General features: G+C 73.6%; 51 protein-coding genes and 6 pseudogenes (2 of these 57 running past the window's edge). 21 read left to right on the top strand and 36 right to left on the bottom strand.

Annotated features, from left to right (window positions below; translation table 11 throughout):
- The 3 genes from D9753_RS29075 to D9753_RS29065 all read right to left on the bottom strand — a co-directional run.
- A protein-coding gene (locus D9753_RS29075) for an aldo/keto reductase (RefSeq protein ID WP_121789702.1) crosses the window boundary here: on the bottom strand, positions 1–47 show its start. 925 nt of this gene lie to the left of the window's left edge; the window shows 47 of its 972 coding nt (coding positions 1–47); the start codon lies at positions 45–47; its stop codon lies beyond the left edge, outside the window.
- Between the two features lie 154 nt (positions 48–201).
- Complete coding sequence (argH, locus tag D9753_RS29070) at positions 202–1,635, bottom strand: argininosuccinate lyase (RefSeq protein WP_121789701.1); 1,434 nt, start codon at positions 1,633–1,635, stop codon at positions 202–204.
- 109 nt (positions 1,636–1,744) lie between these two features.
- Positions 1,745–2,938 (bottom strand): argininosuccinate synthase, encoded by a 1,194-nt coding sequence (locus tag D9753_RS29065; RefSeq protein WP_121789700.1) that lies wholly within the window; start codon positions 2,936–2,938, stop codon positions 1,745–1,747.
- A gap of 215 nt (positions 2,939–3,153) precedes the next feature.
- Here D9753_RS29065 and D9753_RS29060 point away from each other — a divergent pair, with 215 nt between their 5' ends.
- The 3 genes and pseudogenes from D9753_RS29060 to D9753_RS38245 form a co-directional block, all read left to right on the top strand.
- Complete coding sequence (locus D9753_RS29060) at positions 3,154–4,017, top strand: hypothetical protein (protein ID WP_205614291.1); 864 nt, start codon at positions 3,154–3,156, stop codon at positions 4,015–4,017.
- Positions 4,018–4,135: 118 nt separating this feature from the next.
- The gene (locus D9753_RS29055) at positions 4,136–4,723 is read left to right on the top strand and encodes a pyridoxamine 5'-phosphate oxidase family protein (RefSeq protein WP_121789699.1); all 588 of its coding nucleotides are present in this window, start codon (positions 4,136–4,138) and stop codon (positions 4,721–4,723) included.
- Positions 4,724–4,726: 3 nt separating this feature from the next.
- Positions 4,727–5,407: pseudogene (locus D9753_RS38245) on the top strand (L,D-transpeptidase family protein); the annotation flags it as partial.
- 89 nt (positions 5,408–5,496) lie between these two features.
- Here D9753_RS38245 and D9753_RS29045 read toward each other — a convergent pair.
- Together D9753_RS29045 and D9753_RS29040 are read right to left on the bottom strand one after the other, a co-directional pair.
- Positions 5,497–7,068 (bottom strand): HAMP domain-containing sensor histidine kinase, encoded by a 1,572-nt coding sequence (locus D9753_RS29045; RefSeq protein ID WP_240468311.1) that lies wholly within the window; start codon positions 7,066–7,068, stop codon positions 5,497–5,499.
- On the bottom strand, positions 7,065–7,805 hold the full coding sequence (locus tag D9753_RS29040) for a response regulator transcription factor (protein ID WP_121789698.1): 741 nt from the start codon (positions 7,803–7,805) through the stop codon (positions 7,065–7,067). The genes D9753_RS29045 and D9753_RS29040 overlap by 4 nt, the downstream gene beginning before the upstream one ends.
- Positions 7,806–7,961: 156 nt before the next feature.
- Here D9753_RS29040 and D9753_RS29035 point away from each other — a divergent pair, with 156 nt between their 5' ends.
- The 5 genes and pseudogenes from D9753_RS29035 (at position 7,962) to D9753_RS29015 (ending at position 12,510) form a co-directional block, all read left to right on the top strand.
- The gene (locus D9753_RS29035; RefSeq protein WP_121789697.1) at positions 7,962–9,314 is read left to right on the top strand and encodes a ferredoxin reductase family protein; all 1,353 of its coding nucleotides are present in this window, start codon (positions 7,962–7,964) and stop codon (positions 9,312–9,314) included.
- A 10-nt stretch (positions 9,315–9,324) separates the two neighbouring features.
- Positions 9,325–9,797 (top strand): annotated as a pseudogene (locus D9753_RS29030) (FMN-binding protein).
- Between the two features lie 59 nt (positions 9,798–9,856).
- Positions 9,857–11,239 carry a ferredoxin reductase family protein gene (locus tag D9753_RS29025; protein WP_163010819.1) on the top strand — a complete coding sequence of 461 codons (1,383 nt, stop codon included), beginning with the start codon at positions 9,857–9,859 and terminating at the stop codon, positions 11,237–11,239.
- 16 nt (positions 11,240–11,255) lie between these two features.
- Positions 11,256–11,705 (top strand): annotated as a pseudogene (locus D9753_RS29020) (FMN-binding protein); the annotation flags it as partial.
- A 1-nt stretch (position 11,706) separates the two neighbouring features.
- Positions 11,707–12,510, top strand: coding sequence for an FAD:protein FMN transferase (locus D9753_RS29015; RefSeq protein ID WP_240468310.1), 804 nt, complete (start codon positions 11,707–11,709; stop codon positions 12,508–12,510).
- Positions 12,511–12,619: 109 nt separating this feature from the next.
- Here D9753_RS29015 and D9753_RS29010 read toward each other — a convergent pair whose 3' ends face one another.
- The 9 genes from D9753_RS29010 to D9753_RS28975 all read right to left on the bottom strand — a co-directional run bounded on the left by D9753_RS29010 (position 12,620) and on the right by D9753_RS28975 (position 21,859).
- Positions 12,620–13,165 (bottom strand): arginine repressor, encoded by a 546-nt coding sequence (locus D9753_RS29010; protein ID WP_121789695.1) that lies wholly within the window; start codon positions 13,163–13,165, stop codon positions 12,620–12,622.
- Between the two features lie 7 nt (positions 13,166–13,172).
- On the bottom strand, positions 13,173–14,369 hold the full coding sequence (locus D9753_RS29005) for an acetylornithine transaminase (protein ID WP_121789694.1): 1,197 nt from the start codon (positions 14,367–14,369) through the stop codon (positions 13,173–13,175).
- Positions 14,366–15,265 carry an acetylglutamate kinase gene (gene argB / locus D9753_RS29000; RefSeq protein WP_121789693.1) on the bottom strand — a complete coding sequence of 300 codons (900 nt, stop codon included), beginning with the start codon at positions 15,263–15,265 and terminating at the stop codon, positions 14,366–14,368. Before argB ends, D9753_RS29005 begins: the two co-directional genes overlap by 4 nt.
- Positions 15,262–16,413, bottom strand: a complete 1,152-nt coding sequence (argJ, locus tag D9753_RS28995; protein ID WP_121789692.1) for a bifunctional glutamate N-acetyltransferase/amino-acid acetyltransferase ArgJ — start codon at positions 16,411–16,413, stop codon at positions 15,262–15,264. Before argJ ends, argB begins: the two co-directional genes overlap by 4 nt.
- Complete coding sequence (gene argC, locus D9753_RS28990; RefSeq protein WP_121789691.1) at positions 16,410–17,438, bottom strand: N-acetyl-gamma-glutamyl-phosphate reductase; 1,029 nt, start codon at positions 17,436–17,438, stop codon at positions 16,410–16,412. Before argC ends, argJ begins: the two co-directional genes overlap by 4 nt.
- 88 nt (positions 17,439–17,526) lie before the next feature.
- Entirely contained in the window at positions 17,527–17,808 is a 282-nt protein-coding gene (locus D9753_RS36725) for a hypothetical protein (RefSeq protein ID WP_163010818.1), read from the bottom strand.
- 72 nt (positions 17,809–17,880) lie between these two features.
- Positions 17,881–18,324, bottom strand: coding sequence for a GtrA family protein (locus D9753_RS28985; RefSeq protein WP_121789690.1), 444 nt, complete (start codon positions 18,322–18,324; stop codon positions 17,881–17,883).
- Positions 18,324–19,274 carry a glycosyltransferase family 2 protein gene (locus tag D9753_RS28980; RefSeq protein ID WP_121789689.1) on the bottom strand — a complete coding sequence of 317 codons (951 nt, stop codon included), beginning with the start codon at positions 19,272–19,274 and terminating at the stop codon, positions 18,324–18,326. The genes D9753_RS28985 and D9753_RS28980 overlap by 1 nt, the downstream gene beginning before the upstream one ends.
- Positions 19,268–21,859 carry a YfhO family protein gene (locus D9753_RS28975; protein ID WP_205614290.1) on the bottom strand — a complete coding sequence of 864 codons (2,592 nt, stop codon included), beginning with the start codon at positions 21,857–21,859 and terminating at the stop codon, positions 19,268–19,270. The genes D9753_RS28980 and D9753_RS28975 overlap by 7 nt, the downstream gene beginning before the upstream one ends.
- Positions 21,860–22,110: 251 nt before the next feature.
- On the opposite strand from D9753_RS28975, the gene D9753_RS28970 reads away from it, so the two are divergent.
- Entirely contained in the window at positions 22,111–22,554 is a 444-nt protein-coding gene (locus D9753_RS28970) for a carboxymuconolactone decarboxylase family protein (protein WP_121789688.1), read from the top strand.
- Here the strand turns inward: D9753_RS28970 and D9753_RS28965 are convergent.
- The gene (locus D9753_RS28965) at positions 22,541–25,021 is read right to left on the bottom strand and encodes an alpha-L-arabinofuranosidase C-terminal domain-containing protein (RefSeq protein WP_121789687.1); all 2,481 of its coding nucleotides are present in this window, start codon (positions 25,019–25,021) and stop codon (positions 22,541–22,543) included. The genes D9753_RS28970 and D9753_RS28965 overlap by 14 nt on opposite strands.
- 124 nt (positions 25,022–25,145) lie before the next feature.
- On the opposite strand from D9753_RS28965, the gene D9753_RS28960 reads away from it, so the two are divergent.
- Complete coding sequence (locus D9753_RS28960) at positions 25,146–25,589, top strand: DUF6314 family protein (RefSeq protein WP_121789686.1); 444 nt, start codon at positions 25,146–25,148, stop codon at positions 25,587–25,589.
- On the opposite strand, the gene D9753_RS28955 is transcribed toward D9753_RS28960, so the two are convergent.
- The 3 genes from D9753_RS28955 to D9753_RS28945 form a co-directional block, all read right to left on the bottom strand.
- The gene (locus D9753_RS28955) at positions 25,571–26,164 is read right to left on the bottom strand and encodes a histidine phosphatase family protein (RefSeq protein ID WP_121789685.1); all 594 of its coding nucleotides are present in this window, start codon (positions 26,162–26,164) and stop codon (positions 25,571–25,573) included. The two genes, D9753_RS28960 and D9753_RS28955, sit on opposite strands and share 19 nt — an antisense overlap.
- A 93-nt stretch (positions 26,165–26,257) precedes the next feature.
- Positions 26,258–26,707, bottom strand: coding sequence for a GNAT family N-acetyltransferase (locus D9753_RS28950; RefSeq protein ID WP_121789684.1), 450 nt, complete (start codon positions 26,705–26,707; stop codon positions 26,258–26,260).
- 10 nt (positions 26,708–26,717) lie between these two features.
- Positions 26,718–28,214: an aminotransferase-like domain-containing protein gene (locus D9753_RS28945; protein ID WP_205614289.1), complete on the bottom strand. Its 1,497-nt coding sequence runs from the start codon at positions 28,212–28,214 to the stop codon at positions 26,718–26,720.
- Here D9753_RS28945 and D9753_RS28940 point away from each other — a divergent pair.
- Together D9753_RS28940 and D9753_RS28935 are read left to right on the top strand one after the other, a co-directional pair.
- Entirely contained in the window at positions 28,213–29,124 is a 912-nt protein-coding gene (locus D9753_RS28940; protein WP_163010817.1) for a DMT family transporter, read from the top strand. The genes D9753_RS28945 and D9753_RS28940 overlap by 2 nt on opposite strands.
- Before the next feature lie 20 nt (positions 29,125–29,144).
- Positions 29,145–29,345, top strand: a complete 201-nt coding sequence (locus tag D9753_RS28935) for a DUF1918 domain-containing protein (RefSeq protein WP_121789682.1) — start codon at positions 29,145–29,147, stop codon at positions 29,343–29,345.
- A gap of 1 nt (position 29,346) precedes the next feature.
- On the opposite strand, the pseudogene D9753_RS28930 reads toward D9753_RS28935, so the two are convergent.
- A pseudogene (locus D9753_RS28930) lies at positions 29,347–30,644 on the bottom strand (glycoside hydrolase family 10 protein).
- A gap of 168 nt (positions 30,645–30,812) precedes the next feature.
- On the opposite strand from D9753_RS28930, the gene D9753_RS28925 reads away from it, so the two are divergent.
- Positions 30,813–31,688, top strand: coding sequence for a 3-hydroxybutyryl-CoA dehydrogenase (locus tag D9753_RS28925; RefSeq protein WP_121789681.1), 876 nt, complete (start codon positions 30,813–30,815; stop codon positions 31,686–31,688).
- A gap of 194 nt (positions 31,689–31,882) precedes the next feature.
- Entirely contained in the window at positions 31,883–32,143 is a 261-nt protein-coding gene (locus tag D9753_RS28920; RefSeq protein ID WP_121789680.1) for a hypothetical protein, read from the top strand.
- On the opposite strand, the gene D9753_RS28915 is transcribed toward D9753_RS28920, so the two are convergent.
- From D9753_RS28915 to infC, 10 genes are all read right to left on the bottom strand, one after another.
- Positions 32,140–32,703 (bottom strand): NUDIX hydrolase, encoded by a 564-nt coding sequence (locus D9753_RS28915; protein ID WP_121789679.1) that lies wholly within the window; start codon positions 32,701–32,703, stop codon positions 32,140–32,142. The two genes, D9753_RS28920 and D9753_RS28915, sit on opposite strands and share 4 nt — an antisense overlap.
- 65 nt (positions 32,704–32,768) lie before the next feature.
- Entirely contained in the window at positions 32,769–34,109 is a 1,341-nt protein-coding gene (locus D9753_RS28910; RefSeq protein ID WP_121789678.1) for a transcriptional regulator, read from the bottom strand.
- 48 nt (positions 34,110–34,157) lie between these two features.
- Entirely contained in the window at positions 34,158–35,255 is a 1,098-nt protein-coding gene (locus D9753_RS28905; protein WP_121789677.1) for a PP2C family protein-serine/threonine phosphatase, read from the bottom strand.
- A gap of 246 nt (positions 35,256–35,501) precedes the next feature.
- Entirely contained in the window at positions 35,502–38,006 is a 2,505-nt protein-coding gene (gene pheT, locus D9753_RS28900) for a phenylalanine--tRNA ligase subunit beta (protein WP_121789676.1), read from the bottom strand.
- Positions 38,006–39,130 carry a phenylalanine--tRNA ligase subunit alpha gene (gene pheS / locus D9753_RS28895; protein WP_121789675.1) on the bottom strand — a complete coding sequence of 375 codons (1,125 nt, stop codon included), beginning with the start codon at positions 39,128–39,130 and terminating at the stop codon, positions 38,006–38,008. The genes pheT and pheS overlap by 1 nt, the downstream gene beginning before the upstream one ends.
- A 137-nt stretch (positions 39,131–39,267) precedes the next feature.
- Entirely contained in the window at positions 39,268–40,413 is a 1,146-nt protein-coding gene (locus tag D9753_RS28890; protein WP_121789674.1) for a sensor histidine kinase, read from the bottom strand.
- A gap of 50 nt (positions 40,414–40,463) precedes the next feature.
- A complete protein-coding gene (locus D9753_RS28885) occupies positions 40,464–41,324 on the bottom strand; it encodes a TrmH family RNA methyltransferase (RefSeq protein ID WP_121789673.1) in 861 nt (286 codons plus the stop codon).
- 231 nt (positions 41,325–41,555) lie between these two features.
- Entirely contained in the window at positions 41,556–41,939 is a 384-nt protein-coding gene (gene rplT / locus D9753_RS28880; RefSeq protein WP_121789672.1) for a 50S ribosomal protein L20, read from the bottom strand.
- Between the two features lie 98 nt (positions 41,940–42,037).
- Positions 42,038–42,232, bottom strand: a complete 195-nt coding sequence (gene rpmI, locus D9753_RS28875) for a 50S ribosomal protein L35 (protein WP_003977225.1) — start codon at positions 42,230–42,232, stop codon at positions 42,038–42,040.
- A 113-nt stretch (positions 42,233–42,345) separates the two neighbouring features.
- Complete coding sequence (infC, locus tag D9753_RS28870) at positions 42,346–43,044, bottom strand: translation initiation factor IF-3 (RefSeq protein ID WP_163010816.1); 699 nt, start codon at positions 43,042–43,044, stop codon at positions 42,346–42,348.
- Between the two features lie 341 nt (positions 43,045–43,385).
- Here infC and D9753_RS28860 point away from each other — a divergent pair, with 341 nt between their 5' ends.
- Positions 43,386–43,742: a DUF1844 domain-containing protein gene (locus tag D9753_RS28860; RefSeq protein WP_121789671.1), complete on the top strand. Its 357-nt coding sequence runs from the start codon at positions 43,386–43,388 to the stop codon at positions 43,740–43,742.
- A gap of 10 nt (positions 43,743–43,752) precedes the next feature.
- On the opposite strand, the pseudogene D9753_RS28855 reads toward D9753_RS28860, so the two are convergent.
- Positions 43,753–44,487, bottom strand: a pseudogene (locus D9753_RS28855) (SseB family protein).
- A 149-nt stretch (positions 44,488–44,636) separates the two neighbouring features.
- Here D9753_RS28855 and D9753_RS39455 point away from each other — a divergent pair.
- Genes D9753_RS39455 through D9753_RS39445 form a run of 3 tightly spaced genes read left to right on the top strand, consistent with a single transcriptional unit; the run spans position 44,637 to position 45,523 of the window.
- Positions 44,637–44,768, top strand: a complete 132-nt coding sequence (locus D9753_RS39455) for a hypothetical protein (protein WP_276209448.1) — start codon at positions 44,637–44,639, stop codon at positions 44,766–44,768.
- 10 nt (positions 44,769–44,778) lie between these two features.
- A complete protein-coding gene (locus D9753_RS39450) occupies positions 44,779–45,150 on the top strand; it encodes a serine hydrolase (protein ID WP_394346764.1) in 372 nt (123 codons plus the stop codon).
- On the top strand, positions 45,035–45,523 hold the full coding sequence (locus D9753_RS39445; protein WP_394346763.1) for a serine hydrolase: 489 nt from the start codon (positions 45,035–45,037) through the stop codon (positions 45,521–45,523). The genes D9753_RS39450 and D9753_RS39445 overlap by 116 nt, the downstream gene beginning before the upstream one ends.
- Here the strand turns inward: D9753_RS39445 and mycP are convergent.
- Entirely contained in the window at positions 45,510–46,682 is a 1,173-nt protein-coding gene (gene mycP / locus D9753_RS28845; RefSeq protein ID WP_121789670.1) for a type VII secretion-associated serine protease mycosin, read from the bottom strand. The two genes, D9753_RS39445 and mycP, sit on opposite strands and share 14 nt — an antisense overlap.
- Positions 46,679–47,392: a hypothetical protein gene (locus D9753_RS28840; RefSeq protein WP_121791340.1), complete on the bottom strand. Its 714-nt coding sequence runs from the start codon at positions 47,390–47,392 to the stop codon at positions 46,679–46,681. The genes mycP and D9753_RS28840 overlap by 4 nt, the downstream gene beginning before the upstream one ends.
- Positions 47,393–49,148: 1,756 nt before the next feature.
- Between D9753_RS28840 and D9753_RS28830 the strand changes: the two genes are divergently transcribed.
- Positions 49,149–50,351: an amino acid deaminase/aldolase gene (locus D9753_RS28830; RefSeq protein WP_121789669.1), complete on the top strand. Its 1,203-nt coding sequence runs from the start codon at positions 49,149–49,151 to the stop codon at positions 50,349–50,351.
- A gap of 7 nt (positions 50,352–50,358) precedes the next feature.
- Here D9753_RS28830 and D9753_RS28825 read toward each other — a convergent pair whose 3' ends face one another.
- From D9753_RS28825 to D9753_RS28810, 4 genes and pseudogenes are all read right to left on the bottom strand, one after another.
- The gene (locus D9753_RS28825) at positions 50,359–51,591 is read right to left on the bottom strand and encodes an HAD family hydrolase (protein WP_121789668.1); all 1,233 of its coding nucleotides are present in this window, start codon (positions 51,589–51,591) and stop codon (positions 50,359–50,361) included.
- 25 nt (positions 51,592–51,616) lie between these two features.
- A complete protein-coding gene (locus tag D9753_RS28820) occupies positions 51,617–52,408 on the bottom strand; it encodes a 3-oxoacyl-ACP reductase (RefSeq protein ID WP_121789667.1) in 792 nt (263 codons plus the stop codon).
- Positions 52,405–53,805, bottom strand: a complete 1,401-nt coding sequence (locus D9753_RS28815) for an aldehyde dehydrogenase family protein (RefSeq protein WP_121789666.1) — start codon at positions 53,803–53,805, stop codon at positions 52,405–52,407. The genes D9753_RS28820 and D9753_RS28815 overlap by 4 nt, the downstream gene beginning before the upstream one ends.
- A gap of 46 nt (positions 53,806–53,851) precedes the next feature.
- Positions 53,852–55,263, bottom strand: a pseudogene (locus tag D9753_RS28810) (glutamine synthetase family protein).
- A gap of 43 nt (positions 55,264–55,306) precedes the next feature.
- Here D9753_RS28810 and D9753_RS28805 point away from each other — a divergent pair.
- Both D9753_RS28805 and D9753_RS28800 read left to right on the top strand, forming a co-directional pair.
- Positions 55,307–56,059, top strand: a complete 753-nt coding sequence (locus D9753_RS28805) for a FadR/GntR family transcriptional regulator (RefSeq protein WP_240468308.1) — start codon at positions 55,307–55,309, stop codon at positions 56,057–56,059.
- A 139-nt stretch (positions 56,060–56,198) separates the two neighbouring features.
- Positions 56,199–56,578, top strand: partial view of a gamma-glutamyl-gamma-aminobutyrate hydrolase family protein gene (locus D9753_RS28800; protein WP_121789664.1) — the 5' portion only. The gene runs 310 nt beyond the window's last position; only the first 380 of its 690 coding nucleotides appear in the window; the start codon lies at positions 56,199–56,201; its stop codon lies beyond the right edge, outside the window.

Here is a 56,578-nt window from a genome sequence, read left to right as displayed (position 1 = left end):
AGGTGGCAGGTCGGCGTGGTGGCGGTCGCGAGACGGGCGAAGGGCATCGCGGGCTCCGTGGGGTCGGCTCCGGGCGGGGGCTTTCGACCAACGTAACCCGCGATGACCTTGGTCCGGCCGCGCGGCCGCCCGGGGCGTGCGGCGGTTCGCCCCGGGACGGGTGGGCGTGCGGTCCGGCGCGCGCCGGTGGCGGGGCCTTCCTCAGCCCTGCTTCCCGGCACTCGCCCAGGCGTGCTGGCGCGCGAGGTCCGCCTTGACCTCCGTGAGCTGGACGGCGACCGCGCCGGGCGCCGTACCTCCGCGGCCGTCGCGGGAGGCGAGGGAGCCGGAGACGCTGAGGACCGTGCGGACCTCCGGGGTGAGGTGGGCGGAGATCTTCGCGAACTGTTCGTCCGTGAGGTCGTCCAGCTCCTTGCCCTCGGCCTCGGCGGCCTTCACGCACTCGCCGGCCACCTCGTGCGCCACGCGGAACGGCACCCCCTGCCTGACCAGCCATTCGGCGATGTCGGTGGCGAGGGAGAAACCGGCCGGGGCCAGCTCCGCCATACGCTCGCGGTGCACCGTGAGGGTGGCGATCATGCCGGTGAAGGCGGGGAGCAGCACCTCCAGTTGGTCGCAGGAGTCGAAGACCGGCTCCTTGTCCTCCTGGAGGTCGCGGTTGTAGGCGAGGGGGAGGGCCTTCAGCGTGGCCAGCAGGCCCGTCAGGTTGCCGATCAGACGGCCGGACTTGCCGCGGGCCAGCTCGGCGATGTCGGGGTTCTTCTTCTGCGGCATGATCGAGGAGCCCGTGGAGAACGCGTCGTGCAGGGTGACGAAGGAGAACTCCTTCGTGTTCCAGATGATGATCTCCTCGGCGATCCGGGAGAGGTTCACACCGATCATCGCGGTGATGAACGCGAACTCGGCGACGAAGTCCCGCGAGGCCGTGCCGTCGATGGAGTTGCCGACGCTGCCGTGCTCGAAGCCGAGGTCACGCGCGACCGCCTCCGGGTCCAGGCCGAGGGAGGAACCCGCGAGGGCGCCGGAACCGTACGGCGACACCGCGGTCCGCTCGTCCCACTGGCGCAGCCGCTCGGCGTCCCGGGACAGGGACTGCACATGGGCGAGGACGTGGTGGGCGAAGAGCACCGGCTGGGCGTGCTGGAGGTGGGTGCGGCCGGGCATCGCCACATCCGGGTGCGCCTCGGCGAGGCCGACGAGCGCGTCCTGGAGGCCGGCGATCAGGCCGCCGATGATCCGGGCGTGGTCGCGCAGGTACATCCGGAAGAGGGTGGCGACCTGGTCGTTCCGCGACCGGCCCGCCCGCAGTTTGCCGCCGAGGTCGGGGCCGAGGCGTTCCAGCAGACCGCGCTCCAGCGCGGTGTGGACGTCCTCGTCGGCGACGGTGCCCACGAAGGCACCGGAGGCCACGTCCGCCTCCAGCCGGTCGAGCCCGGCGATCATGCGGGTCAGCTCGTCCTCGGTGAGGAGCCCCGCGGTGCGCAGCACCCGCGCGTGGGCACGCGAACCGGCGATGTCGTAGGGCGCGAGCCGCCAGTCGAAGTGGACGGACGCGGACAGCTTGGCCAGGGCCTCGGCGGGACCGTCGGCGAATCGGCCGCCCCAGAGCCGTACGTCACCGCTGTTGCTGCTCACTTGCGTTGCTCCTCGAAGTCTCGGACGAACCACCGCCTCCCGACTCTTCCAGGCGGTCGGGCGGCTGTCAGGCTGATGTGTGCGGGACGACCCGAAGGCCGTACGGCGGTTACGCCGGGCCGCGCTTGGCGGCGATCTTCGACGACAGGCCGTAGATGTCGATGAAGCCCTTGGCCGCGGACTGGTCGAAGGTGTCGCCGGTGTCGTAGGTGGCGAGGTCGAAGTCGTACAGCGAGGCCTCGGAGCGCCGGCCGGTGACGACCGCGCGGCCACCGTGCAGGGTCATCCGGATGTCGCCGCTGACGTGCCGGCTGGCCTCGTCGACGAAGCCGTCCAGGGCGCGCTTGAGCGGGGAGAACCACTGGCCGTCGTAGACCAGTTCGCCCCAGCGCTGCTCGACCTGGCGCTTGTAGCGGGCGAGTTCGCGCTCGACGGTGACGTTCTCCAGCTCCTGGTGGGCGGTGATCAGGGCGATCGCGCCGGGCGCCTCGTACACCTCGCGCGACTTGATGCCGACGAGGCGGTCCTCGACCATGTCGATGCGGCCGACGCCCTGGGCGCCGGCGCGCTCGTTGAGCTGCTGGACGGCCTGGAGGACGGTGACGGGCCGGCCGTCGAGGGCGACCGGGGCACCCGCCTCGAAGGTGATGACCACCTCGTCGGCCTCGCGCGGGAGGGCCGGGTCGGCGGTGTACTCGTAGATGTCCTCGATCGGGGCGTTCCAGATGTCCTCCAGGAAGCCCGTCTCGACGGCGCGCCCGAAGACGTTCTGGTCGATGGAGTACGGGGACTTCCTGGTGGTGGCGATGGGGAGCTGCTTGCGCTCGCAGAAGGCGATCGCCCGGTCGCGGGTCATCGCGTAGTCGCGGACGGGGGCGATGCAGGTGAGGCCCGGGGCGAGGGCGGCGATGCCGGCCTCGAAGCGGACCTGGTCGTTGCCCTTGCCCGTGCAGCCGTGGGCGACCGTGGTGGCGCCGTGCTTCTCGGCGGCGGCGACGAGGTGCTTGACGATCACCGGCCGGGAGAGGGCGGAGACCAGCGGGTAGCGGTCCATGTAGAGGGCGTTGGCCTTGATCGCGGGGAGGCAGTACCCCTCGGCGAACTCGTCCCGTGCGTCGGCGACCTCGGCCTCGACGGCCCCGCAGGCGAGGGCGCGCTTGCGGATGACGTCCAGGTCCTCGCCGCCCTGGCCGACGTCCACCGCGACGGCGATGACCTCGGCGCCCGTCTCCTCGGCGATCCAGCCGATGGCGACAGAGGTGTCCAGACCGCCCGAGTAGGCGAGTACGACGCGCTCGGTCACGGGATTTCTCCTCACACTGCTTCCACTGACCTGCATGAGTATGCAGTGCTCTGCATGATTCGTCAATCAGCGTGACAGGTGAGGGAGATTCCCGGGGAGGCTGAACGGATGAAACCGCTTTCCCGTACTCCCCTGCGCACGCAGGCGCCGCGTGTTGCTCGGACCCCGTCACCAGGGGCTGACCCGACCCATTCCTGACCCAAGTGAGGCATCGCATGTCCAGGGCTCTCCCGAAGTACAACCAGCGTCGCGTGGCGGTCATCGGCGGCGCTGCCGCCGTGGTGCTGTCCGGCGCGGTGATCGCCGGCTCGGCCCTCGCCGGCACTCCTGCCAAGAGCGACGGCGCCACAGGCGCGCGCACCCTCGCGAGCCCCGGGACGATCACGTGCCCGGACGTCGCCTCGAAGCTTCCCGCCGTGCCCGCCTCCGCCAAGGCCGAGGTCGACCGCAATCTCGCCCTCCTCCAGACCCAGCTCCAGGAAGCGAACACGCGCCTGCGCAACACCGTCGGCCAGGGCGGACCCAACTTCGTCAACAACGCCATCCTCGGCCCCCTCAAGGACAAGCGCGTCTCCACCATCGACCGCATCGCCATCAGCATCGGCCGCAAGGGCACCAAGCCCACCGGCCTGGACTCCCTGGCCGCCTGCACGCTGAACGCGGGCAGCACCGACACGGCCGGCGGCGCGGCGGCCGGCTCCACCACGCCCGGCACGGCCGCGCCCCAGCAGTCGGGCACCGGCGCGAACACCGGGGCGACGGCCGGCTCCGGCGGCAACACCGGGGCGGGCACGATCACGTGCCCGGACGTCGCCTCGAAGCTTCCCGCCGTGCCCGCCTCCGCCAAGGCCGAGGTCGACCGCAACCTCGCCCTCCTCCAGACCCAGCTCCAGGAAGCGAACACGCGCCTGCGCAACACCGTCGGCCAGGGCGGACCCAACTTCGTCAACAACGCCATCCTCGGCCCCCTCAAGGACAAGCGCGTCTCCACCATCGACCGCATCGCCATCAGCATCGGCCGCAAGGGCACCAAGCCCGCCGGCCTGGACTCCCTGGCCGCCTGCACGCTCACGAAGTGAGGTAGCGGGCAGCGTGGCCGCCCCGACGAGCGCCGGCCGGGGCGGCCGCGGCCGGACCCTCTCGCCGGCCGGTCGATTCCTCGGACAGGCAGACGCCTCACGGCCATACTCGGCTGCCATGGGAAAGACGTATGAGCGCATAGACGGCAGGCTGCGCACGTTCATCGAGGAGCAGCCCCTCTTCTTCACCGCGACCGCCCCCCTCTCCGGCGACGGCACGGTCAACCTCTCCCCCAAGGGCCTGCGGGGCTCCTTCGTCGTGCTGGACGAACTCACCGTGGCGTACCTGGACTTCGCCGGTTCCACCGCGGAGACGATCGCGCACCTGCGGGAGAACGGGCGGATCACGCTGATGTGGTGCGCCTTCCAGGGGCCGCCGAACATCGTGCGCGTGCACGGCCGGGGCGAGCCTGTCTTCCGCGACGACCCGCGCTTCCCGGAGCTGCTCGGCCGGTTCCCGGACATCGACCCGAACGCGCACGGCCTGCGCGCGGTCATCGTCGTCCACGCCGAACGGGTCCGCGACAGCTGCGGCTACGCTGTCCCCCACATGGCGTACGAGGAGGACCGCGAGCTGCACGGGAGGCGGTTCGCGCGCGAGGACGACGCGTCCTTGAGCGCGTACTTCGCGAAGAAGGAACACATCGCCACAAGCCTGGACGGACTACCCGGGCTGCCGTTGCCGCTGCCGCCGTCTACCGTCTGAGCCATGCGCCCCGGTGCGGTCCTCGCCCTCGTCCCCGCCTCCTGCCTCGCCCTGCTCGCCGTCGCGCCCGTACCCGGGCCGGCGCCGCTGCCCGCGCGGATGGCGGACACGGGCGGCGGTGGCCGGCTGATCACCGCCGAGGCCCCGGACACGGACGCCACGGCGGGGACGGTCACCTGGTGGGACCTGCGGGAGGGCCAGTGGGTCCGGGCCGGGTCCGCACCGGCGCGGTTCGGGTCCCACGGGCTGGTGGAGGGCGGCATCCGCAGCCAGGGCACGAACACCACACCGACCGGGCTGTACGGCCTCCCCTTCGCCTTCGGGATCCGGCCGGCGCCGGCCGGGACGACTGTCGCCTACCGTCCGGTCCGGGACAGCTCCTGGTGGTGCCAGGACAACGACTCGGCGGCGTACAACCGCTGGACGGACCCCTTGCCGGACGACTGCCTCGCCGACCGGTCCGAGCACCTGATCTCCTACCGGACGCAGTACGCGCACGGCCTCGTCATCGGCTTCAACTACGACCGGCCGGTGCGGGGACGCGGCGCCGGCATCTTCCTGCACGTGAACGGGCAGGGCGCGACGGCCGGCTGCGTGTCGGTCCCCGAGGACGCCATGCGGCAGATCCTGCGGTGGGCCCGGCCGGACGAGCGGCCGCACATCGCCATCGGCACGACGAGTGGGGAGCGAGTGGGGAGACGGCGGTCGCCCGGTACTGAGGTGCCGGTCGCCCGGCGCGGCCCGGCACCGTCCGGCGCGGCCCGGCGTGTCGCTCAGGCGGGCAATCGCACCGTGAACGTCGTGGCACCCGGTGCGCTGTCCAGGTCCACGCTCCCGCCGTGCGCCTCCACCACCGCCGCCACGATCGACAGGCCCAGTCCCGCTCCCCCGCCGGCGGCGGCGTCCGGGTGGCGGCGGTGTTCGGCGCGGGTGAAGCGCTCGAAGACGCCGGGCCGGATGTCGTCGGGGACACCGGGGCCGTCGTCGTGGACCCGGAGGCGGACCGTGCCGGCGTCCGCGGCCTCGCCGGTCGCCTCGCCGGTCGCCTCGGCGGGCCCCTCGCCGGCCGCCAGGGTGACCGTCACCGTCGTGCCCACGGGTGTGTGCCCACGCGCGTTGGCCAACAGGTTGGCCAACACCTGATGGAGGCGGTGCGCGTCCCCCGGCACCGTCACCGGCTCCTCGGGCAGGTCCAGGACCCAGTGGTGACCGGGGCCCGCGGCCCGGGCGTCCGTGACCGCGTCCAGGACCAGGCGGGTCACGTCCACCGGTTCGCGCTCCAGCGGCCGGCCCGCGTCCAGGCGGGCCAGCAGCAGCAGGTCGTCCACCATCCCGCCCATGCGGCTGGACTCGGCCGCGATCCGCTCCAGGGCGCGCGTCACCTCGGGCGGCACCGGACCGGGATGCAGCAGGGCCAGCTCGGCGTGGCCGCGGACCGAGGCGACCGGGGTGCGCAGCTCGTGGCTGGCGTCGGCGGCGAAGCGGCGCAGCCGCTCCTCGACCGCGTGCCGCTTGGTCAGCGCGTCCTCCACATGGCCGAGCATGCGGTCGAAGGCCGCGGCCACCCGCCCGACCTCGCTGCGCGGATCGGCGTCCGGCGCCCGCGGCGGGAGCGCCACCTCACCGCTGGCCAGCGGCAGCTCGCCGACCCGGGTGGCGGTGGCCGCGACCCGGCTCAGCGGCCGCAGCGACCAGCGGACCCAGCAGGCCCCGGCCACCCCGGTCACCACGAGGGCCAGGCCGAAGACGATCCCCGCGACCAGTTCCAGCCGGTGGACCGTGGCCTGCACCGGCTCCAGCGGCAGTCCGACGATCAGCACGTCGCCGTCCCGGCCGGGGGAGGCGACGACACGGTAGTCGTCCAGGGCGGAGAGCCCGACGGTGTGGGGTCTGCCGTCGGCCGGTACCCGGGCCAGCCGCCCGGCGTCCCCGGTGGTCAGGTCGACCCGCAGGTCCGCGGCTGGGTCGCCGGAGCGGATCAGTCCCCGGTGGGTGACCGTGCCGTTCACCAGGCGGGCGCCGAAGGTGCCGGTCGCCATCCGGCGGGTGTCGGCGTCCTCGTCTCCGGTGGATGTCCCCCCGGTCGAGCCCTTCCGGGACCGGGGGAGGTCGTCGGACAGCCGGCCGGGGTGCTCCAGGCTGGCCGGGAACCGGGTGCCGACCTGGGCGAGCTGCTCGTCCAGCCGCCGGGTGAGGAAACCGTCGAGTTCGACGACGGCGGCCAGTCCCACGGCCGCGCAGCTCACCGCCAGCAGGACCACCAGGCCGGCGGTGAGCCGGGCCCGCAGGGACCGGGGGCGGAGCAGCCGGCGTACGGCGCGGGACAGCCGGCGTACGGCGCTCACCTGGTCACCGGCTTGAGGACGTAACCGGCGCCGCGCACCGTGTGGATCATGGGCTCGCGGCCCGCGTCGACCTTCTTGCGCAGGTAGGAGATGTACAGCTCGACCACATGGGCCCGGCCGCCGAAGTCGTAGGACCAGACGCGGTCGAGGATCTGCGCCTTGCTGAGCACGCGGCGCGGGTTGCGCATGAGGAAGCGGAGGAGTTCGAACTCGGTCGGCGACAGTTCGACCAGCTCCCCGGCCCGGGTCACCTCGCGGGCGTCCTCGTCCATCACGAGGTCGCCGACGGCCAGCCGCGGTCCCTCCTCCGGCCGGCGGGCCATGCCGGCACGGCGCAGCAGGCCCCGCAGCCGGGCCACGACCTCCTCCAGGCTGAAGGGCTTGGTGACGTAGTCGTCGCCGCCCGCCGTGATACCGGCGATCCGGTCCTCCACCGCGTCCCGGGCGGTCAGGAAGAGCACACACACCTCGGGCCTGACCTCGTGCAGGCGGCGCAGCACCGCGAAGCCGTCGGTGTCCGGGAGCATCACGTCGAGGACGACGGCGTCGGGCAGCAGCTCGCGCGCGGCGGCGAGGGCGGCGGCGCCGTCACCGGCCGCGCGCACCTGCCAGCCCTCGTAGCGCAGGGCGCCGGTGAGGACCTCGGCGAGGTCGGGGTCGTCGTCGACGACGAGGACGCGCAGCGGGGTGCCGTCGGGGCGGGTGAGGGCGGGGCGGCCGGAGCGGGTGGTGTTCATCGCGTCTCCAGCATCGCTCGCCCGCGGTGGCCCGGACGTGCCGCCCCCCTCTGAGTTTCCTCTGAGTCCGCTCAGGAGGGGGGCGGCTCAAAGGTCCCTGAGAGGTTGGGCCCGCACAGTGGCCGGGCAGGACGGACGAAGGGACGGCGAGGACCGATGACGACGGTGGATGCGCGGCGGGCGGTTGTGCCCCTGCCCGTGACGGGCCGGCGCTCCCCCGCGGGGGCCGTGCTGGTCCTGCTGTGGGCGGGGGCCGCGGCGGTGATCGCGCTGTGGTGGACGGACACCGGGGCGGTGGTCGGTACGGCCGGCGGGCTGACCGGGGCCGGGCGGATCGCCGGGCTGCTGTGCGGGTACGCCTGCGCGGTGCTGGTCGGACTGATGGCCCGGGTGCCGCTGCTGGAGACGCGGATCGGCTCGGACCGGGTGGCGCGCTGGCACGCGATGGCCGGCCGGTACACCGTGTGCCTGCTCGTCGCGCACATCGTGCTGATCCTCGCCGGATACGCCGCCCAGGACCGGGCCTCGCTCCGGCACGAGACGGTCACCGTCGTCCTGGACTACCCGGAGATGCTCAAGGCCACCGCCGGCACCGTCATGCTCCTCGCGGTCGGCGTCACCTCGGCCCGCGCGGTGCGCCGCCGCACCGGCTACGAGTTCTGGTACCACGTCCACCTGCTCACGTACGCGGCCGTCTTCCTCGCCTTCGGCCATCAGCTCACGCTGGGCGAGCAGTTCAGCGGCGGGCCGGCCGCCACCGCCGCCTGGTACGCGCTGTACCTGGGCGTGGCCGCCCTGGTGCTGTGGTTCAGAATCCTCACCCCGGTCCGGCTCAACCTGCGCCACCGCCTGCGGGTGGACTCGGTGCACCGGGAGGCACCGGGCGTGTACTCGGTCGTCGTCCGGGGCCGGCACCTGGAGGAACTGGGCGCGCGGCCGGGGCAGTTCTTCCGCTGGCGGTTCCTGGCCGAGGGCCTCGGCCGGACGTCGACGCCGTACTCCCTGTCGGCGCCGCCGCGCCCCGGCCTGCTGCGCATCACCGTCAAGGCGCTCGGCGGCCACAGCGCGGCCGTCTCGCGCCTGCGCCCCGGCACCCGGGTGTGGGCCGAGGGCCCGTACGGCTCCCTGACCGCCGACCGGGCCACCGGCCGCCACACCCTGCTGATCGCGGCCGGCGTCGGCATCACCCCGCTGCGGGCGCTGTTCGAGACGCTGCCCGGCGAGGTCACCCTGCTGTACCGGGCGCGCTCGGTGGAGGACCTGGCGCTGGGCGGTGAGCTGGAGGCGATCGCCCGCCACCGCGCGGCGCGGGTGCGGTACGCGCTGAACGGCCCCCACGGCGAACGCCCCGACCTGTCCGCCGAGTCGCTGCGCGCGGCCTTCCCCGGGCTGTCCGGCCACGACGTCTACCTCTGCGGCCCGCACGGCTTCGCGCGGGACGTCTACCGGGCGCTGCGGGCGGCCGGGGTGCCGGACCGCCGTATCCACCACGAGTCGTTCGAACTGTGAGGCAGACACCGTGCATCCGCTGAGGAAGAACCGTCCGTTCCGCCGGATCCTGCTGGCCAGTGCCGCGACCGTCTCCGGGATGGTGCTGCTGCTGGCGCTGAAGCCGCACACGAGCCCGGTGCTCGCCGTCGGCACGCCCTCACCGGCGCCCGGCGAGCGGCGGGCGCCGCCGCCTCCCCGGGGGCGACGCGGGCACCCGCCACCGGCACCAGGACCGTCACCGGGGACACCGTCCGGACCCGCTGGGGCCCGGTCCAGGTGCGGGTGACGCTGGGGAGCGGCAAGCTCACGGACGTCACCGCCGTCACCTACCCGCAGGACAACCCGCGCGACCAGGAGATCAACGGCTACGCCCTCCCCCGGCTGCGGCGCGAGGCGCTGACCGCGCAGAGCGCGCAGATCGACACGGTCTCGGGAGCGACGTACACCAGTGACGGTTACCGCCAGTCACTCCAGTCCGCCCTGGACTCGGCGGCCCTCTGAACACTCGGCGCACCCGGCACGTACCTCAGGGCCAAGGGTCAAGTCCCCACGGAGGAACCGTGACCACCACGCTCGCAGGCGGACGTGCCGCCCGCCGACAGACCATGCGCCGCATCCGTCCGCGCCGCTCCCCGGCCGTCCCGCTGCTGCTCGCCGTCTGGGCGGGCGCGGCGGCCGTGCTGTGGCTCTGGTGGCACGACACGCCGGCCATCGGCGACGACACCGGCCGGATCCTCAATGCGGGCCGGATCACCGGCCTGCTGGCCGGCTATCTGATGGCGCTGGTCGTGCTCCAGATGGCGCGGGTCCCGGCGCTGGAGCGGCGGGTCGGCTCCGACCGGGTGGCCCGCTGGCACGCGATGAGCGGCCGGTACACGCTGTCTCTGATCGTCGCGCACGTCTTCCTCACCATGTGGGGGTACGCGCTCCAGGCCGGCAGGTCGCTCGGCGACATCGTGCGGCAGACCATCGACTCCGTCGAACAGCTCCCGGACATGGGCAAGGCCGCGATCGGCACGGGCCTGTTCGTCGTCATCGGCCTGTCGTCCATCGGCCCGGTCCGCCGCCGGCTGCCGTACGACGCCTGGTACCACGTCCACCTGCTGACGTACGCGGCCGTGTTCCTGACGTTCTGGCACCAGATCACCACCGGCAACGACTTCGCGGTGGAGCCCGCCGCCAGGACCTTCTGGTACGGGCTGTACGGCGCGGTCACCGCGCTCGTCCTGTGGTACCGCGTGCTCACCCCGCTCCGCCTCAACCTCCGGCACCGCATGCGGGTGGAGGCCGTCATCGAGGAGACGCCCGGCATCGTGTCGGTGCTGATCGGCGGGCAGAAGCTGCACCGGATGGGCGCGGAGGCGGGCCAGTTCTTCCGCTGGCGGTTCCTGGCCCCCGGGATGCGCTTCAGCTCCCACCCGTACTCCCTCTCGGCCGCGCCGCGCCCCGGCATGCTGCGGATCACGGTGAAGGCGATCGGCGACCACAGCGCCCGGCTGCGCGAGCTGACGCCCGGGACGAAGGTGTGGGCGGAGGGACCGTACGGCGCGCTCACCGCCCAGCGCCGCAGCAGGGGCAAGGTGCTGCTGGTCGCGGGCGGGGTGGGCATCACGCCGATGCGCGCGCTGTTCGAGACGCTGCCCGGGGCCGCCGGTGACATCACCCTCCTCTACCGGGCCAACACCACCCAGGACCTGGCCCTGTGGGACGAGCTGGCGGCGATCGCCACGGAGCGGGACGCCCGGCTGATGTACGCGGTGAACAGCCCGGAGGGCGAGCGGCCGGACATCTCCGCGGAGAACCTCCAGCGGAAGATCCCGGACATCGACCGGCACGACGTGTTCATGTGCGGCCCGCCCGGGTTCGCGCAGTCGGTGTACGAGGCACTGCGCGGCGCCGGGGTTCCCGCCCGCCGTATCCACCACGAGTCGTTCGAGATGTGAGCGGAGCAGCGAAGCGATGAGGAAGAGCCATCCCGTTCGGCGGGTCGTGCTGGCCACCGCGGCGACCGTGTCCGGTGTCGTACTGCTGCTGGCGCTGAAACCCGCGTCGGACCCGGCCGCCGCGTCGGCGGCGGGCGCGGCCCCGCAGCAGACGGCGGCGGGGCAGGCGCCGCCGCGGGGCGGAGCGCAGGCCTCGTCGGGCTCCGGCACGGTCACCGGGGACGCGGCGCGGACCCAGTACGGGGCCGTGCAGGTACGGATCACCCTCGCCGGCGGGAAGATCACCAAGGCCGAGGCGGTCCAGGCCCCCAAGGGCGGCCTCAGCGACCAGAAGACCCAACTCGCCGTCCCCCGCCTCAACCAGGAAGCCGTCACCACGGGCACCGCACACATCGACACCGTCTCCGGCGCCACCTACACCAGCGAGGGCTACCGCAAGTCGCTCCAGTCCGCCCTGGACCAGGCCGGTGGCTGACACGGTGACCGGGCCGGCGCAGACCCCCGCCGCGGTGCGTCACGCGGAGGAGGTCATGGGGACCGTCTTCTCCTTCGACGTCCGCGGCGGGGAACCGTCCGCCGTCCGGGCGGCGCTCGCCGAGGCCGTCGCCGGGCTGCACCGGGCGGACACGCTCTTCAGTACGTACCGGGAGGACAGCGAGGTGTCCCGGCTGGCCCGCGGCGAACTGGACGTCGCCCGGTGTACGCCCGAGGTGGCCGAGGTGCTGGAGCTGGCGGCCGAGGCGGAACGGGTGAGCGAGGGATGGTTCAGCACGCTGTACCAGGGCTCCCTGGACCCCACCGGGATCGTCAAGGGCTGGGCCGCCGAGCGGGCGGCGCGGCTGATCGGCGCGGTGGAGGGGGTGTGCGGGGTCAGCGTCAACGGGGGCGGCGACGTGCAGATGCTGGGCGCGCCGGAACCACGGCGGCCCTGGCGGGTGGGGGTGGCCGATCCGCTGCGTCCCGGCGGGCTGGCGGCGGTGATCTCGGCGGCCGGGGCGGAGGAGCTGTCGGTGGCGACATCCGGTACGGCGGAACGGGGCACGCACATCATCGACCCGCGGACGGGCCGGCCGGCGGTGACGGACCTGGTCGCCGTGACCGTGGTCGCACCACGTCTGACCTGGGCCGACTGCTGGGCCACAGCAGCCTTCGCCATGGGCTCACGGACGGCCCTCACCTGGCTGGAGTACCTGCCGGACACGGAAGCCCTCCTGATCACGGCAGGCGACGAGGTCCGCTGCACAGCAGGCCTCCCCACAAAACTGGGCTGACGCCCCCGGGCCCCTAGGGGCGCGGGGAACTGCGCGCCCAGCCACCACGCACCCGCACCCGGCACCCCGCACCGAACAGACCACCCCGTACCCGCCCCCCGCGGAGCGCTCAGTGGCTGTTCTGCGCCAACCGCAGCAGGTGATCCGCCAACGCCTGCCCCCCACTCGGCTCCCGGCTGATCAACAGCAACGTGTCGTCGCCGGCGATCGTGCCGAGGATGTCGTGCAGCTCCGCCTGGTCGATCGCCGAGGCGAGGAACTGGGCCGCGCCGGGCGGCGTACGCAGGACCACCAGGTTCGCCGAGGCCTCCGCGGAGATCAGCAGCTCCTGCGACAGGCGCCGCATCCGCTCCTCCTTCGCCGACCCGCCCAGCGGAGCCCGCGGCGTACGGAAGCCGCCCTCGCTCGGCACCGCGTAGATCAGGTCACCGTCGGCGTTGCGGATCTTGACCGCGTTCAGTTCGTCGAGGTCCCGCGACAGCGTCGCCTGCGTGACGCTCAGCCCGTCGTCGGCGAGCAGCTTCGCCAGCTGGCTCTGCGACCGCACGGGCTGCCGGTTGAGGATGTCCACGATCCGGCCGTGCCGTGCGGTGCGGGTCTGCGGTACGCCGGGTCCGGCTCCCGCCGCCTGCTCGTGGTCCTGCGCGTGGCTCATCGTCGTCTCATTCCCCGGATCGTCCGTCCCCGTCGGCCTGCTCGAGGATGCCGGGCAGTGCCTGGAGCAGGGCACCCGCCTCGTCGTCGCGGAGGTTCAGCGGCGGCATGAGCCGTACGACGTCGGGGACGGGCGCGTTCACCAGGAACCCGGCCTCCTGGGCCGCCTGCTGCACCTGTGGTGCGCGCGGCCCGGTGAGCACGATACCCAGGAGCAGGCCCACGCCCCGGACATGGTCGATCAACGGGTGGTCCAGGGACTCGATGCCGTCCCGCAACCTCTCGCTCTGCTGCTTGACGTTGTCCAGCAGGCCCTCGTCGGCGATGGTGTCGAGGACGGCGAGCCCGGCGGCGCAGGCGACGGGGTTGCCGCCGAAGGTGGTGCCGTGCTGGCCGGGCCGGAGCAGTTCGGCGGCCCGGCCGAAGGCCACGGTGGCGCCGAGCGGCAGTCCGCCGCCGAGTTGCTTGGCGAGGGTGACGACGTCGGGGAGGACGCCCTCGTGGGCCTGGTAGGCGAACCAGTTCCCGGAGCGGCCGACGCCGGTCTGCACCTCGTCCAGGACGAGCAGGGCACCGGTGGCGGCGGTGATCGCGCGGGCCGCCTTGAGGTAGCCGGCCGGGGGCACGACCACGCCGTTCTCGCCCTGGACCGGTTCGAGGATCACCAGGGCGGTGTCCTCGGTGACCGCGGCGGCGAGCGCCTGGGCGTCGCCGTAGGGTACGTGGGTGACGTCGCCGGGCAGGGGCAGGAACGGGTCCTGCTTGGCGGGCTGGCCGGTGAGCGCGAGGGCGCCCATCGTACGGCCGTGGAAGCCGCCGCCGGTGGCGACCATGTGGGTGCGCCCCGTGAGCCGGCCGATCTTGAAGGCGGCCTCGTTGGCCTCGGCGCCCGAGTTGCAGAAGAAGACGCGGCCCTCCCGGCCGAAGAGCTGGAGGAGCCGTTCGGCCAGGGTGACGGTGGGCTCGGCCATGAAGAAGTTGGAGATGTGGCCGAGGGAGGCGATCTGGCCGCTGACGGCCTCGACGATCGCGGGGTGGGCGTGGCCGAGGGCGTTGGTGGCGATGCCGCCGACGAAGTCGAGGTACTCCCGGCCGTCGGTGTCCCACACCTTCAGGCCCGCGCCGCGAACGAGGGGCAGGCGCGGGGTGCCGTAGTTGTTCATGAGCGCGCCCTGCCAGCGCGCGGTCAGCCCCTGGTCGGTCATGACTCCCCCTGTTCGTCCGGCACGACCATGGTGCCGATGCCCTCGTCGGTGAAGATCTCCAGCAGGATCGAGTGCTGGACCCGGCCGTCGATGACGCGGGCGGTGGTCACGCCGTTGCGCACGGCGTGCAGGCAGCCCTCCATCTTCGGCACCATGCCGGCGCTCAGGTCCGGCAGCAGTTTCTCCAGCTCGGAAGCGGTGAGGCGGCTGATCACCTCGTCGGAGCGCGGCCAGTCCTCGTAGAGGCCCTCGACGTCGGTGAGGACCATGAGGGTCTCGGCGCCCAGTGCCGCGGCGAGTGCCGCGGCCGCCGTGTCGGCGTTGACGTTGTAGACGTGCCCGTCGTCCTGGGAGCGGGCGATGGAGGACACGACCGGGACGCGGCCGTCGGCCAGCAGGGCCTCGATCGCGCCGGTGTCGATCGCGGTGATCTCGCCGACCCGTCCGATGTCGACCGGTTCGCCGTCGATCTCGGGGGTGTGCCGGGTGGCGGTGATGGTGTGCGCGTCCTCGCCGGTGATGCCGACGGCGAGCGGGCCGTGCCGGTTGAGCAGGCCGACCAGTTCGCGCTGCACCTGCCCGGCGAGGACCATCCGTACGACGTCCATGGCGTCGTCGGTGGTGACGCGCAGGCCCGCCTTGAACTCGCTGACGATGCCGTGCCGGTCGAGGGCGGCGCTGATCTGCGGGCCGCCGCCGTGCACGACGACCGGCTTGAGGCCGGCGTGCCGCAGGAAGACGACGTCCTGGGCGAAGGCGGCCTTCAGCTCCTCGTTCACCATGGCGTTGCCGCCGAACTTGATGACGACGGTCTTGCCGTGGTGCCGGGTCAGCCAGGGCAGTGCCTCGATGAGGATCTGGGCTTTCGGCAGGGCCGTGTGCTTGCGAGTGCTCATGAGGAGTAGGCGCTGTTCTCGTGGACGTAGTCGGCGGTCAGGTCGTTGGTCCAGATGGTCGCGGTCTCGCCGCCCGCGGCGAGGTCGGCGACGATGTGCACCTCGCGGTAGCGCATGTCGACCCGGTCCCGGTCCTCGCCCACGGCTCCGTTCTTGCAGACCCAGACGCCGTTGATGGCGACGCCCAGCCGGTCCGGCTCGAAGGCGGCCCGGGTGGTGCCGATCGCGGACAGGACCCGGCCCCAGTTGGGGTCCTCGCCGTGCAGCGCGCACTTGAGGAGGTTGTTGCGGGCGATGGAGCGGCCCACCTCGACGGCGTCCTCCTCGGTCGCGGCGTTGATCACCTCGACCCTGATGTCCTTGCTGGCTCCCTCGGCGTCCCCGATGAGCTGCCGGCCGAGGTCGTCGCAGACCTGCCGTACGGCCTCGGCGAACTCCGCGTACCCGGGGGTGACACCGGCGGAGCCGGAGGCGAGCAGCAGCACCGTGTCGTTGGTGGACATGCAGCCGTCGGAGTCGACCCGGTCGAAGGTGACCCTGGTGGCGGCGCGCAGGGCCTTGTCCAGGGTGGCGCTGTCGAGGTCGGCGTCGGTGGTGAGGACGACCAGCATGGTGGCGAGGCCCGGCGCGAGCATGCCGGCGCCCTTGGCCATGCCGCCCACGGTCCAGCCGTCCCCGCTGACCACGGCGGTCTTGTGGACGGTGTCGGTGGTCCTGATGGCGATGGCGGCCTTCTCGCCGCCGTGCTCGGACAACTGGGCGGCGGCCGTGTCCAGGCCCGTGAGCACCTTGTCCATGGGCAGCAGCACGCCGATGAGCCCGGTGGAGCAGACGGCGACCTCGACGGCGCCGCGGCCGAGCACCTCGGCGGCCTTCTCGGCGGTGGCGTGGGTGTCCTGGAAGCCCTTGGGGCCCGTACAGGCGTTGGCGCCGCCGGAGTTGAGGACGACGGCGGAGACCTGGCCGCTCTTGAGGACCTGCTCGGACCAGAGGACCGGCGCGGCCTTCACACGGTTGGAGGTGAAGACGCCGGCGGCGGCACGGCGGGGCCCGTTGTTGACCACGAGGGCCAGGTCGGGGTTGCCGTTCTCCTTGATCCCGGCGGCGATGCCCGCCGCCGTGAATCCCTTGGCTGCCGTGACGCTCACGGTGCGACTCCGATCGTGGAAAGTCCGGTGGTCTCGGGGAGACCGAGGGCGATGTTCATGCTCTGGACGGCGCCGCCCGCGGTGCCCTTGGTCAGGTTGTCGATGGCGCTGATCGCGATGATGCGGTCCACGGCGGCGTCGTACGCGACCTGCACCGATACGGCGTTGGAACCGTGGACGGACGCCGTGGCGGGCCACTGGCCCTCGGGCAGCAGGTGGACGAAGGGCTCTTCGGCGTAGGCCTTCTCGTACGCGGTCCGCAGGGACTGCGCGGTCACCCCTTCTTCCGCGGCGGCGCTGCACGTCGCGAGGATCCCGCGGGGCATCGGCGCGAGGGTCGGGGTGAAGGACACCGCGACCCGCTCCCCCGCGACGCCGCTGAGGTTCTGGATCATCTCGGGGGTGTGCCGGTGGCCGCCGCCGACGCCGTACGGCGCCATGGAGCCCATGACCTCGCTGCCGAGCAGGTGCGGCTTGGGCGCCTTGCCCGCGCCGGAGGTGCCGGACGCGGCGACGATCACCGCCTCCGGCCGGGCGAGTCCGGCCGCGTAGGCCGGGAACAGGGCGAGGGTGACGGCGGTGGGGTAGCAGCCGGGCACCGCGATGCGCCGGGACCCCTCCAGCGCGGTGCGGGCGCCCGGCAGTTCGGGGAGGCCGTAGGGCCAGGTACCGGCGTGCGGGGAGCCGTAGAAGGTCTCCCAGTCGGCCGGGTCGGCGAGCCGGAAGTCGGCGCCCATGTCGACCACGAGGACGTCCGGGCCGAGCTGTTCGGCGACGGCCGCGGACTGCCCGTGCGGCAGTGCCAGGAAGACCACGTCGTGCCCGGCGAGCGCCTCGGGCGTGGTCTCGGTCAGGACGCGGTCGGCCAGCGGCAGCAGGTGCGGCTGGAGCGCGCCGAGCCGCTGTCCGGCGTTGGAGTTGCCGGTCAGCGCGCCGATCTCCGCCTCGGGGTGTGCGAGGAGCAGGCGCAGGACCTCTCCGCCCGCGTATCCGCTCGCTCCGGCCACTGCCACACGTACCGCCATGTCCACCCTCCTCAGGATGGCATGACTATACGCAGCTATGCAGGACTATGCAACGCACCGCCGAAAGCCGTCCGTGCCGGCGGTGTGGTCAGCCCTCGCCTCCCGGCAGGTTTCGGGTGGGCAGCCGCAGCATGACCACGCTGACGCCGGCCACCCGCGGCCAGAAGAGGACGAAGGGGGTGACGGAGGGCGGGGACAGCGGTGCCGGCCAGCCGGAGCGGGCGACGGAGACCGCGCTCCCCGCGAGGCACACGGCTCCCGCCGCGAGGGCGGCCCACCCGGTCCACGCGGGCAGTCCGCCCGGCCGGCGGCCGGGGAGACGGGTGTGCGGAGTGCCCGGAGGCCGTCGGGCGGCGCGCGCCCGCGGCACGGGCACGGTACTACCGCGCCGGGCGCGACCGACGGGCCCTGACACGGCCCGGCCCCGAGGTCCGCGTCCCGCTCACGCGGCGTCGGCGGTGCCGCGGACCCCGCCGGAGTCGCCCGTCCCGGCAGGCGCGGCGGGCTTGGCGGCCGGCAGCATCACGCGGCGGGACACGACGAACGTCACCGGGATCGCCGCCGCCGAGGCCAGGAGGGGCGCGTAGCGGTGACCGGCGTGGAGGACGTCCACGATCAGATAGACCCCGGCCGTCGTGATCACGAAATTGGTCACGTTCGTCAGCGGGAACAGCAGGAACTTCCGCCAGGTCGGCCGCGTCCGGTAGGTGAAGCGGGCATTGAGGAAGAAGGAGCCGGTCATGCTGAGCGTGAATGCCAGGGTGTGCGCGGCGAGATACGGCAGCCGGATGAGGAACAGCAGATAAAGCCCGTAGTAGGTGGCCGTGTTCACCGCACCGACCACGGCGAACGCCACTATCTGGCGGGGCAGCGAGCGATTCGGCATCACGGGATGAGGTCCTTCGTCCGTTCCACGTTGGTCGCCTTCACCAGGAAGTGCGGGCGGCCCTTCACCTCGTAGTAGATGCGGCCGGTGTACTCGCCGATGACACCGAGCATGACCATCTGCACCCCGGCGAGCGCGGTGACCGCGGTGATGATGGTGACATACCCGGGCGTCCGGACGCCGTTGACGAGCGCCGCGCCCACGATCCAGGCCGTGTACAGGCTCGCGCACAGCAGCAGGCCGAGGCCGAGCCAGAGGGCGGCGCGCAGGGGGCGGTTGTTGAAGGACAGCACGCCGTCGAGGCCGTAGTCGAGCAGGCCGCGCAGGGACCAGGAGCTGCGGCCGGCCCCCCGTGCCGCGTTCCCGTAGGTGAAGGTGACGCTCGGGAAACCCACCCAGGCGAACAGGCCCTTGGAGAAGCGGTTGTACTCGGTGAGGCCCAGGACCGCGTCCACCACACGGCGCGACAGCAGCCGGAAGTCGCCGACGCCGTCGACGAGTTCGACGTCGACCAGACGGTTGACGATCCGGTAGTACAGGCGGGCGGCGAGGGTGCGGGCGAGCCGGTCGCCGGTGCGGGTGCGCCGGGCGATGACCTGGTCGTGGCCCTGCTCGCGCAGTTCGACCATGCGCCGGATCAGCTCCGGCGGGTGCTGGAGGTCGGCGTCCATGACGACGACCGAGTCGCCCGAGGCGTGCCGGAGACCGGCGAGCAGGGCCGCCTCCTTGCCGAAGTTGCGGCTGAAGGAGACGTAGCGCACCCGGGAGTCGGCGCCGGCCAGGTCCTCCAGGACGGCGAGGGTACGGTCGCGGCTGCCGTCGTCGACGTACACGAACTCCATGTCGTGCCCGAGCGGCAGCAGTTCCTCGGCGACCCGCTGGACCTCCGAGTGGAAGCGGGCGAGGACGTCCTCCTCGTTGTGGCAGGGCGCGACGATCGATATCAGCATGGCGGGTCTCCCCCTGGGCGCGGTCGGACAGCGGTGGTCACGCGCTCGCGCGGTGATGTGGTCGTGGCCGGTGCCTGGGCGCGCCGGCGGCGGACGGCGGTGAGGGCGGTGAGCAGGACGAGGGCCGTCAGCGAGGTGGCCCCGGCCGTCATGCCCAGCCGCAGTCCGGGTGGGTGGAAGGTGCAGGTCACACGGGTGGAGTGGGCGTCGAGCGGTACGGCGGTCAGGCCGTGGAAGGCGGCGGCGGGCCGTTCGGGGCCGTCGCCCGCGGCGCACCGCCAGCCGGCGATCCGGGGGACGGCCAGGACCGCGATCCCCTTGCTGCCGGCGGGCAGCCGGGCCCGTACGGTGCCGCCGGAGACGGCGACCTCGGTGGCGCCGGTGGCCTTCAGCCGGGCGGCGGCGGAGCGCAGCCGGGCGGTGTCCAGGCAGCCGACGGCGCCGGCCGGGATGCGGCCGGGCCGGTCGGGGACCAGCTCGACGCGGACCCGTCCGGTGGCCGGGGCCGGGCCGAGGGGTGCCATGGCGGCCCGGTTGCGCGGGAACGCGTAGCGGAACGGGACAGCGCGCCCGGCGCCGGTGAGCCGTGCGGTGCCGGAGAAGTGCGGGGCCCACAGGTGGACCCGGGTGCCGGCCGGGCACCGGGCGGTGAACGTCGGCGCGGACACGGCGGTGCCGGTGCCGACCCGGCCGGACGGCACCGGCCGCCCGCGGTCGTCGTGGACGCTGACGCGGGGCACGGTGTAGACGCGGCTGCCGAGCAGCAGTTCCTGGTTGCGGTACGGCGACGCCCCGAACGTCCTCGTGCCGGGCGTGGCGCGGACGGTCACCAGGGGCGGCACGTCCTGCCGGGTCACGGTCACCGGGCCGCCGTCCCCCGGCAGGTGCGTCCGGTGCGGGTCGGGCGGCGAGTGGACCCGGGCGCCGACGGAGAAGATCACGTCCGTGACCGCGTTGTCCAGGCTCTGCACGCTGCGGCCCCGCGAGGTCCAGCCGCCGCCGAGGGCGGTGAGGGTGCGGCTGAGGACGTCCGGGGTCAGGCTGCTGTAGTACGCGGCGCCCTGGCCTCCCACCAGCATCGGGTCGTTGCCGACGGTCTGTTCGCGGCCGGGGTCGGTGCGGTGGCGGGGCCAGCCGTCGGCCCCGGCGACCGCCGCCGCCTGCCGCTCCTGCCGGCCGCCCCAGGGCGCGTAGTCGTCCAGGTGCCCCAGGCGCAGCCGGGCGGCGACGGCGGAGGTGGCGGCGGCCTCGCCGCACTGGGTGCCGAGCAGCAGGACGACGGCCAGCCCGGCGAGCCGGCCGCGCCGCCCGGAGCGGACCAGGAGGAGGAGCCCGCCCAGCGACCCGGCGACGGCGAGCAGCAGCACCGGCCAGGTCCATACCCGCACCAGGCTGCTGCGGGCCGCGAGGGCCGTGATCAGGGCGAGCAGCGCGGCCGCGGCGCCGAGGGCGCGCCGGTCCGGGAGGCCGTGCGCCAGGGCGTGCCAGGCGGCGAGGACGAGCAGCCCGCACAGCACGAACGCCTGCCGGTAGGGGCTGCCCTGCGGGGTGGCGAAGGCGTGCCAGAGCAGATGGGTGGGGCCCCACTGGAGGGACAGGGCCACCGCGAGCACCAGCGCGGTCCAGCCGGTGCGGACGGGGGCGGGGACCGCTCGGTGGAAGGGCAGGGCGAGGGCGAGGAGGAGGGCGGTGACGCCGACGTAGAGGGCCGGGGAGCCGAAGCCGTAGGTGGCGGGGAGCAGCCGGGCCGCCACGTCCTCGGCGGGCACCGGGGCGAACTGTCGTACGCGGCCGGGGTAGGCGTGCCGGGTGCCGAGGTAGACGACCGTCACGAGCGGGGCGGCGAGGCCCACACCGAGCACGGTGGTGAGGGTGGCGCGGCCGGCCGCCGCGAGCGCCTGCCGGCGGGGCGGGCGGGCCAGGAGCAGGCGCAGCAGCAGGACCAGCGCGGCGCCGAGGGTGGCCATGTAGGCGGTGTAGAAGTTCGCGGTCCAGGCGAGGGCGACGGTCAGCACGCCGAGGACCCGCCGGCGTCCGTCGAGCGCCCACTCACCCGCCAGGCACAGCAGGGGCAGGGCGATCAGGCCGTCGAGCCACATCGGGTTGTAGGAGGCGTCGGCCACGCTCCAGCCGCACAGGGCGTAGGAGGTGCCGAGCAGGGCCGCCGCCCACCAGCGGCCGGGCCGCAGGGTGAGCAGCAGCCAGGCCATGGCCGCGGCGGCGGACGCGGTCTTCAGGAGGGTGACGGCGTAGACGGCGAGGTCGATCCGGTCGCGGGGGAAGAGGGCGACGAGCGGGGCGAAGGGGCTGCCGAGGTAGGTGCCGAGGTCGGGCAGGAAGCTGGTGCCGTAGCCGGACCGCCAGTTGACGAGGAGGCCGCCGTCGGCCCTGCCGTGCAGCAGGTCCCACAGGTGGGCGTGGAAGGGCACGTACTGGTTGCCCAGGTCGTTGACGCTGCGGGTGCGGGGGCCGAAGGGGTAGCTGCGGGCCAGTGTGTCGCCGGCGCACAGGGCCGTGATCGTGACGGCCGCGGCGAGCAGGGCGGCGGCCCGGCGCGGCATGTCGGTCGGGGTCGGACGGTCCATGTGCGGAAAGGCTCCCAGCGGAATTCACTTCGCGGTTTTCGCCGAGTGAGACGGGAGCCTTTTCCCGATGGTTGTGTACTCATCGCAAAGTGGGCCGGGATATTCCGCACAAGGAGAACAGTGCGTGAATTCCCCGGTGTCCCGGAGAACCGGGGATTCACGGAAGGTGTTACCGGAGTGAAGCGGGGCCGGCCGACTCGACCCGCGCCGGGCTTGACCTGGAGTGCGCTCCAACCCCTACGGTTCAGGTCATGAGCGACCGACGCAGCACCACCCGTGACGAACGTTTCGCCCATGGCCTGGAGGTACTGGAGTCCGTCGACGGCGAGGCCGGCCGGCGGGTCATCGACTCGCTCGCCGACATCAGCCCCGAGCTGGGACACCAGATCGTCGCCTGGGGATTCGGCGAGATCTACGCCCGGCCCGAGCTGGCGCCCCGGGACCGCCAGTTGGTCACCCTGGGCATGCTGACCGCCCTCGGCGGCTGCGAGGCCCAGCTCGAGGTGCACGTCAACGCGGCGCTGAACGTGGGGCTCACCCCGGAGCAGATCGTGGAGGCGCTGCTGCACTCGGCCACTTACTGCGGTTTCCCCAGGGCGCTGAACGCCACCTTCGTCGCGAAGAAGGTGTTCGCCGAGCGCGGGCTGCTGCCGGCCGGGCGGCAGCCCGCGGACGGGGCGCCTACTTCTCCCTGATCCTGAGGAAGGTGATGGAGTTCGCCGGGAAGGTGTACGTGAACCGGCCGGCGGCTCCGGTGAAGACCGACGTCCGGGGGGCGACCGGGGTGGACGTCCCGGTGTTGACCGCGTCCGGTGCGGCGGCGAGCGTGGTCACGCGGGCGCGGGGGGCGACCCGGGTGCCGCCCAGGTCGATGGCCGTGCGGGCCTCGGCGGAGCGGGCGTTGACGACCTTGACGATCAGCTCGCCGGTCCGCGCGTCCCGGGTGACGACCTGGCGGAACGGTTCGGCCGGCTTGTCGTCGGTGAAGCGGCCCCACTCCTGGCCGTCCAGGAAGAGGGTGACCTGACGGCCCCGGACCGTGACGCGGATGTCGTAGGTGCGGCCGGTCTCCACCGATCCGGCCCCGGACAGCAGCGTGGCCCTGCCGCCGTCCGCGGTCTGCTCGACCGCCGACCGGGTGTTGTTCCAGCCGCCGATGTTCCACCAGTAGTAGTTCCCGGTGTCCTTGACCCCGAAGGCGACGAGGAAGCCTTCCTTGCCGGACGTCTTGGTGGCCTTCACGTGCAGGTCGTAGTCGTGCCAGCGCGGGTCACCGGCCTGGACCATGGTGTTCTCGGCGCTGTCGTCGCTCTGGACGTACCGGCCGTCCCGGACGGACCAGCTACCGGTGCCGGTGTGCGTCCACCGGGCGGCGTCGCCGGAGAAGTCGTCGCTCAGCAGTGTGCTGCCGTCGGCCGCGGTGACCCGCACGTCGTCGTAGGCGGCGGCGGTGTCCCAGGTGGACAGGCCGACGGCGCCGGTGAGGGGTCCGCTCACGTCCGGGGTGGTGGTGGCCGTACTGGGCACCACCCGGTCGCCGACGTTGGTCATGAAGAGTTTCTGGACCTCGTAGTTGGCCGATCCCCAGGAGGCGTGGTTGTCGAACCACACCATGTCGGGGCTCCACTGCACGGCGTCCGCGTTGGCGAACAGCGGTGCGTAGGAGGCCAGCCGGACCACGTCCGCGTTGCGTTCCAGGCCGGTCATGTACGCCGCCTCGGCGAGGCCGTTCCTGAAGGCGTTGCCCTGGGAGGCGTACTCGCCGAGGAAGACCTTGGGGCCGGAGCGGTCGTAGGAGTCGTAGCGGTGGTTGTTCTGGAGGAACCACCGGGGGCTCTTGTAGTAGTGCTCGTCGACCAGGCCGACCCCGGCGTCCCGGTTGAGTTTCCAGGCCGTGTCGAAGGTCTGGCCGGAGTCGTCGGGGCCGGAGTTGGAGATCACCTGCATGGACGGGTACGCGGCTTGGATCGCCGCGCGGAACCGGGTGAAGCGGGCGAAGAACTCGGTGGGCAGGTTCTCCTCGTTGCCGACCTCGATGTGGGTGAGGTGGAAGGGCCTGGGGTGGCCCATCCGGGCGCGGACCTTCCCCCACTTCGAGGTCGCCGGGCCGTTGGCGAACTCGATGAGGTCCAGGGTGTCCTGGATGTGCCGGGCGAGCAGTGCGTCGTCGTCGACGGCCCGGTTCTGGCCGCAGCCGGTCACCAGGGCCGGGACGACGGGCAGCGGCATGGCGCCGATGTCCTCGGCGAAGCGGAAGTACTCGTAGTAGCCGAGGCCGTAACTCTGGTTGTAGCCCCAGAAGTTCGCGTTGGTGGCGCGTTCCTCGACCGGGCCCACCGTGTCCTTCCACTGGTAGGCGCGCTTGCGCTGCCAGCCGGAGGCCTCGCTGTAGTCCTGCATGGAGCCGGTGTTGACCAGGCAGCCGCCGGGGAAGCGGACGAAGCCCGGGTGCAGGGCGGCGACCTTCTCGGCGAGGTCCTTGCGCAGGCCGTTGGGCTCGTGCCGGTAGGTGTCGCGGGGGAAGAGGGACACCATGTCCAGGGCCGCGGCGGCGCGGGACGCCACGGTGAGCCGGCCGGTGGTGCTGGTGCGGGTCGCGGTGAAGGCGGCACGGTAGCGGGCCCAGCCGTGTGTGCCCACGGTGATCCGCCGGGCGGTCGCGAGCGTGCCGCCGGCGTCCTGGAGGGTCACGGTCAGCGTGGTGCCGGCGTCGGCGCGGGCCCACACCGAGAAGTCGTACTTCTGGCCGTCCCGCACGGCGACGCCGGTGTTGTAGCCGGTGTTCGTGACGGACGAACCGGCGCCCAGGGAGAGGTAGTCACGGTTGCGGTCGCCGAGGCGGCCGGAGTCGTCCACGACCCGTGCGGCGCCGGAGACCGTCCAGGCGGTCAGCGGGGTGTAGGCCGTGTTGTCGTCGGCGGAGTACTCGAAGGACCGGTTCTGGACCAGTTCGGCGTACAGGCCGCCGTCGGCGGCGCGGTTGATGTCCTCGAAGAAGACGCCGTACATCGTCCTGTCGATCTTCGGCCCCGTGGCCGAGGGATCGACGGTGATCGCGTAGTCGGTGACGTCCTCGGCGTGGGCGGGGGCGGGGAGGACGGTGGCGGCGAGCAGGACGGCGCTCGCTCCCAGGCCGAGTCTCCAGCGGGCGGTGCGTGACATGGATACTCCGCGGCTCGATGTTCGAAATATCAGACTGTGGTCAGCACTTCGAACGGCAAGATAGGGAAGGGGTATGAGCACGTCAATGGGGCGGGCTCGGTGGGACGGGCGGAGAGGGAGCACGTTGGACGAGTTGTGGCCCGTGGCCGACCTGCTGGCGCATCTCGCCGGACGCTGGCGGGCCGAGCGGAGCGTGCGGGACCTGGCGAGCGGGGACACCGGACACTTCACCGGGGAGACCGTCTTCAGCCCGCTGGACGGCGGCGGACTGCTGCACACGGAGTCCGGCACCTTCACCTGGCAGGGCGTGGCGCGGCCGGCCACGCGGACCCTGCGGTTCCTGCCGGGGCCCACGCCGGGCCGGGCGGACGTGCGGTTCGCGGACGGGCGGCCCTTCCACGCGCTGGACCTGACCTCCGGGCGGCACGTCGCCGACCACCCCTGCGCGGCCGACCTCTACCGGGGCGTGTTCACCGTCCGGGACGCCGGCCATTGGCGCACGGTCTGGCGGGTCGGCGGGCCGGCGAAGGACCTCGTCCTCATCACCGACTACGCGCGCGAGGCCTGAGCGCCGCCCCCGTCGAGGCGGAGGTTCCAGCGGCCCGAGCGGCCCGTGACCGTGGTCGTGGACAGCGGACGGACGTCGATGTTCCAGTAGGTGGACGGGGGCGCCTTCAGGGCGTAGACGAGGGCCGCGCGGATCACCGACGGTTCGGCCACCGCGACGATCCGGCCGCCGTCGTCCGCCGGCCGGGTGTCCAGCCAGCCGCCGACCCGGGAGATGAACACCAGCAGGGACTCGCCGCCGTGCGGGGTGGACCACGGATCGGCCAGCCAGGCGTCCACCGCGTCCGGCTCCCGGGCCATCGCCTCGCCCAGCGTCAGGCCGCGCCAGCGGCCCATGTCGCAGTCGCGCAGCGCCGGCTGGACCAGCGGGGCGTACCCCAGGGCGTCACCGGTGGCCCGGCTGCGCGGGGTCGGCGAGCAGTAGCGCAGCTCGGCCGCCGCCAGCGGCAGCAGGTCCCCGGCGACGCGCTGCACCTCGTCCCAGCCGGCCCCGTCCAGCGGCCGGTCGTCCTCGAAGCGCTCCGCGAGCAGGGAGGGACCGCGCGCGGCGGCGACGAACGTGACCCTCAGTGGCATGCCGTGATGGTGGGCCGCCCGGGGGACCAGGTCAAGAGGAGTTACCTGGGAGTTACCCGAGGAGTGCGGCCGGTACGGCCCGTACGGCCCCCCTCACCCGGCCTCCGGTGCGAAGGTGTGGATCATCCACTCCCCCGGTCGGTCCAGCTCACGGAACCCGAGCTTCTCGTACACGCCGTGCGCGTCCCGTGTCGCGAGCAGCAGCCGGCGCACGCCGAGGGGCCTCAGGTGGTCGCGGATCCGGCCGACGAACGCCGTGCCGATGCCCCCGCCGCGCACGGACGGGTCGACGTACACGTCCGCGAGCCAGGCGAACAGCGCGTGGTCGGTCACCACGCGCGCGTACGCCACCTGCCGGCCCGAAGTCGATTCGTACACCCCGAAGTTGACCGAGGACGCCATCGCGCGCTCATGCTGCTCCCGCCGGCGGCCGATCGCCCAGTACGCGTCGGCGGACAGCCAGCCGTGGACGCGGCCGACATCGACGCGGGCCGGGTCGGCGGAGAACTCGTAGCCCTCGGGAAGGCCGGGTGTGTCGCTCATGCGGTGATCCTCACAGGTCCGGCCGCGCCGGGACCAGCGGTTTTCCCAGCACCTCGGCGCAGGCCGCCCCGAGCCGCCGTACCCCCTCCGCGATCTCCCCGGTGCCGGCGACCGCGGCGAAGCTCAGCCGGAGGTGGGCGGCGGGGGGTTCGGCGCTGAAGTAGGGGCGGCCGGGGGTCAGGGCGACGCCCGCGCGCAGGGCGGCGGCGGCCAGCGCCGTCTCCGCTCCGGAGCCGAGCGCCGGGGAGGCGCCCCCGCCGCCGTCGGGCAGGCGCAGCCACAGGTGGTAGCCGCCGGAGGGGATGTGCGGCAGGGCCAGCTCGGGCAACTGCCGGGCGAGCGCGCTCGTCATGGCGTCCCGGCGGGTGCGCAGCTCGGCCGAGAGCGCGCGCAGATGGCGCGGCCAGGCCGGGGAGCCGACGAGTTCCAGGGCGGCCTCCTGGAGCGGCCGGGGCACGAAGAAGCTGTCCACGACCTGGATGGCGCGCAGGCGCTCCAGGACGGGGCCGTGCGCGGCCAGGGCGCTGACCCGGAAGCTGGGCGAAGTGGCCTTGGTGAGCGAGCCGACGTGGACGACCACGCCGTCCGGGTCGTCGGCGGCCAGCGGGCGGGGCAGCGGTCCCGCGTCGGCGTGCACCAGCCGGCGGACGAAGTCGTCCTCGACGACGAAGGCGCCGGCCTCCCGGGCGATGCGCAGGACTTCGGCGCGCCGGGCGGGTGCCAGGACGGCGCCGGTCGGGTTCTGGAACAGCGGCTGGCAGACGAAGACCCGGGCGCCGGTGGCCCGGAAGGCGTCCGCGAGCAGTCCGGGGCGTACCCCGTCGGGGTCCACGGGCACCGGGACGGGGCGCAGACCGGCCGCGCGGGCCAGGGCGAGCATGCCCGGATAGGTGGGCGACTCCACGAGGACCGGGGCGCCGGGCGGGGCGAGGGCGCGCAGGGCCGTGGCCAGCGCGGCCTGGCCGCCCGCCGCGATCAGCACCTCGGCCGCGGTGACGGCCCCGCCGATCCCGCGCGCGAACCACTCCCGCAGCTCCGGCAGCCCCTCCAGCGGCGGTCTCCCCCAGGCGCCGGGCCGCCGTCCGGCCCGGGCCAGGGCCGCCGCCATGGCCCGCTCGGGTTGCAGGGAGGGGTGGAGGTAGCCGCCGTTGAACTCCAGCACCCCGGGCGGCGGCGCGGCCAGCGAGACGGTGACCCCGGTGGCGTCCACCGTGCGGGGGACGAGGTCGGCGGCGCCGTCGGCGCTCAGCGCGACCTCCTGCCAGGAGGTGTCCCCGGCGGGAGCCTGCGTGGCGTGCGGCCGGGCCCGGAAGGCACCGGCACCGGGCCGGGTGACCACGAGTCCCTCGGCTGCGAGCTGGGCGAGGGCCCGGGAGACGGTCACCGGGCTCACCCGGAACCGCTCGACGAGCGCCCGGCTCGACGGCAGCTTTCCATCGACGGGATAGCGGTCGAGGTCCCGCCGCAACTGTTCGGCCAGTTCAGCCACGCTGCTACGCTGATGCATGAGAACCCAGAGTAGCGCTACTACGGCGAGCCCGATAGCGGTCACCGCTCCCCGGGAGTCCGGGGGCCTCGGCACCCTCCAGGCCGCCCTCGGTGTGGTCGCCTTCTCGCTGACGTTCCCCTCGACTGCCTGGGGACTGGAGAGCTTCGGCCCCTGGTCCCTGGTGGCGGTGCGCGGGGTCCTGGCCGCCGTCGTCGCCGGCGGCTGCCTGCTGGCCCTGCGCGTACGGCTCCCGGCCCGCCGCCATCTCGCGGGTCTCGCCGTGGTCGCCGCCGGCGTGGTGCTGGGCTTCCCGATGCTCACCACGCTCGCCCTGCAGACCTCCACCACCGCGCACGCGGCCGTGGTGGTGGGGCTGCTGCCGCTGACCACCGCCGCGCTCTCGGCCCTGCGCACGGGCGCCCGCCCCTCCCGCCGGTTCTGGCTGGCGGCCGTCGCCGGCGCGGCGGCCGTGATCGCCTTCACCCTCGCCCAGAGCGGCGGCACGCTCACCGCCGCCGACGGTTTCCTCTTCGCGGCCCTGCTGGTGTGCGCGGCCGGCTACACCGAGGGCGGCCGGCTGGCCCGCGTCATGCCGGGCTGGCAGGTCATCGGCTGGGCGCTCGTGCTGTGCCTGCCGCTCAGCCTGCCGGCCGCCGCGCTCGCGCTGGCGTACGAGCCCGTGCACCTCACCGGGCACGGCATCGCCGGTCTGCTGTGGGTGGCGCTGGGTTCGCAGTTCCTCGGTCTCGTCGTCTGGTACCGGGGGATGGCGGCCATCGGCATCCCCCGGGCCAGCCAGTTGCAGTTGGCACAGCCCCTGCTCACACTGGTGTGGTCGGCGCTGCTGCTGGGCGAGCGCTTCACGGCGGCCGCCCCGCTGACCGCCGTCGCGGTGCTCGTGTGCATCGCCGTCACACAGCGGTCGTGATCGTGAGGAGGGCCCGTCAGATGCACGCATCCAAGGGCGACCGCCTTGTCCAGCACGGCAGGGTGGTCGGCCAGCACGACCAGGTCACGGAAGTGGTCGAAGTGATGGGCCAGGAGGGCAATCCGCCCTACCGGGTCCGTTTCGCGGACGGGCGGGAGGCCGTGATGTCCCCCGGCCCCGACTGCGAGGTCCGTCATCCCGAGGACCGGAGACAGCAGTAGGTCAGCGCGGTGGCACCGCCGGCCGCCGGTAGTGGTCGGCGACCACCCGTGCCATCGCCCCGGGGCCGGATCGGCCGCGACCTCCTTGGCGGCGAAGAACACGTGCCCGCGCACCTGCGGGTACCGCGCGGCGAGGGTCAGGTGCCGGGACAGCTCGACCGGGTCCTGCCAGGCCGAGGGCTGACCGGCCGCACCCGCCTTGTACAGGGCCTCGCCGGCGTACAGCCGCGTCCCCGTGCCCCGGGCGACCTCCGCCCACCAGGCCACCAGCTCGGCGTAGTCGGCGGCGGCGAAGCCGATGTGCCAGTAGAGCTGCGGCACGACGTAGTCGATCCAGTTGCCGCGGACCCACTTGCGGGTGTCCGCGTAGAGGTCGTCGTACGTCTGCACCCCCGCCCGGGTCTCGGAGCCGCGCGCGTCCGTCGAGGCGTTGCGCCACACCCCGAAGGGGCTGATCCCGAACCGGGTGCCGGGCCGGACGCGCCGGATGTCCGCCGCCGTCTCCCGCACCAGCTTGTCGATGTTGTCCCGCCGCCGCCAGGCGGCCCGGCCGGGGAAGGCGCCGCCGTACCGGTCGTAGGCGTCCTCGTCGTCGAAGGTCTGGCCGGCGACCGGATAGGGGTAGAAGTAGTCGTCGAAGTGGACGGCGTCGACGGGGTACCGGGCGACCGCGTCGAGCATGGCGCGCCGCACGAAGGCGCGGACCTCGGGCAGGCCGGGGTTGTAGTACAGCCGGCCGCCGTAGGGCACCACCCAGTCCGGGTGCCGGCGGGCCGGGTGGGAGGGGGCCAGCCGGCCCGGGTCGGTGTGGTTGGCGATCCGGTACGGGTTGAACCAGGCGTGCAGTTCCAGGCCCCGCGCGTGGGCCTCCCGCACGGCGGTGCCGAGGGGGTCCCAGCCGGGGCTCCTGCCCTGCGTGCCGGTCAGGTACTCGGACCAGGGCTCGTACGGCGACGGCCAGAGGGCGTCGGCGGTGGGCCGTACCTGGAAGACGACCGTGTTGAGCCGGCGGCGGGCCGCGTGGTCGAGGTGGGCGATCAGCTCCTTGCGCTGGGTGCTCGCCGGGAGGCCGGGGCGGGAGGGCCAGTCCCGGTTGGCCACCGTCGCGAGCCAGACACCGCGCATCTCCGCCGTGGCCCGTGGCAGCCGGGACGGGACCGGGTGCGCGCCCGGCGCCGCGACGGCGGCCCCGCCCGCGCCGCCGGGTGCCGGGCCCGCGGCACGCGCGGCCCCGGCCGGTGCCGCGGCCAGCGTGGACAGCGCGGCCAGCGTGAAGGTCCGCCGTGACATGCGTCCCATCCGCACACCCCCATACGCTTCGGATCCGCCTCGTCACGGATCGTCTCGCGTCCCAGAATGCCCCCACCCGGGCGATCGATCATCGATACTTGGCGGTAACGTGCACGATCGGAGCAGGCGCCGAACCCGGAGGCCTGCCGAGCGAGCCGGAGAAGCGAAGGGGACGATGTGACGGGCATCCCAGGGGGAGACATTGCGCGCGTCGGGGTCGTGGGCTGCGGCCAGATGGGCGCGGGCATCGCCGAGGTGTGCGCCCGCGCGGGACTGGACGTGAAGGTCGCCGAGACCACCGGCGAAGCCCTGGAGATCGGCCGCACCCGGCTGTTCAACTCCCTGGGCAAGGCCGCCGAACGCGGCAAGATCACCGAGGAGGACCGGGACGCCACGCAGGCGCGCCTGAGCTTCACCACCGACCTCGGCGAGTTCGCCGACCGGGATCTGGTGATCGAGGCCGTCGTCGAGAACGAGCAGGTCAAGACCGAGATCTTCCAGGTGCTCGACCAGGTGGTGACCCGGACGGACGCGATCCTGGCCTCCAACACCTCCTCCATCCCGCTGGTGAAGCTGGCGGTCACCACCTCCCGGCCGGACCACGTCGTCGGCATCCACTTCTTCAACCCGGCACCGGTGCAGCAGCTAGTCGAGCTGATCCCGGCGCTCACCACCTCCGAGGGCACCCTCAGCCGCGCCCAGCTCTTCGCCGAGAAGGTGCTGGGAAAGCACGCCATCCGCGCCCAGGACCGCTCCGGGTTCGTGGTGAACGCGCTGCTCGTGCCGTACCTGCTGTCGGCGATCCGGATGTTCGAGTCGGGCATCGCTAGCCGCGAGGACATCGACAACGGCATGGAGATGGGCTGCGCCCACCCGATGGGCCCGCTGAAGCTGTCCGACCTGATCGGTCTGGACACCATCGTCTCCATCGCCAACTCCATGTACGCCGAGTACAAGGAGCCGCTGTACGCCGCTCCCCCGCTGCTCCAGCGCATGGTCGAGGCGGGCCGGCTGGGCCGGAAGGCCGGCTCCGGCTTCTACACCTACGGCTGACCACCGAGAGCGACGCCCTGCGGGCCCGGCACCGGATGCGGTGCCGGGCCCGTCCGTTTCACACACCGTGTGCGCGACGGGCACGCATATGCCCGTCGCACACGCTCCCCACGCGCCCACCAGGCGAGTTGACTCTCCATGCGCATGCAAGGGAAGCGGAATCATCCATTTCGACTACCGAGAGGAACGGACCTGTGACCGTCGATCCGGAGCATCCCGTGATCCATGGAGAACTCGCGGAGTTACGGCGCCGCCTCGACGTGGCTTACGCCCGCGTCGAGGGCGGACTGGCGCTGCAGCGTCACCGCACCGAGGAGACCGCCAAGGAGCTGGACGAGCTGAACTCCCGGCTGACCTCGCTGGAACACACGCGCTGGCCGCTGCCCTCGCTCGCCGCGCTGACCGCGCTCGGCGCGCTCGCCGCGACGATCTGGCAGGCGATGACGGCCCACTAGTCCTCGGCGGCCCCGAGGTGGTGCTGGTCCTCGGTGAGCCTGAGGTGGTGCAGCAGGAGTAAGGCGGCCGCCATGTTGGCGGCCGGGACCTCCCCGCGGGCGATCAGGTCGGGCACGAGTTTGAGGGGGACCCATTCCCGCCGGTCCGACTCGAAGTCGTCCACGGGGTGTCCGACGTACTCGCCCCGCTCCGACCAGTAGATGTGGTGCCGGGCGTCGGTGAGGCCGTTGGACGGCTCCACGCTCATGAGGTGGTGCAGGGGCCCCGGCCGCCAGCCGGTCTCCTCCTCCAGTTCCCTGGCCGCCGCGCGCGCGATGTCCTCGCCGTCCTCGACGACACCCGCGGCCAGTTCCCACCCCCAGGTGTCGGTGATGAACCGGTGCCGCCACAGCAGCAGCACCTCGTTCGCCTCGTTGACCACCGTCGCCACCGCCACGGGACGCAGCCGGATCACGAAGTGGTCCAGGTGCCGGCCGTCCGGCAGCTCGACATCTGCGAGATTGACACTGAACCAGCGGTTCTCATACACCGTTTGTTCGTTCTGTTTCGTCCACTGCACGGTTCTGCCACCTTCCGCTGAGTAAGTGGCAATATCGCAGCAGGGACGGTGCGCCCGCAGTGGGCCTACAGCGGTACGCGCAGTGCCCCGTCGATGAGTTCGGCGGCTTCGGCGGTGCCGGCCGAGCCGCACCGCAGCAGATGGTCACGTACCGCGCGGAGTCTGTCCCGCAGCCGCTGGGATTCCATTCCGCAGGCCTGTTCGGCCATCTGCACGGCGGTGGCCGCCGCCCGGTCGGCGTTGCCCCGGCGCAGCTCGATGGTGCTCAGCATGGCCAGCCGGTGCACCCGCCCCCGGTCGTGCGCCGGGTTGTCGACGGCTGCCGCCGCGTGCTCCCGCGCGGCGCCGAGATCCCCCAGACTGAGCAGCGCCTCGGCCACCTGTACGTTGACGAGCCCCGGCTGGACGTACCCCGTCTCGTCCGGCTCGTGCCCCCGCCGGATCCGCCCGGCCGCCGTCTCCGCGCGCCGGATGCAGTGCAGCGCGCTGCCGCTGTCGCCGAGGTGCGCGTACGCCTTGGCCTGCATCGCGTACAGATCCGAGGCGAGCGCCGGGGTGATGTGCCGGCCGGCGGTGCGCAGCGCGGCCTCGGCGAAGGCGACGGCCTGCCGGTACTCCCGCATGAACAGCGACTGGTTGACCAGCAGGGCTATCACATACGCCCCCAGTCCCCGGTCCCCGCTGGCCTTGGCCAGGCGCAGCGCCTGGTGGAAGTAGCGCTGGGCGAGCCCGTGCGCGTCGGAGTCGTACGCGCAGATGCCCGCGATCGCCACCAGCCCGCCGGTCGCCCGGTGCAGTTGGCGGCCGGTGGCGTCGGTGTAGCCGCCGCGCAGCAGCGGCGCGGCCTCGGCGTTGAGGAAGCCGACGACCCGGATCCGGGTCGCGATGCCCCCCGCCTTGCGGTAGAGCTGCTCGTAGTGCGCGCGGGCGGCCCGGAGCATCTCGATGTCGGACGCGGTGACCGCGTGCCGGCCGCCCCGCGAGACGTCGACGTCCTCGGGCGGGTTCTCCCACTCCCACACCGGCATCACGGCAGGGGTCCCGGTGACGGCGGGCGCCCCGAGCACGTGGGACCGCTGCTGCTCGTCGGACCGCCACAACGCGGTGGCCCGCTCCACGAACCCGTTGAGCGAGCCGGTATGCGGGGTGCTCGGCCCACCGGGCACACCGAGGCCGATGTCGTCGAGCGTGACCTGCCGGTGCAGCCGCGCCGCCAGCACCTCACAGATCAGGTCGGGCACCTGACCACGGGGCCGCTGCCCCTTCAGCCACCGGGCCACCGCGGTGTGTTCGTAGCGCAGCGCGAGACCGCGGGCGCGTCCCGCCTGGTTGACGTGGGCGGCGAGACCGGCGTGCGAGATCCCCGCCTCGTCCAGGATGGCGTCGAGCAGAGTGTTGGGCTGCATGGGATGCCCCCCGAGTGACCTGGTGCCGACAGCGTAGTGGGTCCGCCTTCACACGGGGTGTGAACAGCGGCGGCCCTGCCGGGCGGCGCCGGACGCCAGTGGCGCGTCGTCGGCCGGGCACGCGGTACCCCGCGCCCCCGACGGCCGTCTGTCCTTCCGGTCGTTGCGCAGGACCAGGACCGCGACGTCGTCCGCGGGCCTTCCGCCGGTGTGGTGCAGCAGTGCGCCGAACACCGTGCGCAGAACCGTCTGCGGGGAGGCGGGATGGTCGCGCACGACCTCGCTGAGCACGTCCGGCAGGGAGAAGAACCGTCCCCGGCCGTCCCGGGCGTCCTCCGCGCCGTCCGTGAACAGCACCAGCGACTCGCCCGGCAGCAGCCGGCCGCAGGGCAGGGGCGCCGGCTCCGCGGGCGGCGGGAACGGGCCCAGCGGCGGCAGCGGATCGGTGCGGGTGAGCGGCTGGACCCCCGTGCCCCGCAGCACGTACGGCCAGGGGTGGCCGCAGTTGAGGGCGCGGAGCGTGCCGTCCCTGTCGATCTCCAGGAGCAGGACGGTCACGAACTCCTCGGCGACCGGGCCGTCGGGGGCGAGGACGCCGCACGCGGGGTGTGCGGCGCGGGCGCGTTCGCGCAGATGACGGCCGAGGGTGCGGTCCAGCCGGTGCAGCACCCGGCCCAGTTCGGGCTCGTCGTGGGCGGCCTCGCGGAAGCTGCCGAGGAGGGCGGCGACGGTACCGAGGGCGGCCAGACCGTGCCCCCGTACGTCCCCCATGACCACCCGCACCCCGTGCTCGGTGGCGATGGCCTCGTACAGGTCGCCGCCGACGCTCGCGCCCCGGTCGGCGGAGAGCTGGGCCGCGCCGACGTTGAGCCCGTCCAGCCAGGGCGGCAGCGGGCGCAGGACGACGCTCTGGGCGGCGCACGCCGCCCGCCGGGCGAGCCGCAGTTCCCGCAGGAGGGCACGCCGGGCGTGGAGGATGAGGGCGGTGCCGACGGCGAGGAAGACCGCGCTGGTGAAGAGGCGTGCCCCGAGCCCGTCCTGCCGGGCGAGCGGGCAGCCGTATCTGTAGCCGACGGCCACGGCTCCCCAGAGCGTGGGCAGTACGGCTCCTCGCGCGGTGGGCGCCCGTGCCTTGATGCGGATCATGCCTCTGGTCCCCCATATGGGCCCTGACAGAGGAATCGGACCGGCCCCGAAAGACCGGTCCGATTCTGTCGACGGCATGAGCCGGAGGGACCCGATCAACTCCGATTCCCACCCGAACGAGTGAGACCACCCGGGCCGACCCGCATTTATGCGGCTGACAGGGGGTTCCGCGCGCCCCCGCAGGGGGGCGGCACACGGCTCGGCCGGCCACGGCGAACCCGTGGCCGGCCGGTCGGTCCGCCGCGTTCAGCCGCGCAGCGCCGCTCCGGTCCGCTCGCCCGCGAGGGCGACCGCCGCGTCCCGCGCAGCGGACGCCTCGTCCACGGTCAGCGTGCGGTCGGACGCCCGGAACCGCAGCGCGTACGCCAGCGACTTCCGCCCGTCCCCGAGCTGCTCGGCGTTCTCGTACACGTCGAACAGCCGGATCGACTCGAGGAGTTCGCCCGCGCCCTCACGCAGCGCGGCCTCCACTTCGGCGGCCGGCACGAACTGGTCGACCACGAGGGCGACATCCTGCGTGGCCACCGGGAAGGCCGAGATCCGCGGCCCCTTCACCAGGCCCGCGCTCGCCTCCTCCAGCGCGTCCAGGTCCAGCTCCATCGCGCAGGTACGCGCCGGCAGACCCAGGGCCTGCACGACCCGCGGGTGCAGCTCGCCGGCGTACCCGACGACCCGCTCGGTGCCGTCCGCCGCGACCGCCAGCTCGGCGCAGCGGCCGGGGTGCCACGGGCCGTACTGGCCCTTGCGGACGATCAGCTCGGTGCCGGTCTCCCGGGCGGTGATCCGCGCGGCCTCGACGGCGTCGGCCCAGTCGGCCGGGCGTCCCCTGCCCCACCAGCCGGCCTGCTCGCGGGCGCCGGCGAGGACGACGGCGGCGTGCCGGGGCTGGACGGGGAGCGCCTCGGTCAGGGAGGCGATCTCCTCGGCCGTGGGACGCCGGTCGACGGGCAGCCGGACCGCGGCCTTCGCCTCCGCGCGCGGATGGAACACCAGGCCCGTCTCGAACAGCGCCAGGTCGTGCGACCCGCGGCCGTCGTTGCGCCGCAGCGCGGCCAGCAGGCCCGGCAGCAGCGTGGTACGGAGCGCCGGCTCCTCGTCGGAGAGCGGGTTGACCAGCGTGACGACCGCGCGCCTGGGGTCGTCCGGCTCCAGGCCCAGCCGGTCGAGGACCTGCTCGCCGATGAAGGGGTAGTTCGGCGCCTCGACGTAGCCGGCGCCGGCCAGCGCGCGGCCGACGCGGCGGTGCAGCCGCTGCCGCTCGGTCAGGCCGCGGCCCGCGGGGGGCTCGGGCAGCGTGGAGGGCAGGTTCTCGTAGCCCTCCAGGCGGATGACCTCTTCGGCGAGGTCGTTCGGGTCGGTCAGGTCGCCACGCCAGGACGGCACGGTGACGATCAGCTCATCCTGTCCGTAGACGTCGCAGCCGATCTCCTGGAGGCGGCGGACCACGGTCTCGCGGCCGTACTCCACGCCCGCCACCCGGTCGGGGTGGTCGGCCGGGATGGTGATGGTGCGCGGCGCGGAGGGCGCGACGACCTCGGTGACGCCCGCGTCGGCCGTGCCGCCCGCGAGGAGCACGAGCAGGTCGACGGTCCGCTGGGCGGCCGCCGCGGCGGCCTGCGGGTCGACGCCGCGCTCGTAGCGGCGGGAGGCCTCGGAGGACAGCTTGTGCCGGCGCGCGGTGCGCGCGATGGAGATCGCGTCGAAGTGCGCGGCCTCGATGACGACCTCGGTGGTGCTGCCCTCGGTGTCGTCGATCTCGGTGTGGGCGCCGCCCATGACGCCGGCGAGGCCGATGGGGCCGCGCTCGTCGGTGATGACCAGGTCCTGGGCGTCGAGGGTGCGGGTGACGCCGTCGAGCGTGGTGAGCTGCTCGCCGGCCTCGGCGCGCCGCACTCCGACAGGGCCCTGGACGCGGGCGCGGTCGTACGCGTGCAGGGGCTGGCCCAGCTCCAGCATCACGTAGTTGGTGACGTCCACCGCGAGGGAGATCGGGCGCATCCCGGCCTTCTGCAGCCGGCGCTGGAGCCAGATCGGGGACCGCGCCTCGGGGTCGAGGCCGGAGACGGTGCGGGCGGTGAAGCGGTCGCAGCCGAAGGGGTCGGAGACCTGGACCGGGTAGCCGTAGGCGTTCGGCGCGGGCACGTCCAGCAGGGCCGGGTCGCGCAGCGGCAGGCCGTAGGCGATGGCGGTCTCGCGGGCGACCCCGCGCAGCGACAGGCAGTAGCCGCGGTCGGGCGTGACGGCGATGTCCAGGACCTCGTCGACCAGTTCGAGCAGCTCGATGGCGTCGGTGCCCACCTCGTACTCCGGCGGGAGCACGATGATGCCGTGTGTCCCGTCGTCGCCCATGCCCAGCTCGTCCGCGGAGCAGATCATGCCGTGGGAGGTCCTGCCGTACGTCTTGCGCGCGGAGATCGCGAAGCCGCCGGGCAGCACGGCGCCCGGGAGGACCACGACGACCTTGTCGCCGACGGAGAAGTTGCGGGCGCCGCAGACGATCTCCTGGGGCTCACCGGTGCCGTTGGCCCGGCCGACGTCGACGGTGCAGAAGCGGATGGGCTTCTTGAAGCCCTCCAGCTCCTCGATGGTGAGCACCTGGCCGACGACGAGCGGCCCCTTGAGGTCGGTGCCGAGCTGCTCGACGGTCTCGACCTCGAGGCCGACCGAGATCAGCTTCTCCTGGACGTCGCGCCCGGTCTCCGTCGCCGGCAGGTCGACGTACTCCCGCAGCCAAGAAAGCGGGACCCGCATCAGATCTCCATCCCGAACGGCCGGGTGAACCGGACGTCACCCTCGACCATGTCTCGCATGTCTTCGACGTTGTGGCGGAACATGAGCATCCGCTCGATGCCGAACCCGAAGGCGAAGCCGCTGTACCTCTCGGGGTCGACGCCGCAGGCGGTGAGGACCCGCGGGTTGACCATGCCGCAGCCGCCCAGCTCGATCCAGCCCTCGCTGGAGCAGGTGCGGCAGGGCCGGTCGGGGTTGCCGACGGACTCGCCCTTGCACACGTAGCAGAGCATGTCCATCTCGGCGCTCGGCTCGGTGAAGGGGAAGTAGTTGGGGCGCAGCCGCGTCTTCATGTCCGGGCCGAAGAGCGACTGGACCATGTGGTCCAGGGTGCCCTTGAGGTCGGCCATGGTCAGGCCCTCGTCCACGGCCAGCAGCTCGATCTGGTGGAAGACCGGGGTGTGGGTCGCGTCCAGCTCGTCGGTGCGGTACACCCGGCCGGGGCAGACGATGTAGACCGGCAGCTCGCGCTCCAGCAGGGCGCGGGCCTGCACGGGCGAGGTGTGGGTGCGCAGGATGACACCGGAGTCGCCGTTCTCGCCCTGGGGGCCGTCGACGAAGAAGGTGTCCTGCATCTGCCGGGCCGGGTGGTCCGGGGTGAAGTTGAGGGCGTCGAAGTTGAACCACTCCGCCTCGACCTCGGGGCCCTCGGCGATCTCGTATCCCATGGACACGAAGACGTCCGCGACGCGCTCCATCATGGTGGTCAGCGGGTGCCGGGCGCCGGCCGGGACGCGGTCGTACGGGAGTGTGACGTCCACCGCCTCCTCGACCAGGACGCGGGCGTCCCGCTCGGCCTCCAGCTCCACCTGGCGGGCGGCGAGGGCCTTGTTCACGGCGCCGCGGGCCATGCCGACGCGCTTGCCGGCCTCGGCCTTGGCGTGCGGGGGCAGGGCGCCGATCTCGCGGTTGGCGAGGGCCAGCGGGGAGGCCGGGCCGGTGTGGGCGACCTTCGCCTCGTGGAGCGTGTCGAGCGAGTCCGCGGCGGCGAAGGCGGCGAGCGCCTCGTCCCGCATGCGCTCGATCTCTTCCGGTTTCAACGCCTCGACCTCGACAGGGTCGTACGACTTATTCGGTGCCGACATCTCTTCCCGTACTTCCGATTGGCTGGCGGATGGTCCCCGTCACCGGCTGATGGACAGTGCGTCCTGGCTTTCGGGACACAAAGGTGCCAAAGGCCGAGTCTAACGGGGTGGAGGTGTGCCGATGCGCCCGTGGGCCACTAGGCGAGATACGCCGGGGCCGCCACGGGCAGCGTAAAGCGGAACTCGGCGCCGCCGCCGGGGGCGCGGCCGACCGTGATGGTGCCGCCGTGGGCCTCGACGATGCCCTTGACGATGTACAGCCCGAGCCCGGTGCCGCCGCGCTTGCTGCCCCGCCAGAAGCGGGTGAAGACGCGGTTCATGGACTCCTCCGGGATGCCGGGCCCCTCGTCGCTCACCGTGACCGACGTGGCTGCGTTCTCGCCGTCCTCGCCCTCACGCGGGGACGCCGAGGGCGTGACGTCAATGGTGACGGTTCCCTCACCGTGCCGCACGGCATTTTCGATGAGGTTGCTGAGGACCTGGTCGATCTTGTCGGGGTCCGCCCACAGCGCGGGCAGCGGCTGTTCGATGCGGAGCAGGAAGCGGTCGGCGGGCTGGCCGGCGGCGACGTAGGCCTGGATGTGCCGGGAGACGGCGGCCCCGATGTCGACGGGCTGGCGGCGCAGCTCCAGGCGCCCGGAGTCGATGCGGGAGATGTCGAGCAGCTCGGCGATGAGGCGGGTGACCCGGTCGGCGTCGGCGTCGACGGTCTCCAGCATGAGCCGCTTCTGGTCGTCGGTGAAGCGTTCCCACTTGGCGAGGAGGGTGGCGGTGAAGCCCTTCACGGAGGTCAGCGGGGAGCGCAGCTCGTGGGCGACGGTGGCGATCAGCTCGGCGTGGCTGCGCTCGGTACGGCGGCGGGCCTCGGTGTCCCGCAGGGAGACGACCACGGTGCGCACCGGCCCCAGCGGCTCCTCCCGTACGTAGCGGGCGGAGACCAGCACCTCCCGGCCGCCGGGCAGCAGCAGGTTGCGCTCGGGCTGCCGGACCCGGATGGCGAGCCCGCCGTAGGGGTCGGTGAGCTGCCACCAGCGGCGGCCCTCCAGGTCCTCCAGCGGCAGCGCCCGCTCCAACGGCCGGCCGAGGGCGTCGGCGGCCCGTACGGCGGTGATGCGGGCGGCGGCGGCGTTGAAACAGACCACCCGGCCGTGCGCGTCGGCGACGACGAGGCCGTCGGGCAACTGGTCGGGATCGAAGCCGAATGCCGCGTCGCGGTGCCGGGGCACGGCGGCCTGTCGCGCGTCCCGTCCCTCCGGCGCGGTGCTCGTGCCGGCCACAGTCATCCCCGAACCCCACCTCTCAGACCGCGAGCGGCCCCGAGTTGGTCACCCTACTAGCTCTGGGTGACGGATCGGCACCCTCCGGAGGCGCGCTGTGCGCGGGCCGACGCGTAGAGACATACGGCGGCGGCCGTGGCGAGGTTCAGGCTCTCGGCGCGTCCGTGGATGGGGACGCTCACGACGGCGTCGGCGAGGGCGCGGGTCTCCTGCGGGAGCCCCCAGGCCTCGTTGCCGAACACCCACGCGGTGGGCCCGCCCATGGTGCCCCGGTCCAGCTCCTCGTCCAGGTCGCGGTCCCCGGCGCCGTCGGCGGCGAGGATGCGCACGCCCGCGTCCTTCAGTCCCGCCACGGCCCGCTCGACGGGGACGCCGACGGCGACGGGCAGGTGGAAGTGGGAGCCGACGGAGGCGCGTACGGCCTTGGGGTTGTACAGGTCGACGGAGGCGTCGGTGAGGATCACGGCCTCGGCGCCGGCGGCGTCCGCGCAGCGCAGCACCGTGCCGGCGTTCCCCGGGTCCCGCACGTGGGCGAGGACGGCGACGAGCCGGGGGCGGGCGGCGAGGATGTCCTCGAAGGGGGTGTCCAGGAACCGGCAGACCCCGACCAGCCCCTGCGGGGTGACGGTGGTGGAGATCTCGGCGATGACCTCCTCGGAGGCCAGGTGCAGCCGGGCGCCCGCGTCCCGCGCCTCCCCCACGATGTCGGCGTACCGCTCCGCGGCCTCGACGGTGGCGAACAGCTCGACCAGGGTGGCCTGCCCGCCGGACCGGTGCCCGGCGGCCTCCCGCACGGCCTGCGGGCCCTCCGCGAGGAACAGCCGGTCCTTCCCCCGGAAGTTCCGCTTGGCGAGCCGCCGCGCGGCGCTCACCCGGGCGGACCGGGGGGAGATGAGTTCGGGGGAGACGGGGGGCATCCTCTTACCTTCGAAAACTCGTGTCCGCCGCGGCGGCGACCGGCCTCGGCGGCGGATTCAGGCGGTGCCGCACCCCACTGCGGGGAGGGCGCGGTGTGTCCCGCGCCGCGGCGAGTCCGCCCGTGGGACGGCGCGGCCACCCGTGGCCGCGCGGCGTCGTCGGCAAACAGCAGGACCCGCAAGCCGTGCAGCCTGCGGGTCCCTCGGTCACATCGGCTCGTAGCCGGCGCTTCACGCAGCCTTCGGGGCGTTGACGTCCGACGGCAGCGCCTTCTGCGCGACCTCGACCAGCGCCGCGAAGGCGCCTGCGTCGTGCACGGCCAGCTCGGCCAGGATCTTGCGGTCGACCTCGACGTTCGCCGCCTTCAGACCCTGGATGAAGCGGTTGTACGTCATGCCGTTGGCGCGGGCAGCGGCGTTGATGCGCTGGATCCAGAGCTGCCGGAAGTCGCCCTTGCGCTTCTTGCGGTCGTTGTAGTTGTAGACCAGCGAGTGGGTGACCTGCTCCTTGGCCTTGCGGTACAGGCGCGAACGCTGACCGCGGTAGCCGGAGGCCTGCTCGAGGATCGCCCGGCGCTTCTTGTGGGCGTTGACTGCCCGCTTGACGCGTGCCACTTGTTAACTCCTTGTAGCGGGGTCGTGGTGGTGCTCACACGACCCGGAAACGATTCGGTCCCGGTCCAGACGCACGGCGCTCAGGCGGCGCCGCGACGTCACTTGCCGAGAAGCTTCTTGATCTTCGCGGCGTCGCCCGGGGCCATCTCGGCGTTGCCGGTGAGGCGACGCGTGACACGGGACGACTTGTGCTCGAGCAGGTGGCGCTTGCCGGCGCGCTCGCGCAGCACCTTGCCGGAGCCGGTGATCTTGAAGCGCTTGCTGGCACCGCTGTGCGACTTGTTCTTCGGCATAGCGCCGTTATCTCCTCGTCGGTGGCGCTCCGGTGCCCGGTCGTGAAACCGGGCACGGTGGAGCGTCGCTCAGTTCTGTCGGTTACATCCTCGGGGACGCACGTCCCCCGGGATCACGCCTCGGCAGGTTCCTCGGCGGACACCTCGGCCTCGTCGTGCACCTCGGCCTCGTCGTGCTCCCCGGCCTCGGCGACGTTCTGCGACTTGCCGGGGTTCGCCTTCGCGTCGGCCTTGCGGGCCTCCTGCGCCTGACGGGCCTCGGCCATCGCCTCGGTCTTCTTCTTGTGCGGACCGAGAACCATGATCATGTTTCGGCCGTCCTGCTTCGGGTTCGACTCGATGAACCCGAGGTCCTGGACGTCCTCCGCGAGACGCTGCAGCAGTCGGTAGCCCAGCTCGGGGCGCGACTGCTCACGGCCACGGAACATGATCGTGATCTTGACCTTGTCGCCCTGCTTGAGGAACCGGACGACGTGACCCTTCTTGGTGTCATAGTCGTGCGGGTCGATCTTCGGCCGGAGCTTCATCTCCTTGATGACCGTGTGCGCCTGGTTCTTGCGCGCCTCACGGGCCTTCATGGCCGACTCGTACTTGAACTTGCCGTAGTCCATGAGCTTGCACACGGGCGGACGGGCGGTCGCCGCGACCTCGACCAGGTCCAGGTCGTACTCCTGTGCAAGCTCCAGTGCCTTCGCGAGCGGCACGATGCCGACTTGCTCGCCACTGGGACCTACAAGTCGCACCTCGGGAACGCGAATCCGGTCGTTGATGCGGGGCTCGGCGCTGATGGATCCTCCTCGGTAGCACCACACGGCGGTCTGGCGGACAGCCGCGTTATGTCTGTGTTCGTCAAGACCTAACCGCCCCGAGGCACAAAAAATGCCCCGGACGATCACATGCGGGGCTCCAAGCACTACCGGAGCACCGCCGCGATATCGCGGGGCGCAAATTCGGGCGACTCCATCGTCCGTACGGAACGATGGGGGCCGCCTGACCGGATGACCCGCCGTCCCTGAGGATGGTCGGGTGGGAGATCGGAGCCTCCACTTGTGGGCCGGGCAAACATGTCCGGCCGGTCGTCAATCAGACTAGCAGCATCACTTGACAAGGGCTAATTGAGGGAGGCCCGCCGGGACCACCTATCGTGTGGGGCATGAGTGACACCCCTCCTGAATCCCCCGACTTCGACGCGATGACCCGGGACATCGCCGAGGTCCCCGCCGTCGAGGTGATCGTGACGGTCGCCGTCAACCTGATGAGCGCCGCCGCCGTGAAGCTCGGGCTGAGCGAGGAGGGCGAGTCGTACAAGGACCTGGACGAGGCCCGCAAGCTGATCAGCGCGCTCGCCGGCCTGCTGGACGCGAGCACGACCGAGATCAGCTCCTTCCACGCGGCCCCGCTGCGCGACGGCCTGAAGTCGCTCCAGCGGGCGTTCCGCGAGGCGTCGGTCGTCCCGGACGAGCCGGGCCAGGGACCGGGCGAGAAGTACACCGGCCCCGTCTACGGCTAGTCCGTCCCGCTCATCCGCGCACGTACAGGGGCTCGCCCGGAGGCGTGGTCCCGGCCGGCAGCAGTGCCAGGTCGAGGCCGCGCACCAGGCGGGCCCGCAGTGTCTCGTCGGCCGCCAGGCGCTCGGCGACCGCCCGGGCGGCCTCGGCCGGCGGAACGCCCGGGTCGAGGACGAGCGCGAGGGTGCCGTCGGCCCGGCCGGGCCCGAGGTGGGCGCGGAGCACGGCGGGTTCCGCCGCCCCACCGCCGTACGGACGGCCTCGACGACCGCCGGATCGGCGAGCGGGTCGATGCTGGTGCGGCCCTCGGCGAGGGCGAGCAGCGCCGGGCCGGTCAGCTCGAACGGCACCGGACCTGCGAGGTCCAGCACGACCGTGTCGGCCTTCTCGTGCGCGGCGGCCTCCAGCGCCTGGCGCAGGGGTACGGCGACCGGGCGGGCCCCCGGGTCCCAGCGGGCCAGGGAGTCGGTGGAGGTGAAGGCGGGCAGCGCGGGTGCGGTCGCCGGCCTTCAGGGTGGGTACGGCCATGTCGCTGGTCTTCTCGCGGCGCAGCCCGTTCTCGTCCTCCTGCACCTCGCCGAGCACGGCGACGACGGGGACGAGCAGGCGGGCGCTCTTGAGCGCCTCCAGGACGGGCCCGAGGGCGCTGCGGTCCTCGGCCCAGGCGGCGAGGGCGGCGCTCAGCCGGGGGTCGGCGGAGCCGTCGTCGTCGGAGAAGCCGGGGTCGGGGATGTTCTTGTTCGCCACGGTCACCGACCCTACCGGGGGCATGCCACCGGTAGGCCGCGGGGCCGGTGACGCCCGCTCACAGGAATCCCGGCATTCCCCCAGGTGACGCCCGGCCCCAGGAAGCGCACAGCTCGCGCCCCCGGGCATCGCGGACATGGAGTTCCCCCGTGCCCGCCGTCGTCGCCGTGAGCGGGGTGATCGCCGGCGGCACGGTCGGTACGCGGGAGCGCTGCGCGCACCGGGACCGCGGCCGTATCGTCGGCGACGCCCCCGGCCTCCCCCTCGGCCGGGGCGGGTGAGGAGGCGTCGGTGGAACCCGTCACGGAACCCGCGGTGGACCGGGACGCGCTGCTGTCCGGGGCGATGGCGCGGGTGAGCGTGCCGTCCGGTGCGCGGGTGTCGGCGGCGGTTCTGGAGACGGGCTCCGGTGACAGCGCCGTGTACGGCGACGCGGCCTTCGACACGGCGAGCATCGTCAAGGTCGACATCCTGGCCGCGCTGCTGCTCCGGGCGCAGGACGCGGGGGCGGGGGCTGACGGCGGCCGAACGGGCGTACGCCACGAAGATGATCCGGAACAGCGACAACGCGTCCGCGACGGCGCTGTGGCACACGATCGGGGGCGCGGCCGGCCTGGACGCGGCGAACGCACGCTTCGGCCTGAGCGCGACCTCGGGCGGTGACGGCGGCCTGTGGGGGCTGACCCGGACGACGGCCGCGGACCGACTCGTCCTGCTCCGGCAGGTGTTCGGGGAGGACTCCCTGCTGAGCGCGGCCTCGCGCACGTATGTGCGGGGGCTGATGAGGACGGTCCGGGCGGACCAGCGGTGGGGGGTGTCGGCCGCCGCCCGGGGCGACTCCTGGGCGCTGAAGAACGGCTGGCTGCCGCGCGGCACGACGGGACTGTGGGACGTGAACAGCGTCGGCCGGGTGACGGTGGACGGTACCGGCTACCTGGTGGCGGTGCTGTCGGACGGCACCGGGAGCCGGGCGGAGGGCATCGCGCTGGTGGAGGAGGCGGCCAAGGCGGCGGTGTCGGCGTTCACCGCCGGCTGAGACGTCCCTTTCCACGGCCCCGCCACAGGACGACGCCCGCGATCAGCAGGACCGCGCCGGCGCCGCCGGCCAGCGGGCCCGCCCAGTCGGAGGCCGAGGAGGCCGCCCCGGGAGCGTCGGGACCGGCACCGAAGTACCGCTCGCCGTACGACGCCGGGCGCAGGCCCTCCGGTTTCAGACGGGCCGCCGACTCCAGGGCCGCCGCCGGGTCGATCATCCCGAATCCCCGGGAGTCGTCCCGGCCGCCCACCGGGGCGTTCCGCGCGGTGTCCTCCAGAAGCCTCTTGATCTGCGCCGGGGCCAGCGCGGGGTGGGCCGACCTGATGAGCGCGGCCACGCCGGAGACGAACGCGGACGCGGCGCTCGTACCCCAGCCCTCGTAGTACTTGTGGTCGGGGTCGGCGATGATGACGCCGACACCGGGCGCGCTGACCGCCGCGTACCAGCGGCGGGTGGAGAACGAGGCGCGGGTGCCGTAGCGGTCGACGGCGGTGGCGGCGATGACGCCCGGATAGGCGGCCGGGTAGGAGACGTGGTCGCCCTTGTCGCCGCCGTTGCCCGCGGACGCCACGACGACCACGCCCTTCTTCAGGGCGTACTGCACGGCCTCGTCCTCGCCGGGCTCCGGATGCGCCGAGTTCGAGTCGTCGCCGAGGGAGAGGTTGATGACGTCGGCGCCGTGGTCGGCGGCCCAGCGGATGCCCTCGGCGAGGGCGCTGCCACGCTCGGTACGGGCCCTGGCGCGGGCCGAGTCGCCGTCCTCCAGGATCACCCGCACCGGCAGGATCCCCGCCTCGGGGGCGACGCCCATGACGCCGTCGGCGTTGCCGGGGCCGTGGCCGTGCCCGGCGATGATCCCGGCCATGGCGGTGCCGTGCCGCGCCCATGTGCGGTCGCCGGGCCCGGCACCGAAACCGATCATGTCCTTGGCGGGCAGGACGTTGCCGGCGAGGTCCGGGTGGCCGGCCTCGACACCGGTGTCCAGGACGGCGACGGTGACGCCCCGGCCCTTGGTGGTCTGCCACGCCCGGTCCAGGTGGAGGGCGGAGAGGGCCCACTGCCGGTCGCGGATGCTGTCGGCGTGGGCGGCGGTGGCCGGCAGCAGGGCGAGCGAGCCGGCGAGCAGCAGGCTCAGCGCCGCCGTGCGGATGTGCGTCATGCGGGCTTCTCCGAGGCTGTGCCGACGGTCTCGCGCAGGCGCCGTTCGATGCGGTCGGCCAGGCCCTGGGCCTCGTTGCCGAGGCCGGCCTGGGCCGGTGCCGTGGTCGCGCCGGAGCCGACGGCGTCCGCGGCGGGCTGGGGGGCGTCGACGGTACGGCCGTCGGCCCAGCCGGAGACGGCGTAGGCGACGACGGGTGCGTCGGTGAGGACGGAGACGGTCCAGGACGCGCGCTGGCGGTCGCCGAACGCGGCGGCGGCCGTGCCCGGGGCGGCGTACGGCCGGGGCATCAGGTCGGCGCGCCGGTCCAGGCGCTCGGTACGGAAGCGGTTGGCGAGCGCGGACATCGCGGCGGGGTCGGCCTCGGTGAACAGCAGGCCGACGGTGGTGACATGGCTCTGGGTGGCGTCGGTGTAGGTGGCGCGGAGCAGCCGTCGGCAGCCGACGGGGGAGAGGACCTTGCGCAGCAGCGGGTCGAGGGCGTGGCCGCAGCCGCTGTCCGGGGCGACGGCGATCCGGGTCCAGGTGCGGTCGGCTCCGCCGGGGCCGGCGCCGGTGCCCTGGACGGTGGGCGGGAACAGCTCGTCCACGGGCACGCTGTGCCAGAGGGTCCCGGCGGCCGTGTACGCGTCGACGGAGGCGTGGTCACCGGCGTCCCCGGTGAGCCAACTGCCGGTGACGGCACCACCGATGAGACCGAGACCGAGCACGAGGCAGGCTGCTGCTGCGGCGGTGCGCGGCCCGCGGCGGCCGGGCGTCCGCTCGCCGGAGGTCTCGGGCTCCGCGAACGTGACGACGGGCCGGGCGGCCGGGGCGGCGCTCCAGGAGTGGGCCGGGTCGGGCGGGGTGCCCACGGGACGCACGGGGCGCCATCGGACTCCAGGCCCCACCACCGGACACCGACTCGACCGGCCCGTCCGCGGTACCGGCCCCGGCCCGAACACGCTCACCGCGGACACCGGAGGTCGCACCGACCCCGGGGGTCTCACGGACACCGGAGGACCCACCGGGACCGGAAGCCCCACCCACACCGCCGGCCCCGGACACGGCCCCGTCACGACGGCCCCGCGCGGCCCCTGCGGGCGCCGTCGCGGCAGGGCGCCCCGGCGCGGGGCGCTCCGGCGCGGGGCGCTCCGGCGCGGGGAACGCGGCCGGCCTGGAAGGCGCGGAGGGCACGGGAGGCGCGGAGGGCACGGGAGGCGCGGAGGGCGCGGGGGGCACGGAGGGCGCGGGGGGCACGGAGGGCGCGGGGGGCGCCGACGGTACGGGGGGTGCGGAGGCGGGGCGCCGGGGTTCCGAAGGTGTGGAGGCGGGGCGCCGGGGGCTGCGGGGGCGCGGAGGGAGGCGACGACGGCGAGGACGCTGACGAGGCCGAGGCCGTCGAGGACGCCGAAGGGATCGGGCGGAGCCGGGCCGTAGTTTCCGACGGGGTCTGCGCCGGGGCGCCGCCCCGCGGCCTGGACTCCCTGCCGGGACGCGGCCGGGCGGTCGCCTCGGAGGCCGTCCCCGACAGGGGCTCCCCCGCGGCAACCGGAGCCGCCTGCGCCGCGGGGCGCTCCCTGCCCGCCACCGCGGGGCCTCCCGGCGTCGTCGGGCCCGGCGATGCTGCCGGACCTGCCGGGACCGCCGAGGCCGCAGGGCGTGCCCAGGCCGCCGGACCTTCCGGGGCAGCCGAACCCGCCGAGGCGGCCTCGCCCACCGGGGCCGCCGGGCCTGGCCACGTCGGCCGGCCCGCCGAAGCCCCCTGGCCCCCCTGGCCTGCCGAAGTCCTGGAACCGGAGCGGCTCACCGGGGCCGTCGGGTCCACGCTCGCCGCGTCTGCCCGTCGGCCGGGCCGCCCGGCCGGGCGGGGCGGGGTGGGGCTGCCGCGGTGGGGGTCGTGTCCGGTGTTCGGCGAGATGTCGGGGAAGCGGGCCGAGGCGGGGGGCGGTGGCGGGCTCACGGGGTCGGGGACCTCGGGTACGGCCCGGCCGGCCCGTGGCCGGGGGGTGAAGACCGAGGGTTCGTCGTCGGGGTCGTAGGCGTCGCCGGCGCGCGGAGCGGCGGTCGGGCGGGTGGGGGCGGGGCGGGCCGGCGGGTGCTGGGGCGGGAGGCCCGGGGGCGTACCCGGCGGGCGCGGCCCGGTGCCGGCGGGCTGTCCGGGCGGGGTCGACGGACGTCGCGGGACGGGAGCGTGCCGCGCTTCCGTGCTCATGCACTCCCCGTTTCCTCGTGCCCGGGCCGTTTCTCGTACGCGGGCCGTCGTGCTGCTCGGCCGCGCCCGGTACGGAAGCTCCTGCCGGGCACGCATACCCGTACGGCCGGACCGGCATCCCGGTTCAGATCGGTGTGCCGGGCGCGTCGCGCCGTACGTGCGCGTCACTCTACGGGTTGCCGGGAGCCGGGACGGAACCGGTGCGCGGGCCCGCGGCATCTGCCCGGAACGTCCCCCTACCCTGCGGTAATCCTGTCTGGCAGGCTTCGGCCATGACTGCGCGCGCCGCTGACCGGGCCCGTTACGACCGGGCCACCGCCCATCTCGACGCCCCCCTCGCGATCGTGGACCTCGACGCGTTCGACGCCAACGCCGCCGACCTGGTCCGCCGTGCGGGAGGCAAGCCCGTCCGGGTCGCCAGCAAGTCGGTCCGCTGCCGGGCCCTGCTGGAACGGGTCCTGGCCCGGGACGGGTTCGGGGGCATCATGTCGTTCACCCTGGCGGAGTCGCTGTGGCTGGCGCGGTCGGGGTTCGAGGACGTCCTGCTGGCCTATCCGTCGGCCGACCGGGCCGGGTTCGCGGAGCTGGCCGCCGATCCCAAGCCCGCCGCTGCCGTCACGGTGATGGTCGACGACCCGGCGCAGCTCGACCTCATCGACGCCGCCCGCGACGGCGGGCGTGAAGTGGTGCGCGTGTGTCTGGAGTTGGACACCTCGCTGATGTTGCTCGGCGGCCGGGTACGGGTGGGCGCCCGCCGCTCGCCGCTGCGCTCCCCCGCCCAACTCGCCGAGCTGGCACGCTCGGTGGCCCGGCGACCGGGGTTCCGGCTGGTGGGGATCATGGCGTACGAGGGGCATGTCGCCGGGGTCGGGGACGCGGTGGCCGGACGGCCGCTGCGCTCGCGGGCGATCCGGCTGATGCAGGCCGCTGCCCGGCGGGAGCTGGCCGAGCGGCGGGCCGCGGTCGTGCGGGCGGTGCGGGCCGTCGTCCCCGACCTGGAGTTCGTCAACGGCGGCGGCACCGGCAGTGTGCAGCACACCGCCGCCGAGGACGCGGTGACGGAGATAGCGGCCGGCTCGGGGCTGTACGTACCGCGCCTGTTCGACAACTACACCTCGTTCAGGGGCCGTCCGGCCGCTCTCTTCGCCCAGCCGGTCGTACGGCGGCCCGGTGTGGGTGTCGTCACCGTGCTGGGCGGCGGCTATCCGGCCTCCGGTGCCGCCGGCCGTGACCGGCTGCCGGTGCCGTATCTGCCGGAGGGGCTGGCGTACGACCCGCAGGAGGGTCCCGGCGAGGTGCAGACCCCGCTGCTCGGCTCCCCCGCCGACGACCTGCTCGTCGGCGACAAGGTGTGGTTCCGGCACGCCAAGGCGGGTGAGCTGTGCGAGCGGTTCGACGCGCTGCACCTGATCGAGGGGGACGCGGTGACGGCGACCGTGCCGACCTACCGGGGCGAGGGGCAAACGTTCCTGTGAGGGCCGGTCAGTAGACCGTGTCCGGCCGGTCCGGCAGCACCGAGCCGTCCGCGCGGCGCAGCGGTCCGCGCGTGCCGTCGGGCGCGGTGTACGCCGTGGTCGAGCACGGGTAGGGGGCGGGCCGGCGCGGCAGCGGGGCGAGGAACATCGGGTTGACCAGCCAGCGGCCGTCCGCGTCGTCGTACGCCCGGCACATCAGCTCGGGCTTGTTGCGGTTGATCACGAGGTGGGCACCGGTGGCGTCCCCGACGAAGGTGACGTCGGTGTCGGCGTCCCCGGCGGCGAGAGCGGGCCGCCGCTCGCGGGGCTGGCGCCGCCAGGCGCGCGCGCCCCGGACGCCGTACACCTGCTCGTCGATCCAGCAGCGCTTGCCGTCGATGTACGGGATGACCGCGCCCCGGCCGCCCGGGACGCCGCCGCAGCCCTCGGTGCGTGCGGTGATGCGGCCCCGGCGGTCGAGGACCGGGCGGATGGCGAGGGTGTGCGCGGCGTCGACGCCGACCGCGCGGGACCAGACCTCGGTGACGGGCTCGACGCCGGCCGAGACGACGTACACCCGGAATCCGGCGCGGCGCAGGGTGTCGATCAGGGCGCGCTGCTGGTCGTAGTAGCGGACGTAGGCGGGGACCGTGTGGGTGCCGAGGGCGCGGGTCGCGCCGACGGGGGCGGCCAGGGCCTCGCGGCGGGCGGCGCGGGCGTAGGAGGCGAGGTCGGCGGGGGTGCGGCCGGCGAAGAGCGGGGAGACCCAGGCGTACTGCGGGACCGTACGGCGGTGGTTCCAGCGGCCGGCGAAGGCGGGGGCGCCGCTCATGGTGGTGCCGTTCTCGCGGATCTCCACGATCTCGTCCGTGCAGCGGGGCCGGGCCGAGGTCGGCAGGGACGTGCCGGCGCCGGTGCCGCAGGCGGATGTGAGGGCGCGGTCGGCGGCGTCCGTCAGCCAGGCGCTGGTGTCCTTCCAGCGGGCCGGGCGCGGCAGGCGGTCGTGGCGCAGGGCCCAGGAGAGGGTGGCGTCGGTGACGTCGTTCCTGGTGACCGTGTTGTCCCAGTCGAAGGCGGCGACCGCTTGGGTGTGTCCCGAGCAGGTGCCGCGGGCGTCGATGACCTGTTGCAGGCGGGCGCGGTTGTCGCCGTACCAACTGCCGTGCAGCCGCGGGCAGTCGGTGGGGCGGGTCGTCGGTGCGGTGGGCGCGGCCGCCAGGGCGGCGGCCGCTGCCAGGAGCCACGCGAGATGCTGTCGCATATGCGCGGACCGTACACCTTCGTCCCTACAGGGGGGTGACGTACGCGCCCGAGATGCCGCCGTCCACCAGGAAGTCGGTGGCGTTGACGAAGGAGGAGTCGTCGCTGGCCAAGAAGGCGACGGCGGCGGCGATCTCCTCGGCCTCGGCGAACCGGCCGACCGGGATGTGCACCAGGCGGCGCGCGGCCCGCTCGGGGTCCTTGGCGAACAGCTCCTGGAGCAACGGGGTGTTCACCGGGCCCGGGCACAGGGCGTTGACCCGGATCCCCTCGCGGGCGAACTGCACGCCCAGCTCGCGGGACATGGCGAGGACGCCGCCCTTGGAGGCCGTGTAGGAGATCTGCGAGGTGGCCGCGCCCATCCGCGCCACGAAGGACGCCGTGTTGATGATGGAGCCCCTGCCCTGGCGGCGCATGTAGGGCAGGGCGGCCTTGCAGCACAGGTAGACGGAGGTGAGGTTGACCTCCTGGACGCGTTTCCAGGCCTCCAGTCCGGTCTCCAGGATGGAGTCGTCGTCGGGCGGGGAGATGCCGGCGTTGTTGAAGGCGATGTCGACGCCGCCGTACGTGTCGTACGCCGTCCGGAACAGGGTCTCGACCTGCTCGGGATCGGTGACGTCGGTCTTCACGAAGAGCCCGCCGGTCTCGTCGGCGGCGGCCCTGCCCCGGGGCTCGTCCACGTCGGCGCAGACGACGTGGGCGCCCTCGGAGGCGAGCCGGCGGGCGGCGGCGAGTCCGATGCCGCTGCCGGCTCCGGTGACGACGGCGGTACGGCCGGCCAGGCGGCGGCAGACGGTGTCGGTGCGCTGAGTGGTCACTGTGCGGGGCCCTCCGTGCTGAGGAAGACGTTCTTGGTCTCGGTTAAGGCGGTCAGGGCGTCGGGGCCGAGTTCGCGGCCGAGCCCGGACTGCTTGAAGCCGCCGAACGGGGTCCAGTAGCGGACGCTGGAGTGGGAGTTGACGGACAGGTTGCCCGCGCGGACGGCCCGGGACAGGCGCAGGGCGCGGCCGAGGTCCCGGGTCCACAAGGACCCGGAGAGGCCGTAGGGGGTGTCGTTGGCGAGGCGGACGGCGTCCTCCTCGTCGGTGAAGGGCAGCAGTACGGCGACGGGGCCGAAGATCTCCTCGCGGGCGGCCCGGCCACCCGGCCGCTCGCCGGTGAGGACGGTCGGCGGGAACCAGAAACCGGGGCCGTCGGGGGCACTGCCGCGCAGGGCGGGGGCGTCCTCGGGGACGTAGGAGCGTACGCGGTCGAGCTGCAGCCGGGAGATCAGCGGGCCCATCCCGGTCCTCTCGTCGGCGGGGTCGCCCACGACGACGGCGGCCAGCGCACCGGCGAGCAGGTCACGGGCCTCCTCGTACACCGTCTCCTGGACGAGGATGCGGGTGCGGGCGCAGCAGTCCTGGCCGGAGTTGTCCAGGAAGGAGAACGGGTCGAGGGCGGCTTCGAGGTCGGCGTCGGCGAAGACGATGTTCGGGCTCTTGCCGCCGAGTTCCAGGGTGACCGGTTTGACCAGGCGGGCGCAGCACTGCATGATCTCGCGGCCGGTGCGGGTGGAGCCGGTGAACACGATCTTGGCGACGTCCGGGTGGTCCACCAGGGCGCGGCCGGCGGTGTGGCCGTGGCCGGGCAGCACCTGGAGGACGTGCTCGGGCAGGCCCGCCTCCAGGGCGAGCGCGGCGAGCCGGAGCGCGGTGAGGGGGGTGGTCTCGGCGGGCTTGAGGACGACCGCGTTGCCGGCGGCCAGGGCGGGGAAGGAACCCCAGGCGGCGATCGGCATGGGGAAGTTCCAGGGGGCGATCACGCCGATCACGCCCAGGGGTTCCTGGAAGGTGACGTTCCAGCCGCCGGGTACCGGGATCTGCCGGCCGAGCAGGCGTTCGGCGCCACCGGCCGCGTAGAGGAGCAGGTCGCGGGCGTTGCCGGCCTCCCAGCGGGCGTTGCCGATGGTGTGGCCGGCCTCCCGGACCTCCAGCTCGGCGAGTTCCTCGGTGTGGGAGTCGACGACGTCGGCGAAACGGCGGAGCAGGTGGGCCCGGTCGGCAGGGGCGAGGGCGGCCCACCCGGCCTGGGCGCGGGCGGCGCGTACGACGGCGGCGTCCACGTCCTCGGCGGTGGCGGCGGGGACGGTGGCGACGACCTCCTCGGTGGCGGGGTTGACGATCACCAGCTCGTGCGGGTCGTGCGGGCCGGACGACTCGTGCGGCTCGGACACGTGAGGACCTTTCACCGGCGGAGCGTGACTGGCGTTCGGGGGCGGTTCACAGGCGCTCGAAGGAGCGGCGCAGCTCCCAGTCGGTGACCGCGGCGTCGAAGGCCGCCAGCTCCACGCGCGCCATGTTGCGGTAGTGGTCGACGACCTCGTCACCGAAGGCGGCCCGGGCGATCGGGCTGTTCTCCCAGAGTTCGGCGGCCTCGCGCAGGGTGGTGGGCACGTGCGCGAAACCGGCGGTGTAGGCGTTGCCGGCGCAGGGCTCGGGGAGTTCCAGCTTCCGCTCGATGCCGTACAGGCCGGCCGCGACCAGCCCGGCGACGGCCAGGTGCGGGTTGACGTCGCCGCCGGGCAGGCGGTTCTCGAAGCGCAGGGAGCGGCCGTGGCCGACCACGCGCAGGGCGCAGGTGCGGTTGTCGTGCCCCCAGGCGACGGCGGTCGGGGCGAAGGAGCCCGGCTGGAACCGCTTGTAGGAGTTGATGTTGGGGGCGTAGAGGAGCGAGAAGTCGCGCAGGGCGGCGAGCTGCCCGGCGAGGAAGTACCGCATCACCTCGGACATCCCGTCGGGCCCGGCCATGGCGTTGTTCCCCTCGGCGTCCGCGAGGGAGAGGTGGATGTGGCAGGAGTTGCCCTCGCGCTCGTTGTACTTGGCCATGAAGGTGATCGACACACCCTCCTGGGCGGCGATCTCCTTGGCGCCCGTCTTGTACAGGGCGTGCTGGTCGCAGGTGACGAGGGCCTCGTCGTAGCGGAAGACGATCTCGTGCTGGCCGGGGTTGCACTCGCCCTTGGCGGACTCGACGGTGAGGCCGGCGCCGGCCATGTCGTTGCGCAGGCGGCGCAGCAGGGGTTCGATGCGGCCGGTGCCGAGGATGGAGTAGTCGATGTTGTACTGGTTGGCCGGGGTCAGGTCGCGGTAACCGGCGTCCCAGGCCCGCTCGTAGCTGTCCCGGAAGACGAGGAACTCCAGCTCGGTGCCTGCCTGGGCGGTGTAGCCGAGTTCCGCGAGCCGCTCCCGCTGGCGGCGCAGGATCTGCCGCGGGGCGGCGCCGACCCCGGGGAGCCGTCCTCCCAGGCGAGATCGGCGACGAGCAGGGCGGTGCCGGGGTGCCAGGGGATGCGGCGCAGGGTGGCCGGGTCGGGACGCAGGGCGAAGTCGCCGTAACCGCGCTCCCAGGAGGACATCGCGTAGCCGTCGACGGTGTTCATCTCGGTGTCGACGGCGAGCAGGTAGTTGCAGCCCTCGGTGCCGTGGTGCAGGACCTCGTCGAGGAAGAAGCGGGCGGCGAACCGCTTGCCCTGGAGGCGCCCTTGCATGTCGGGGAAGGCCAGCACGACAGTGTCGATCTCACCGCCCGCGACGAGGGCGTGCAGTTCCTCGACGCTGAGCGGGGGTGTCGGTCTGCCACGGGAGAGCCTCCTTCGGCGCCATCGCGCTTTTTCGGCCGGGCCGGGAACCATAAGGTATTGCTGGGAACCAATGCCTGGGAAGGGGGCACGACAGGTGTCGCGGGAGACGGGACGGCAGGAGGCGCGGGCGCCCGGCGCCGGCGACCGGCTCGCCGCGGTGCTGCGGCCGGTGCGGGCGGGCAACGGCTTCGAGGAGGCGCTGGAGCAGATCCTCCAGATCGTCCGCCTCGGCCTGGTGCCGGACGGCGGGCGGCTGCCGGCCGAGCGGGAGCTGGCCGGGCGGCTGGGCATCAGCCGGGTGACGCTGCGCGAGGTCCTGAAGGTGCTCCAGGACCAGGGACTGGTGCGGGCGCGACGCGGGCGGTACGGCGGAACGTTCGTGCTGGCGCGCACGGACGCGGGCGGCGAGGACGAACTGCGGCGGCGCGTCGCCGGGACCGACATCGAGGACGTGCTGCGGTTCCGTGAGGTGCTGGAGGTGGGGGCGGCCGGGCTGTGCGCGGCGCACGGGCTGACGGGCGAGCAGGCGGACCGGCTGCGGACGGCGCTGGACCGCACGCGTGACGCGCCGCTGGCGGACTACCGCCGGGCGGACACGCTGCTGCACCTGACGCTGGCCGAGCTGTGCGGCTCACCTTCCCTGACGGCGCAGTACGCGGCGGTCCGCGCCACGGTGAACGACCTGCTGGACTGCATCCCGCTGCTGGTGCGCAACCTGGAGCACTCCCAGCGGCAGCACACGGCGCTGGTGGAGGCGGTGCTGGCCGGGGACGCCGACGGGGCGCGGGAGATGACGCGGGAGCACTGCGCGGGGACGGCGGCGCTGCTGCGGGGGTTCCTGGCGTGAGCCCGGTCTGCAATGGTACGGCGACTGACCTTTGACGGGTGGGCCGTCGGCTGCGGTTGGGCCTCCGACGGGGATGACCGTACGTCGGGAGGGTGGGAAGGGCCGCATGACCGTACGTCGGGAGGGTGGGGAGGGCGGCATGACCGTGCGACCGCTGATCGGTGTGAGCACGTACCTGGAGGCCGGGGCCCGCTGGGGCGTCTGGGAGCTGGAGGCGGCGCTGCTGCCGGCCGCGTATCCCAGGCTGGTACAGCGGGCCGGGGGGCTGGCGGTGCTGCTGCCGCCCGACACACCCGGGCGGGCGCGGGCCGCGGTGTCCCGGCTCGACGGGCTGGTGATCGCGGGCGGGCCGGACGTCGACCCGGCGCGGTACGGCGCGGAGCGCTTGCCGCGTACGGGGCCGCCCGCGCCGGAGCGGGACGCCTGGGAGCTGGCCCTGATCGACGCGGCGCTGGCGGCGGGCGTGCCGGTGCTCGGCATCTGCCGGGGCATGCAGCTACTGAACGTGGCCCTCGGCGG

Source organism: Streptomyces dangxiongensis (assembly GCF_003675325.1).
GTDB lineage: Bacteria > Actinomycetota > Actinomycetes > Streptomycetales > Streptomycetaceae > Streptomyces > Streptomyces dangxiongensis.
The sequence above is the reverse complement of the archived record's forward strand: the minus strand, read 5'-3'. Positions and strand labels throughout refer to the sequence as shown.

Coding starts and splice junctions, on each gene's coding strand:
- D9753_RS29060 (WP_205614291.1), top strand. CDS start 3,154: ATGTCCAGGGCTCTCCCGAAGTACAACCAGCGTCGCGTGGCGGTCATC.
- D9753_RS29055 (WP_121789699.1), top strand. CDS start 4,136: ATGGGAAAGACGTATGAGCGCATAGACGGCAGGCTGCGCACGTTCATC.
- D9753_RS29040 (WP_121789698.1), bottom strand. CDS start 7,805: ATGAACACCACCCGCTCCGGCCGCCCCGCCCTCACCCGCCCCGACGGC.
- D9753_RS29035 (WP_121789697.1), top strand. CDS start 7,962: ATGACGACGGTGGATGCGCGGCGGGCGGTTGTGCCCCTGCCCGTGACG.
- D9753_RS29010 (WP_121789695.1), bottom strand. CDS start 13,165: ATGAGCCACGCGCAGGACCACGAGCAGGCGGCGGGAGCCGGACCCGGC.
- D9753_RS29005 (WP_121789694.1), bottom strand. CDS start 14,369: ATGACCGACCAGGGGCTGACCGCGCGCTGGCAGGGCGCGCTCATGAAC.
- argB (WP_121789693.1), bottom strand. CDS start 15,265: ATGAGCACTCGCAAGCACACGGCCCTGCCGAAAGCCCAGATCCTCATC.
- argC (WP_121789691.1), bottom strand. CDS start 17,438: ATGGCGGTACGTGTGGCAGTGGCCGGAGCGAGCGGATACGCGGGCGGA.
- D9753_RS28985 (WP_121789690.1), bottom strand. CDS start 18,324: ATGCCGAATCGCTCGCTGCCCCGCCAGATAGTGGCGTTCGCCGTGGTC.
- D9753_RS28980 (WP_121789689.1), bottom strand. CDS start 19,274: ATGCTGATATCGATCGTCGCGCCCTGCCACAACGAGGAGGACGTCCTC.
- D9753_RS28975 (WP_205614290.1), bottom strand. CDS start 21,859: ATGGACCGTCCGACCCCGACCGACATGCCGCGCCGGGCCGCCGCCCTG.
- D9753_RS28970 (WP_121789688.1), top strand. CDS start 22,111: ATGAGCGACCGACGCAGCACCACCCGTGACGAACGTTTCGCCCATGGC.
- D9753_RS28965 (WP_121789687.1), bottom strand. CDS start 25,021: ATGTCACGCACCGCCCGCTGGAGACTCGGCCTGGGAGCGAGCGCCGTC.
- D9753_RS28955 (WP_121789685.1), bottom strand. CDS start 26,164: ATGCCACTGAGGGTCACGTTCGTCGCCGCCGCGCGCGGTCCCTCCCTG.
- D9753_RS28950 (WP_121789684.1), bottom strand. CDS start 26,707: ATGAGCGACACACCCGGCCTTCCCGAGGGCTACGAGTTCTCCGCCGAC.
- D9753_RS28940 (WP_163010817.1), top strand. CDS start 28,213: ATGAGAACCCAGAGTAGCGCTACTACGGCGAGCCCGATAGCGGTCACC.
- D9753_RS28945 (WP_205614289.1), bottom strand. CDS start 28,214: ATGCATCAGCGTAGCAGCGTGGCTGAACTGGCCGAACAGTTGCGGCGG.
- D9753_RS28935 (WP_121789682.1), top strand. CDS start 29,145: ATGCACGCATCCAAGGGCGACCGCCTTGTCCAGCACGGCAGGGTGGTC.
- D9753_RS28910 (WP_121789678.1), bottom strand. CDS start 34,109: ATGCAGCCCAACACTCTGCTCGACGCCATCCTGGACGAGGCGGGGATC.
- D9753_RS28905 (WP_121789677.1), bottom strand. CDS start 35,255: ATGATCCGCATCAAGGCACGGGCGCCCACCGCGCGAGGAGCCGTACTG.
- pheT (WP_121789676.1), bottom strand. CDS start 38,006: ATGCGGGTCCCGCTTTCTTGGCTGCGGGAGTACGTCGACCTGCCGGCG.
- pheS (WP_121789675.1), bottom strand. CDS start 39,130: ATGTCGGCACCGAATAAGTCGTACGACCCTGTCGAGGTCGAGGCGTTG.
- D9753_RS28890 (WP_121789674.1), bottom strand. CDS start 40,413: ATGACTGTGGCCGGCACGAGCACCGCGCCGGAGGGACGGGACGCGCGA.
- D9753_RS28885 (WP_121789673.1), bottom strand. CDS start 41,324: ATGCCCCCCGTCTCCCCCGAACTCATCTCCCCCCGGTCCGCCCGGGTG.
- rpmI (WP_003977225.1), bottom strand. CDS start 42,232: ATGCCGAAGAACAAGTCGCACAGCGGTGCCAGCAAGCGCTTCAAGATC.
- D9753_RS28860 (WP_121789671.1), top strand. CDS start 43,386: ATGAGTGACACCCCTCCTGAATCCCCCGACTTCGACGCGATGACCCGG.
- D9753_RS39445 (WP_394346763.1), top strand. CDS start 45,035: ATGATCCGGAACAGCGACAACGCGTCCGCGACGGCGCTGTGGCACACG.
- mycP (WP_121789670.1), bottom strand. CDS start 46,682: ATGACGCACATCCGCACGGCGGCGCTGAGCCTGCTGCTCGCCGGCTCG.
- D9753_RS28830 (WP_121789669.1), top strand. CDS start 49,149: ATGACTGCGCGCGCCGCTGACCGGGCCCGTTACGACCGGGCCACCGCC.
- D9753_RS28825 (WP_121789668.1), bottom strand. CDS start 51,591: ATGCGACAGCATCTCGCGTGGCTCCTGGCAGCGGCCGCCGCCCTGGCG.